The following is a 57,671-nucleotide window of genomic DNA, read 5'->3' as shown; positions in this document are numbered from 1 at the left end:
TCGTCGGCGTGCTGCACCGGCTCGCCGAGGGTGGACTGACGATCCTACTGGTCGAGCACGTGATGCGGATCGTGATGGAAGTGGCGTCGACCGTGGTGGTGCTTCACCACGGCGCCAAGATCGCCGAGGGCAAGCCGTCAGAGGTGGTAGCGGATCCTGCGGTGCTGGAAAGTTATCTGGGAGCCGGTTTCCATGCCTGACGACGCGCTTCTCGAAATTGACGACCTGTGCGTGGCCTATGACGGCTCGAATGCGCTGAACGGCGTGTCGCTCCGCATCGGCAAGGGTGAACTGATCTGCGTGGTCGGCGCCAACGGCGCCGGCAAGACCTCTCTGATCCGATCAATCGCGGGGATCGTGCCGTCGTCGCGCGGTTCCGTCAGGATCAACGGAGTCGAAATCTCGCGGCGACCGCCGTGGGACATATGCGAAATGGGCATCGCTCAGGTCGCCGAGGGCCGCCAGATCTTCAGTGCGCTCTCCGTCGAGGACAATCTGCTGATCGGCGGCTCGCTGAAGCGGGCCAGGCACGACCGGGCAAATACGCTTGATTCCGTCTATCAGCTGTTCGGGCGACTTCGCGAGCGCCGCGACCAACTCGCCGGCACGCTGTCCGGCGGCGAGCAACAGATGCTGGCGATCGGTCGGGCGATCATGTCGAAGCCAGAAATCGTGATGTTCGACGAGCCGTCGATCGGACTGTCGCCGGCGCTGACCGATGTGATGTTCGGCGTCGTCAAATCCCTCAACGAGCAGGGAATCACGGTCCTTCTCGTCGAGCAGAATGTCGCCAAGTCGCTCGCGCTGAGCAGCCGCGGCTATGTGCTCGAGAACGGCTCCGTGGTGTTGCATGGATCTAGCCGCGATCTGCTCGAGAACCCCGATGTCCAGCGCGCCTATCTGGGATTGTGAGGCGCGCCGTCTCGGCGAGGCGTCGGGCGTTGCGGCTCTCGTCGCGCCGCCGTTCGGTCCACCGCTCCCCGGCTGTTGCAGCCGCCTCTCGCTTGGGTCTCATTGATGAACACTGCCACTTCTCTCCTGATCGAGCGTGATCAAGACCTGGTCACGATCACGATGAACCGGCCGCCGGCTAATGCGCTGAATGCGCAACTCATCGTCGAGTTGCTGGAGGCGATCCGGCGCCTTGCCGACGACGAGAATCCGCCCGGCATCGTGCTCACCGGAAGCGGCGACCGCTTCTTCAGCGCAGGCGGCGACATCAAGGAAGTCGTCGGGATCGACGTCGCGAGGCCGCGCATTCGGTTCTTCCACGAACTCCTCGTGGCGATGGAGAACTATCCGGGCCCGATCGTCTGCGCCGTCCGCGGCTATGCGGTCGGAGGCGCCCTGGAGTTTCTGCTGCATGCGGACTATGTTGTGGCCGATGCGGCGTGCAAGATTGGATTTCCGGAAATCAACCATGGCCTGCTGCCGGTGACCAAAGGCATGCGCCGGGCCGTCGAGAAGCTCGGCGTGCGGGCGGCGCAAGAGCTGCTGTACTGGGGCGAGCTCGTCGGCGCGGAGCGCGCCGTGGCGATCGGCGCCGTGAACGAGATCGTCCCGACCGAGGAGGTCGCGTCCCGTGCGCGAGACGTGTGCGGCGTGTTGCGGCAGAAAGACCGCAAGCTGTTCCATGCCATCAAGCGATCGCTCAACCTCACCGCGCAAATGAGCGATCAGGCGCTCGAGAAAATGACCGTGGCCGACCTCGACGCCTATGTCACAGCCGAGAGCTCAACCAACGCGCGTGCGAGATTTTTGTCAAAGAACAGTAAGGGCTGAGCCGATGACGCGCGGATATCCCGATCAGATCTATCTGGAGCAGATGAGCCACGAGGAAGTCGCCGCGGCGCTGGCCGATGGGTGCACGACGGTAGTGATCCCGCTGGGGGCCGTCGAGCAGCATGGGCCGCATTTGTCTTTGGGCATGGATGCGGATCATGCCGATGCTCTGGCCGAGCGGATCGCGCGCAGCCGCGGCAACACGCTGGTGGCGCCGACCATCACGGTCGGCTGCTCGTCTCACCATCTGCCATTCGCGGGTACGATCTCGCTGCGGCCGGAGACGCTGGAAGCGATTTGTGTCGATTATTGCACAAGCCTGGCGCGGCACGGCTTCAAGCGTATCCTGATTCACTCGGGTCACATCGGCAATTTTCCGGTCCTGAAGGACATGCTCGGTCGCTTGCGCGAGGCCGTCCCCTCGGATGTCGAGATCCTGGCGTTCTTCGACTCGACGAAATGGATCGACACGTGGCGCGATGCGGTGCGCGAAGCCGGAGGAGACGTGTTGGCCGTCGGCGGCCACGCCGACATCGCCGAGACGTCGCTGATGATGGTCATTAGGCCCGACAGCGTCAGACCGGACCGCTTCGAGGTGGGCCATCTTGGCGGCTTGTCGGAGGCTGATCTCGAACTGATGTGGAAGAACGGCATCCGATCGGTTTCGCAGAACGGCGTGATCGGAAGTCCGATCGGCTCGAGCTACGCCATCGGCGAAGCGTGCCTCGCGGCGGTCGCCGAGTTGCTGATCAAGACCTTCGATAGCGAGGCCGGAGCCGCCATCGCCCGCCGTTGACGGTCAGCCCGTCCGCTGCGTGGCGAAGCTTCCCGGGGCGTCTGCCATGTTGCGAATGCTGACAGCATAAAATTCGGAAAGCGTTACTACGCAACGCGGCTTTCGGGCGAAAATATCGCCACGCCTATGAAACCCTGTGCCATCTCGCAAGCTAAAAGGATTGAGACATGGCACTTACGTTTGGGTTCTGGTCTGAACAGGAAACCCAGGTCGGCCACAGTTACTCGCGCAGGCTTCACGAACTGGTCGACGAAGTCCGTCTGGCCGAGAAGGTCGGCTTCGACTGCGTCGCGCTCTCCGAGCAGCACGTGGCACTGGGCGGGATCTCGAGCTCGGCGCCCGAAGTGGTGTTCGGCTATCTGGCTGCGGTGACGTCGCGCGTCAAGCTGCGCGCGGCGGTGACGCTGATGCCGCAGCGCATCAACCACGCCTTGCGTTCGGCCGAGCGGCTTGCCGTGACCGACATCCTGTCCAACGGCCGCATGGAATTCTACGGCGGCCGCGCCAACACCACCATCGCGATGCGGGCGTTCAACGTCGATCCGAACGAAACGCTGGCGCAGATGGAAGAAGGGCTGGCGCTGCTGAAAACGGCGATGCGCCAGGACATTTTCACGTTTGACGGCAAGTACTACCAGATCCCTCCGCGCCAGCTGGTTCCGAAGCCGCTGCAGAAGCCGCATCCGGTGATCGGGATCGCGGCGACCAGCGAGCGCAGTCATCTCTGGGCGGCCTCGCAGGGCTTCGCCGTGATGAGCAGCAACATCTATCAGGGCTGGGAAGCTCAGCAGAAGCTGATCGACGCCTATCAAAAAAACTGGAAGTGCGACGCGGAGGGACCGCTGCCGCGTCCGCGTATAGGCATTCCGCTGTTCATCGGCATCGGGAAAACGGACGAGCAGGCCAAGGCGGATTATGCCGGCCCGCTAATGCACTATGCCAAGATCTCGACCGATGCCTATCCGCGTCTCGCGGCGATTGCCGACGACTACAAATACATGGGGGAGAGCGTGCCGTCGATGGAGCGCGCCGCCAACGACTGGGACTATCTGGTCAACGAGTCGGCCACGACGGTGTGCGGCAGCCCCGATACGGTCATTCGTCAGATCGAGAAGTTTGAGGCCATGGGTATCGACGAGGTGCTGCTGCACATGGACTCCGTCCCGCACGAAAAGATCATGGAGGCGATCGAGATGGTCGGTCGCTACGTCATCCCGCATTTCAACGACGGAAACAACGTCGTGCGGCCGACCGAGGAGATCCTCGGGCAGATCCGGCTGATGCGGACCCAGAAGCAGTAATCGAACGGTGAAATCAATGTCGGAATACGGCTACAAGTACCTGATCGTCGAGCAGCGCGCCACTGGCGTCGCGATCGTCACGATGAACCGCCCGGAGATCCTCAACGCGATCAACTGGGAGATGCACGAGGAGCTCGAAGACGTCTTCGTCAAGCTGGATCACGACAGTTCTGTCAACGCGATCGTTCTCACCGGTGCGGGCCGGGGATTTTGCTCTGGTGGCGATCAGAAGTCGCTGGATAAGGGAACGCTGCCGTCCCCGACGCGCAGCGGTCGCCACCTCATCCGCAACATGCTGGAAGTCGAAGTGCCGATCGTCGCGGCCGTCAACGGTGTCGCGGTCGGCCTGGGTGCCACGCTCGCACTGTTCTGCGACGTGATCTATGCGAGCTCGACAGCCCGTTTCGCCGACACGCACGTAAATGCCGGCGTCGTCGCGGGCGATGGCGGCGCGGTGATCTGGCCGCTGCTGATGGGGCCGGTACGCGCGAAGCACTATCTGATGACCGGCGAATTCATCTCCGCCGAGAAAGCGGCTGCTATCGGCATGATCAACGAGGTGGTCGCAGACGGCAACGTTCTCGATGCCGCGATCGAATACGCCGAACTGCTGGCAAGCGGGCCGAAGGAATCGATCGTGTGGACCAAGTACAGCGTCAACAAGATCATCAAGCAGTACGCCCACCTGCTGCTCGACACCTCTGCGGCGCTGGAGATGTTGACGTTCAAGTCGCCCGAGCGGGCCGAGGCGGTTGCCGCATTCGCGGCCAAGCGCAAGCGTTTCGCGGAGCGCTGAAATGAACGTCGCTGAGATGACATCCGGCGCCCAGTTGGCGGATACGACCGTCGTGCAGCTTTTGGCCGCGCGACTCGCGGAGCGGCCCGAGAAGATCGCCTTGCAACAAAAGCGTCACGGCGCCTGGACCGCCATGACGTGGAGCGCCTATGCGCAGCGTGTCGTGAACCTGGCCAGCGCGCTGCGGCGTGCTGGTCTCGAGCGCGGCGATCGGGTCGCGATCATGGGCGATTCGTCCGAGGAATGGCTGATCGCCGACATGGCCACGATGTGCGCCGGCGGCGTCATGGTGGGCGTTTACTTCACCTCGTCACCCGAAGAAGTGGCTTACTGCTTCACGGATTCAGGCGCGAAGTTCGCGTTCGTCGGCGGGGAGCCGCAGCTTCTCATCGTGCTCGCCTCCGGTCGGGCCGAGCAGCTCCGCGGCATCATCGTACTCGACCCGGATTGGACCGGCGAGGCCTCGGCGTCGATCAAGTCGCTGGCCGGCTTTGTTGGAGCACACGATGTCGATGCGCATGACTATCTGCAGAAGGAGAGCGCGACAGCAAAGGCGTCAGATGTCGTCAGCATCGGCTATACGTCCGGGACGACCGGAAACCCCAAAGGCGCCATGCTGACGCACCTTTCCATTCTCGCCGGCGTTCATTGCATCACCCTGTTCGGCCCCAGCATGCGCGAAGAGGAACACCGGGTGGTCGTGCATTTGCCGATGTCGCACACCGTGGCGCGCGGGCAGGCGACCACGTTGCCGCTGATTGCCGACGCAGTTCCATATTTCGGCGAGACGACCGCGGACTTCGCCCAGACGATCAAAGAGGTGAAGCCGACCTACTATATGGCGCCGCCGCGGTTCTACCAGCGCTTTGCGACACAGATCCTCAGCAAGGTGCATCCCGCCGGGGAAGGGGGAGATCAGAACTACACGCTCGCCATGACGATCGCGCGCAGGGCGCTCGAAGACCGTCAGCGCGGCCACGAGGATGCCTTCGTCTCGAAACTGTTCGCGGCCTGCCGCGAGCAAGTGTTCCTGCCGCTGCTCGCGGAGGTCGGTTTCGACGAGCTGAAGGTCGCGTTCACCTCGTCGGCGGCGATGCCGTCCGAGCTGATGTCGCTGTGGCAGTTGTGGGGCTTGCAGCTCAGGGAGTGCTACGGCCAGACCGAACTGGTCGGTGCCAATCTGGTGCAGATGGCGGAGTGGCCGAAGGCCGGCAACGTCGGGGTCCCGCTGCCGGATCCGGCCTGGGAAACCGCCGTGCTCCAGGACGGCGAGATGATCGTCCGCGGACCGGGATTGTTCGCGGGCTATTGGAACAAGCCGGACGAGACGAAAGCGGCGCTTCGCGACGGCTGGCTCTACACCGGCGACATCGTCGAAGTGTCGCCGGAAGGAACCTTCAAGCTTGTCGACCGGAAGAAGGAGATCATCAACACGTCGAACGGCAAATCGATCAGCCCGACTCAGATCGAAAACGAGCTGAGGCACAGCCCGTTCATCTCCGAGGCGGCTGTGATCGGCGAGGGGCGAAAATATCTCACCGCCCTGATCGAAGTGGATGCCACCGCCACAATGGACTGGGCGAAGTCGCGCGACGACAAGATCGCGAGTTACGCGGACCTGGCAGGCTCCGAGATCGTCAACCGGCTGATCGAGGCGGAGATCGGCAAGGCCAACGGAAGGCTGGCGCGAGCCGAGCAGATCAAGGCGTTCCGCATTCTGCCGGAGGAGCTGTCGCTCGAGAACGGCGTGATGACGCCGACGCGGAAGAAGCGTCGCAAGCAGATCAACGAGCGCTATCAGTCGCTGATCGCGTCGCTCTACGACGAAACCGAGGAAGAATTGATCAAGGCCGAGATGGGCCTTTGAGGTCGGCGGTCGGTCCCAAAACGTACGAAGCTACCAGTCGAGATAAGATTTCACTCCTTCAGCAACAGGACATCGAGATGACCAAGCGAAGCGGAATCACGCGGCGGACGATTGTCGGAAGCGGATTGGGAATTGCGGCAGGCCTGGTATCAACGCCATCGTTTGCGGCGAACACGAAAGTGAAAGTCGGAGCGATCATGCCCAGCAGCGGCGTGCTGGCGTTTCCCGGTCAGGCCTGCGTGCGCGGCATCTATCTCGGCGCCAAATTCGCGCGTGAGAAGTTCGGCCTCGACATCGAGATCGTTCACGCCGATACGCAAAGCCGTCCGGAGAACGGCCGGATTGCCGCCGAGAGCCTGATCCGGCAGGGCTGCACCGTGCTGATCGGCGCGTGGGATTCCGGTGCCACCATTTCGGCGCTGCAGGCCTGCGAGGCCGCCAAGGTGCCGATGGTGGTCCACATCGCGAGCGCCACCCAGGTAACTTCACAGGGCTTCACCCAAGTGTTCCGCTATTACCCCACGTCGCTGACCATCGTGCGGCAATCGTTGACCGAGTTGAAGTCCGTGCTCGGCACGCTGAAGGATCCGCCGAGCAGCGCCGTCGTTCTCCATCTCAACAACACGATGGGGCAGTCGACGGCGGCCAGCATTGATCAGGCGTGGAAGGAAGTGGATGTTCCGCTCAAGATCGCGCAGTACGTTGCCTATGACGAGAAGGCCAAGGATCTGTCGGTGGAAGTTGCCAAGGCGAAAGCGTCGGGTGCCGATGCTTTGATCTCGGTCACGCGCGTCAACGACGCGATCATGATCGCGCGCGAATGCATCAAGCAGGGCTGGGACCCGAAGATGGTGTTTTCGCCCAACTCCAACGGCGTGTCCGACAAGGCGTATCACGACGCGCTCGGAAAGTATGGTGACGGTCCGGTTCTGTCGGCGTTGTGGCTCAATCCCAAGGGCGCCGAGACCGACAAGATCATGAAGATGTTCGCGGCCGACTACCCGAACGACTGGTTCGATGCCAATGCGGGCTGCGCGTTCGAGGCGGTGCAGATCGTCGCAGACGCCGTGACGCGGGCGGCTTCGCCGGAGTCGGCGGCGATTCACGGCGCGCTCAAGAAGACCGACATGAAGCCGATCCTGATGTACGGCGACAACACCAAGTTCGACGAGACCGGCCAGAATATCCACTGTTCGATGGTGATGCTGCAGGGTCTGAAAGGCAGGCCGCGAGTGGTGGCTCCAAAGGCCATCGCGGAAGCGTCGCTCGAGTATCCGCTTGCGCCTTACAGCAAACGCTGACGTCGTTCCGTGCGGCCCCGCGAAAGCGTCGCGGGGCCGCGGTCGTCAAATGCCGAGGCAAGGACGTGCGAGCTAGGGCAAACTGTCCGAATTGATCAGGCGCGACCGCTCGGCAAGGAAGCGGCGCGGGCTCTGTCCCATCGTCTTCTTGAACATCGTGATGAACGCGCTGGGCGATTCGTAGCCCAGTTCCAGCGACACGGCCTGGACCGAGCTGCCCGCCGTGAGGCGTTGCATGGCGATCAGAATGTGGAGACGCTGGCGCCAGCGCCCGAAAGTCATCCCTGTTTCCTTGGCGATGAAGCGTGCGAACGTGCTCTCGCTCATTGCGTAGCGCGAGGCGACTTCGTCCATCGTGCTGCGGTCGCCCGGATTATTCAATAAGGAGGTCGCGAGTTGTTGAAGACGGGCGTCGTTGGAGATCGGAAGATACATTTCATCCGTCGTCGGCATCTGCACGAGTTCGTCGAGCAAGACCCGGCCGAGACGGCTGGTCGGTCCTTCAAGCGGATAGAGCGGTGGGAACACCGAGAGGCGGTGGATCAATTCGCGCACCAGCGACGTGATCATCAGCGTGCAGCAGGTCCGCGGCAGCATGCTGACCTGTGGATCGATGAACACAGTATAGAGTTTGCCGAAATCGGCCACGCAATTGCTGTGCTGCACGCCGGCCGGGATCCATACCGCGCCTTGCGGAGGCACGATCCACAAGCCGCCAGGCGCCCGGCACATCACCGAGCCATGAGACGCGACAACCAATTGGCCTTTGCGGTGTGAGTGCAGCGGCAGGTCGTCGTTGTCTTTGCTGGTTTCGAGACAGAATGAAGTAACGGGACGATCGAACTGATCCGGATCGACCGGATCATAGTTGATCCGAAGATCGGGCAAATCCATTCGCGCAAAATCCGGATCGAACTCGGTCTCGGGCGGCATTTCAATCCTGCCAATTCGTCAAGTCAGTCAAGCTTTGATGCAGATCCTGCCGTTAACCGAGGTTAGCTGTTTTGAAAGGTCAGGTCACTAGTCGCGGCGAGTCGTCGAGTTCGCTGATCTGCGACAAGATGCCCGCTCCTGCGGCGTGAGCGCTTAGTGATGCGTCATGTTGCGCCGTGACCAAGCGGAAGCACCTGTCAGGCGGCCCACGGTTCCATCACTTGCTGATTAAACCAACAGCAGAGAATGCTGCGACGCGAGCCCCGGCGTCCCTCCGGAGTCGGGCAATCCGTCGGAACGCGGCCGTATTCAGCAGCACGTGCCATAGCACCCGATGCTACCAAGTGCGAGCTTTCTGGAGCCCGACGCATGACTGCACACATCGATCCGCCACGCAAGGCGGTCAACGCCGATCAGGACACGGTCGAAACCGCCGATTGGCTCGCATCGCTTGGATCGCTCCACCGCAGCGCCGGTGCCGAGCGCGTGCGATACATCCTGGCTGCGCTCGATCGGCGTGCGAAGGAGCTCGGCGTTCTGCCGGACTCTCCGCCGTTTTCGCCCTATCGCAATTCTATTCCGCTCGAGCAGCAGAAGCCATACCCCGGCGACATCGCGATCGAGACCCGCCTGACGGCGATCATTCGCTGGAACGCGCTCGCGATGGTGGTCCGTGCCAACAGGGCCTATGGGGAGCTCGGCGGGCACGTCGCCAGCTACGCCTCGGCCGCGGAGATTTTCGAAGTCGGTTTCAATCATTTCTTTCGCGCGTCAAGCTCCGAGTCGGAGGGCGACTTGGTGTACTTCCAGCCGCATTCGTCCCCCGGAGTCTATGCACGAGCGTATCTCGAAGGCCGACTGTCGGACGAAAATCTGAAGCTGTATCGCCAGGAACTGAGCGGCCCCGGTCTGTCGTCCTATCCGCATCCCTGGCTGATGCCGGAGTTCTGGCAGGTGCCGTCGGCGTCGATGGGCCTTGGGCCGATCAGCGCGATCTACCAGGCGCGGTTCATGAAGTATCTGCAGCATCGCGGCCTGGTGCAGACTGCTGGTCGCCACGTCTGGGGTGTGTTCGGCGACGGCGAGATGGACGAGCCGGAATCGATTGCCGGGCTCGCCCTGGCGGCGCGGGAAAATCTCGACAACCTCACCTTCGTCGTCAATTGCAACCTGCAGCGCCTGGATGGGCCGGTCCGCGGCAACGGGCAGGTGATTCAGGAGCTCGAATCACTTTTCCAGGGCGCCGGCTGGAACGTCATCAAGGTGCTGTGGGGATCGGACTGGGACGATATCTTCGCGCGCGATAGCAAGCATGCGCTGCTGCACAAATTCGCCGACACCGTCGATGGCAAATATCAGACGCTCGGCGCCAAGGATGGGGCCTACAACCTCGCCCACTTCTTCAGCGAGGATCCCGAGGTCCGGGCGCTAGTTGCGCACATGTCGGACGCGGATATCGACGGCCTGAAGCGCGGTGGCCACGACTTCAAGAAGCTGTTCGCGGCCTTTGCCGCCGCGAAGGACATTAAGGGTCGGCCGACCGTCATTCTGGCGAAGACCAAGAAGGGCTACGGCATGGGCGGCGCCGGCGAGTCGCGCATGACGTCGCACCAGGCCAAGAAGCTCGACGTCGACGCGCTGTATGCGTTCCGCGACCGGTTCGCCCTGCCGCTCAGCAACGAGCAAGTTGAGGATCTGGAATTCTTCAGGCCTGCGGAAGACAGCGCGGAAATTCAGTACCTGCGCGCCCGTCGCGCGACACTCGGTGGCTACATGCCGGCGCGGCGACGCGCTTCGGCGGCGCTGCCGGTGCCGCCGCTGCAATCCTACGCGGAGTTCGCGCTGCGCGGCGACGGCAAGGAGACGTCGACCACGATGGCGATCGTGCGGCTGTTCACCAATTTGCTCAAGGACAAAACGCTCGGCCCGCGCATCGTTCCGATCGTCGCCGACGAAGCCCGCACCTTCGGAATGGCGAACCTGTTCAGACAGGTCGGCATCTACTCGCCGGCGGGACAGCTCTACGAGCCGGAAGATGCCGGTTCGATGTTGTACTACAAGGAAGCGATCGACGGTCAATTGCTGGAGGAGGGGATCACCGAGGCGGGGGCGATTTCGTCATGGACCGCGGCGGCTACCTCCTATAGCATCCATAACTTCCCGTTGCTGCCATTCTATATCTACTATTCGATGTTCGGCTTTCAGCGGGTCGGCGATCTGATCTGGGCGGCGGCGGACCAGCGCGCGCGTGGCTTTTTGATCGGGGCGACGGCCGGCCGGACGACGCTCGGCGGCGAAGGCTTGCAGCATCAGGACGGGTCCAGCCATCTGATGGCGGCGACCGTTCCGAACTGCCGGGCCTACGATCCGGCATTCTCCTACGAGGTGGCCGTCATCGTCGATCACGGCATGCGGTCGATGCTCGAGCAGGGCAACGACGAGTTCTATTACCTCACGGCGATGAACGAGAACTATGCGCAGCCCTCGATGCCCGACGATGCACGCGACGGCATCATCAAGGGTCTCTATCGGGTTCTGCCGAGCGCTGACGGGCCGGCGAAGATCAGGCTGGTCGGCTCGGGCGCCATTCTCCCGGAGGCGCTCGCCGCCGCAGCGATGCTGCAAAGCGAATGGAAAGTGGCCTGTGAAGTCTGGTCGGCAACGAGCTTTTCCGAGCTGGCGCGGGAGGCGCGCGATGTGGAGCGAACTAATCGGCTCTCGCCACTGTCGACCCCGGTCGAGAGCCACGTCGTACAATGCCTCGGCGGCAAGGTGCCGATCGTCGCGGCATCGGATTATGTCCGGGCGTATCCGCAACTGATCGGTTCTTACATCGAGGCGCCCTATACGGTGCTGGGCACCGACGGCTTCGGGCGCAGCGATACACGCGTCGCGCTGAGATCGTTCTTCGAGGTCGATCGCAAGCAGATCGTCGTTGCGGCGCTGTCGGCGCTGGCAAAATTGGGTCAAGTGGCGCGTGAGCAGGTCGCCGAAGCCATCGCCAGCTACGAATTGCCGACCGGCGTTGCATCGCCTTGGTCGCGTTGAGAGAGGGCGGAGCGCGCATGTCTCGTTCAATTGAAGTCGTTCTGCCAGATATTGGGGACTACAAGGATGTTCCGGTAGTCGAAATCAATGTGTCGGTCGGCGACGAGGTCACGATCGACATGCCGTTGCTGTCGATCGAGTCCGACAAGGCGACGATGGAGGTGCCATCCCCGGCCGCAGGCACGGTGGCCAAACTGATGATCGACGTCGGGGTGCGGGTTTCTCAAGGTTCGGTTCTGATGGTCCTCGAAGGGCGCGGCGAATCCACCGCGCCTCCGCCGGCGACTGCGTCGGCACCGCAGGTGGAGCAACGGATCTCGCAGCAGGAGGCGCTGTCACGGCTGGCGCCCGTGGCTCCAGTCGATGACTCGCGAGCACGTGCACAGCAGCCGCAGCTTAGCGGGGCGGCGCATGCATCGCCGTCGGTCCGCGCTTTGGCGCGTGAGCTCGGCGTGACGCTGGACTCTGTCGTGCCCACAGGCCCCAAGGGCCGGATTTTGCGCGAGGATGTGGCGGCCTTCGTCAACGGACTGGTGCGATCGAGACCGGCGACGGCGCCTGAGCCCGGCGCCCCGGTCGATTGGCCCAAGGTGGATTTCGAGAGGTACGGCGCGGTCGAGCGCCTGCCGCTGACACGGATCCAGAAGCTGACCGGTACGAACCTCTCGCGCAACTGGAGCGTCATTCCCCATGTAACGAATTTCGACAGAGCGGATGTGACCGACGCCGAAGCCTTTCGTCAGCTCGCCAATGCCGAGGCCGCGAAGGACACGGCGAAGCTCACCATGGTGTCGCTGCTGATCAAGGCCGCGGCCTTGGCGCTGCAGAAATACCCGCGCTTCAATTCGTCGCTCGATGGCGATGAGTTGATCCTCAAGCACTACGTCCACATCGGCGTCGCTGTCGACACGCCGAGAGGTCTGGTCGTGCCAGTGATCCGGGACTGCGATAAGAAGGGCCTTCGGCAGATTGCCGCGGAGATGCGCTCGCTCGCCGACAAGGCGCGCGCGGGGCAGCTCGCGTCGGGCGACATGCAGGGCGGCTGTTTCTCGGTGTCGTCTCTCGGAGGCATCGGCGGTCAGGGATTTACGCCCATCATCAACGCGCCCGAGGTGGCGATCCTCGGCGCCGGGCGGGCCGCCACCGAGGCGGTCTGGAACGGCCGCGAGTTTGAACCGCGCCTCATCCTTCCGATGATTCTGTCGTGGGATCACCGGGTCGTCGACGGCGTGGCTGGGGCCCGGTTCCTGGGCTTCGTCGCGTCAGTGCTCTCCGATCTGCGGCGCTTCGCATTGTGAGGACGCAGATGCGGACAGAGGAAATCCGGGTTCCCGACATCGGGGATTTCCGAGACGTCGAAGTCGTCGAGGTCCACGTCAGGGCGGGCGACGTCGTCGTGCGAGAGCAGGCGTTGATCACAGTGGAATCCGACAAGGCCACGCTGGAGAGTCCGTCGCCGATCGCAGGGGTGATCACGAGCATGTCGCTGCGTGTTGGAGGGAAGGTGTCTCAAGGCTCCATGATTGGCACGGCGTCGGCGTCGGACGAAGCGGGCGCGCAAGGCGAGACGATCTCAGCGGATCAGGATGTTGGCCAGCGCGCAGCAGATTATACGCGCTACGATCTTGTCGTGATCGGAGGCGGGCCGGGCGGCTATTCAGCAGCGTTTCGGGCCGCAGACCTTGGACTGAACACCGCGATCGTCGAACGCTACGGCACCTTGGGCGGAGTTTGTCTGAACGTTGGATGTATCCCGTCGAAGGCGCTGCTTCATGTTGCGGCCGTCAAGGAGGAAGCCGAACGGATCGCGGACAAGGGCATTCGCTTCGCCGCGCCGCAGATCGATCTGCAGGAGCTGCGCGCCTTCAAGCACGGCACTGTCAAGAAGCTGACGGATGGGCTGAGCCAGATGGCGGCAGCGCGCCGCGTCACGGTGATCCGCGGCATCGCGAAATTCGCCTCCGCCACGCGGCTCGAGATTGTCGGTGAGGGGGCAGGCTCGCAGCAAATTGAATTTGGTCAATGCATCATCGCCACGGGCTCGCGCGCGGTGCAGCTGGCGGTGCTTCCCAAGGACGAGCGGGTCGTGACCTCGACCGGCGCGCTCGCGCTGCGAAGCATTCCGGGCCGCATGCTCGTGATCGGAGCGGGGATCATCGGGCTGGAGATGGCGACCGTCTACAACTCGCTCGGCACCAAGATCGATCTTGTCGAAAGGCTTCCCGATATCCTGGCGGGCGTGGATGCCGACGCGGTGAAGATCTGGCGTTCGCGCAACGCGCATCGCTTCGAGCATATCGACGTCGCAAGCAGCGTATCAACCGCCGAAATCACGCCGGACGGCGTGAGGGTCGGTACCACAGGCGCATCGGTACGAACACGATCGTACGATCTGGTGTTACAATCGGCCGGCCGTGTTCCCAACAGTAGCGAGCTCGGCCTCGAACGGATCGACGTTGCCATCGATTCGAACGGCTTCATTCAGGTCGACGAGCAGATGAGAACGACAGCGCGCAACGTCTTCGCCATCGGCGACGTCGTCGGCGGTTCGATGCTGGCGCACAAGGCCGTTCACGAGGGGCACGTCGCCGCGGAAGTAGCTGCCGGGAAGCCGGCGGCCTTTACCGCGAAGATCGTCCCCAATGTCGCCTACACCGATCCTGAGATCGCCTGGGTTGGCAAGTCCGAGCGTGATGTCGCCGAATCCGGACGGAAGATCCGTTCGACAAAATTCCCATGGGCCGCGTCCGGCCGGGCCATCGCGTCGGGCGCATCCTATGGCATGACGAAGCTGCTGTTCGACGCCGAGACCGGTCGCATCGTCGGGGGCGTGATCGTCGGACCGCATGCCGGCGATATGATCGGGGAAATCTGTCTCGCTATCGAAATGGGGGCTGACGCGATCGATATCGGAAAGACCATTCACCCGCATCCGACCCTCGGCGAGACGATCGGCATGGCTGCCGAAGTCCATGAGGGCATTTGCACCGACCTGCCTCCAATCGCCAGAAAGCGGTAGATCAGTTGGCCCAATCGATGTTCGTTATCGAAGCCCTTGAACAACGTCGCGCCGGTGCCAAACTCGGCGGCGGCGAGAAGCGCATCGACGCGCAGCATGCGCGCGGCCGCCTCACCGCGCGGGAGCGGATCGACCTGCTGCTCGACAAGAATTCTTTCGAGGAGATGGACATGTTCGTCCAGCACCGCTCGACCGAATTCGGGATGGAGAAGACCAAGATTCCGGGAGACGGCGTGGTCACCGGCTGGGGTACCGTCAACGGCCGCAAAACGTTTGTCTTCGCCAAGGATTTTACGGTGTTCGGCGGCTCGCTGTCCGAGACCCACGCGCTGAAGATCACCAAGTTGCAGGACATGGCGATGAAGGCGCGGGCGCCCATCATCGGCCTCTATGACGCGGGCGGCGCGCGCATCCAGGAGGGCGTCGCCGCGCTCGCCGGCTATTCCTACGTGTTCCGCCGCAACGTGCTCGCCTCGGGCGTGATCCCGCAGATCTCGGTCATCATGGGTCCCTGCGCCGGTGGCGACGTCTACTCGCCGGCCATGACCGACTTCATCTTCATGGTGAAGAACACCAGCTACATGTTCGTCACCGGCCCCGACGTCGTGAAGACGGTCACCAACGAGGTCGTCACCGCCGAAGAGCTCGGCGGCGCCTCGGTGCACGCCACGCGCTCCTCGATTGCGGACGGCGCCTTCGAGAACGATGTCGAGACGATTTTGCAGATGCGCCGTCTCATCGACTTCCTGCCGGCGAACAACACCGACGGCGTGCCGGAATGGCCGAGCTTCGATTCCATCGAGCGGGTCGACATGTCGCTGGATACGCTGATCCCCGACAATCCGAACAAGCCCTACGACATGAAGGAACTGATCCTGAAAGTCGTGGACGAGGGCGACTTCTTCGAGATCGCCGAGGGTTTTGCCAAGAACATCGTCACCGGCTTCGGCCGTATCGCGGGCCGTACTGTCGGTTTCGTCGCCAACCAGCCGATGGTGCTGGCGGGTGTGCTCGACAGCGACGCCTCGCGCAAGGCCGCGCGCTTCGTCCGCTTCTGCGACGCCTTCAACATCCCGATCGTCACCTTTGTGGACGTTCCCGGCTTCCTGCCCGGCACCGCGCAGGAATATGGCGGCCTGATCAAGCACGGCGCGAAGCTCCTGTTCGCGTACTCGCAGTGCACCGTGCCGCTGGTGACCATCATCACCCGAAAAGCCTATGGCGGCGCCTTCGACGTCATGGCGTCCAAGGAGATCGGCGCCGACATGAACTATGCGTGGCCGACCGCGCAGATCGCGGTCATGGGCGCCAAGGGGGCGGTCGAGATCATCTTCCGCAGCGACATCGGCGACCCCGACAAGATCGCGGCCCGCACCAAGGAATACGAAGACCGCTTCCTGTCGCCCTTCATCGCCGCCGAGCGCGGCTATATCGACGACGTCATCATGCCGCATGCAACGAGGCGCCGCATCGCACGGGCGCTGGCCATGCTGGGTGACAAGAAGATGGAAATTCCGGCCAAGAAGCACGACAACATTCCGTTGTAGGAAGAGCTGTGTTCAAGAAGATTCTGATCGCCAATCGCGGCGAAATCGCCTGCCGGGTGATCAAGACTGCCCGCCGGATGGGAATTCAGACGGTTGCGGTCTATTCCGAGGCCGACCGCGATGCCCTCCATGTCGAGATGGCCGACGAGGCCGTGCTGATCGGCCCGCCTGCCGCGGCCGAGAGCTATCTGGTGATCGAGAAGATCGTCGACGCCTGCCGCAAGACGGGCGCCGAGGCTGTGCATCCCGGCTACGGCTTCCTGTCCGAGCGCGAGGCATTCCCGCGCGCGCTGGAAGCCGCCGGCATCGTCTTCATCGGTCCGAACCCCGGCGCGATCGCCGCGATGGGCGACAAGATCGAATCCAAGAAGGCGGCTGCGAAAGCCAAGGTCTCGACCGTGCCGGGCTATCTCGGCGTCATCGAGGACGACAAGCACGCGGTGAAGATCGCCGACGAGATCGGCTATCCTGTCATGATCAAGGCTTCCGCCGGCGGCGGCGGCAAGGGCATGCGCATCGCGCACTCCAAGGCCGAGGTCGCCGAGGGCTTCAACCTCGCCAAGGCCGAGGCCAAGGCCTCGTTCGGCGATGACCGCGTCTTCGTCGAAAAGTTCATCGTCGATCCCCGCCACATCGAGATCCAGGTGCTCGGCGACAAGCACGGCAACGTGATCTATCTCGGCGAACGCGAATGCTCGATCCAGCGCCGCAACCAGAAGGTCATCGAGGAAGCGCCGTCGCCGTTGCTCGATGAGGCCACCCGCCGCAAGATGGGCGAGCAGGCGGTCGCGCTGGCCAAGGCCGTGAACTACGATTCCGCCGGCACCGTCGAGTTCGTCGCCGGCCAGGACAAGAGCTTCTACTTCCTGGAGATGAACACGCGCCTCCAGGTCGAGCATCCCGTCACCGAGCTCGTCACCGGCGTCGACCTCGTCGAGCAGATGCTGCGCGTCGCCGCCGGCGAGAAGCTCGCGATCACGCAGAAGGACGTCACGCTGACCGGCTGGGCGGTGGAATCGCGCCTCTATGCGGAGGACCCGTTCCGCAACTTCCTGCCCTCGATCGGGCGCCTCGTGAAATACCGTCCGCCGGCGGAAGCCAGCCAGGACGGCATCACCGTGCGCAACGACACCGGCGTGCAGGAGGGTGGCGAGATCTCGATCCACTACGATCCGATGATTGCAAAGCTCGTCACGCATGCGCCGTCGCGCGCCGCGGCAATCGAGGCGCAGGCGACCGCGCTGGATTCGTTCTACGTCGACGGCATCAGGCACAACATCCCGTTCCTGTCGGCGCTGATGCATCATCCGCGCTGGCGCGAGGGCCGGCTCTCGACCGGCTTCATCGCCGAGGAATTCCCCAAGGGCTTTGCGGTGCGCGTGCCCGAAGGCGAGGTCGCGCGTCGGATCGCCGCGGTCGGCGCCGCCATCGATCACGTGCTCGGCGAGCGCAAACGCCAGATCTCCGGCCAGATGGGCGGCCGCGTCGTGCAGCGCGAGCGCCGCCGCGCGGTCTGGCTCGATCGCCAGGAGATCTCGCTCGAGGTCGCGCGTGAGAGCGATGCGATCGCGATCCGCTTCGTCGATGCCGACGGCAAGGTCGGCAATGCGCATCTGTTGAAGTCGGCATGGAAGCCGGGCGATCCGGTCTGGCAGGGCACCATCGACGGCCAGTTCGTCGCGGTGCAGACGCGCGCCGTCGCCAACGGCGTCCGTCTCGCCCATCAGGGCGTCGAGGTGCCGGTCTATGTCTGGACTGAAGCCGAAGCCGCCTCGGCCCGCTTGATGCCGGTGACGACCGCCTCCGACACCGGCAAGAAGCTGCTCTGTCCGATGCCCGGCCTCGTGGTCTCCATCGCGGTGACCGAAGGGCAGGAGGTCAAGGCCGGCGAGACGCTGGCGGTGGTCGAAGCCATGAAGATGCAGAACGTGCTGCGCGCCGAGCGCGACGGCGCCGTGAAGAAGATCCACGCGAGTGCCGGTGCGACGCTCGCGGTGGACGCGCTGATTTTGGAGTTTTCCTGAACACCGCAAGAGGCGACCTGAGATGGGCAGCCTGTCTGCAGGAATTCCGGTTACTTCTAGGCAGAAGTCATGTTGGGCAGCTCGGCGTCACTTGGGATTAGGTGGACTTGATGAAAACCGAACGGTTGGCATTGGCATTGGGCTTTGCGCCTGCTTCACGCCAGGACTGGCACAAGCTCGTTGATGGCGTGCTAAAGGGAGCGCCGTTCGAAAAGCTGATTGGTAGGACGTACGACGACTTGAGAATCGAGCCGATTTATCTCCGAGCGAAAGACATTGCACTAGTCGACGGGCGGGCACCCGCGGCGCCTTGGCAGATCATGCAGCGCATCGATCATCCAGACGCGGTGACGGCCAATAGGCAGGCCCTTCACGATCTGGAGAATGGGGCGACGGGCCTGGCGCTCGTCTTTGCCGGCGCCAACTGCAGCCGCGGGTTCGGTCTCGATCAAACGGCAGGTGCCGTCGCCAAAGCTTTAAAGGACGTCCACCTTGATGCCGGCATCGGGATTGAACTCCAAATTGGTACAGACGGGCGTAAGACCGCGATCCATGTTGCGGAATATGTGAAGTCGGTCGGTCTCGATCCTGCCGTCTGCGACATTCGATTTGGGCTCGATCCCCTGGGCGCGTGCGCCCTAAGCGGACGCAGTCCATACACTTGGGAAGAAATCGCACGGAACGTTGCCAGCACGATCAAAGGGCTTGTAACGCTGGGGTTCGAGGGGCCGTTTGCCGCGAGCGACGGGCGTATCGTTCATGACGCCGGCGGCTCAGAAGTGCAGGAGCTTGCCTTTGTGCTCGCCTGCGGCGTGGCATATCTGCACGCTATGGAGGCGGCGCGCATTCCGCTGGATCAAGCGCGAAGTATGATCTATGCGCGACTCACTGCTGACGCCGACCAGTTTTTGACTATGGCTAAATTCCGCGCGTTGCGGCTCCTCTGGGCGCGCATCGAATCGGCGTGCGGTGTGGCGCCGAGGCCGCTGTTCATTGCGGCTGACACGTCCTGGCGCATGTTGACCCGGCGCGATCCCTACGTAAACATGTTGCGCGCTACCTTGGCAACATTCTCTGCGGGAATCGCCGGTGCCAATGCGATCACAGTTCTGCCGCACACGTTGGCGCTCGGCCTTCCAGACTCGTTTGCCCGGCGCGTGGCCCGCAACACGCAGCTTCTGCTGCTGGAGGAAAGCAATCTTGCCAAGGTTAGCGATCCTGCCGCAGGTGCTGGCGGCATTGAGGCGCTAACAACGGAGCTTTGCGACGCGGCCTGGAGGAGTTTTCAAGAGACTGAAAATGCGGGCGGCATTTTTGCCGCTCTACAGCAAGGAACGCTTCAGGCGAAGATCACAGCTACACGCACAGCGCGCCGTGCAAATCTCGCGAAACGCAGCGACCCGCTGACCGGAGTGAGCGAGTTCGCAAACCTTGGCGAAGGCGCAGCGGCGGTACTAAGCGTAAGACCGATGGCTCTTCCGCCTAGCTTTGATCAGAAATTCGTATTCGATGCACTGCCGCCGATCCGGCTTGCGGAACCCTTCGAATTGCTCCGCGATAAGTCCGATGCGATATTGAAGCTACTCGGCGCGCGGCCGCGAGTGTTTCTTGCTAATCTCGGCACACCGACCGACTTTACGGCCCGCGCGACATTCGCCAAGAGCTTCTTCGAAGCGGGAGGAATTGAGGCTATCGACGGCGCCGGCTTCGCCGACCCAGCCGAGCTTGCCCTCGCATTCACGGGATCTGGTGCCGAACTTGCCTGCCTTTGCTCCAGCGATAAGATCTATGCGGAGCGCGCCGAAATCTCCGCCCACGCGCTTCAGCAAGTCGGAGCTAGGCACATCTATTTGGCGGGACTTCCCTCTCAATCCGAGGCCGCGTTTCGGCGGGCTGGCATCTGCAGCTTTATTCACGTCAGTTGCGACGCCTTGGCAACGCTAAATGCCGCTTACAACCGGATCCAAAACCCGAAGGTTTCCGGATAATCGACAATCGAACGCGAACACTCAGATGTCATCCATCAGCGTTATCCCGAATTTTGCAAGTATTGCTTTCGAAAGGTGCTCGGTCGCCGCTTCTTCTGTTTCCGTTGATCCGTGGGTGACTCCGGAGGGCATTCCGGTCAAGTCAGCATACGGAGAAGCAGATATCGCCGGGCTCGATTTCCTTGAGACCTGGCCAGGCATCGCGCCGTTCCTGCGCGGTCCCTACCCGACCATGTATGTCAACCAGCCCTGGACGGTCAGGCAATATGCCGGGTTCTCCACGGCGGAGGATTCCAACGCGTTCTACCGCCGCAACCTCGCCGCCGGGCAGAAGGGTCTCTCGGTCGCCTTCGACCTCGCCACCCATCGCGGCTATGACTCAGATCATCCGCGGGTCGGCGGCGATGTCGGCATGGCCGGCGTTGCGATCGATTCCATCTACGACATGCGCACGCTGTTCGCGGGGATCCCGCTCGACCAGATGAGCGTATCCATGACTATGAACGGCGCTGTGCTGCCGATCCTCGCGCTCTACGTCGCCGCCGCCGAGGAACAGGGCGTGCCGCCGGAGAAGCTTTCAGGGACGATTCAGAACGACATTCTGAAAGAGTTCATGGTGCGCAATACCTACATCTATCCGCCTGCGCCCTCGATGCGGATCATCTCCGACATCTTCGCCTACACCTCGCAGAAGATGCCGAAGTACAACTCGATCTCCATCTCCGGCTATCACATGCAGGAAGCCGGCGCGACGCAGGACCTCGAGCTCGCCTATACGCTCGCCGACGGTGTCGAATACTTAAGGGCCGGCATCGCCGCAGGTCTCGACGTCGACCGCTTCGCGCCGCGGCTGTCGTTCTTCTGGGCGATCGGCATGAACTTCTTCATGGAGGTCGCCAAGCTGCGCGCCGCGCGCCTGCTCTGGGCCAAGCTCTTGAAGCCGTTCAATCCGAAGGACCCGCGCTCGCTGTCGCTGCGCACGCATTCCCAGACCTCCGGCTGGTCGCTGACCGCGCAGGACGTCTTCAACAACGTGATGCGCACGACGATCGAGGCGATGGCGGCGACGCAAGGCCATACCCAGTCGCTGCACACCAACGCGCTCGACGAGGCCCTGGCGCTGCCGACCGACTTCTCGGCGCGCATCGCACGCAACACCCAGCTGTTCCTCCAGCAGGAGAGCGGCACCACCCGCATCATCGATCCCTGGGGCGGCTCTTATTACGTCGAGCGCCTCACCCGCGACCTCGCGGCCAAGGCGTGGAGCCACATCCAGGAGATCGAGGAACTCGGCGGGATGGCCAAGGCGATCGAGGCCGGCGTGCCCAAGCTGCGCATCGAGGAAGCCTCTGCCAAGACCCAAGCCCGCATCGATGCCGGCAAGCAGGCGGTGATCGGCGTCAACAAGTACATGCCGACGGATGAGACCCCCATCGACATCCTCAAGGTCGACAATACCAATGTCCGGCGGCTTCAGACCGACAAGCTGAAGCGGCTGAAATCCGAGCGGAACCAGAAGGACGTCGATGCCGCGCTGGCCGCGATCACGCGCTCTGCCGGTGAAGGCAATGGCAATCTGCTCGCGCTCGCGATCGACGCCGCACGGGCGAAGGCGACCGTCGGCGAAATCTCGGACGCGATGGAGAAGGTGTTCGGCCGGCACCGCGCCGAGATCAAGTCCATCACCGGCGTCTACAAGCGTGAGGCCTCCAGCATGGGCAACCGGGTCGAGAAGGTTCAGGCGATGATCGATGCCTTCGAGGAAGCGGAAGGGCGCCGTCCGCGCATCCTGGTCGCCAAGATCGGCCAGGACGGCCACGACCGCGGCCAGAAGGTGATCGCGTCCGCCTTCGCCGACATCGGCTTCGACGTCGACATCGGACCGCTGTTCGCCACCGCCGACGAAGCGGCGCGGCAGGCCGTCGAGAACGACGTGCACATTCTCGGCGTCTCCTCGCTCGCCGCCGCGCATCTGACCGCCGTGCCGGAGCTGAAAGCCGCGCTGAAGAAGCAGGGCCGCGACGACATCATGATCATTGTCGGTGGCGTGGTGCCGCCGCAGGATTACGATGCGCTCTACGCGGCCGGTGCCGAGGCGATCTTCCCGCCCGGGACGGTGATCGCCGATGCCGCGGATCAGCTGATCCAGAAGCTCAATGCTCGGCTCGGGCACAGTGAGGCGGCAAATAGTAAGCGCCGGGGCAGGTAGTAACGGCGTATCGGTCCAGATTGAAAGCTCAAAGCCGGGGCTTCGAACTTACGAATTGATCCTGCAGTCCGCAGGCAGAGTGCCGAACAGCGCATATCTGGGCTTGGAGAAGATTGGTGTAAGATGCGACGCAAAGCTTTCGTTGCAGTCAATAGGCAAATGCGGACGAATTTGCCTCATATTTTCGCGATCGGCGATATCGCGGGTAACCCGATGCTCGCCCATAAGGCGGTTCACGAGGGGCATGTCGCGGCAGAAGCGGCTGCCGGGCTCAAGAGCTTATTTGACGCGAAGATCGTCCCGAACGTCGCCTACACTGATCCTGAGGTGGCCTGGGTTGGCATCATGGAACATGAAGCGGCCTCCTCAGGCAGGCACGTTAGATCCGCGAAGTTTCCGTGGGCTGCCTCGGGCAGAGCGATCGCCTCGGGCGCGTCTTATGGCATGACCAAGCTGATCATCGACCAAGAGACGCACCGCATCATCGGCGGTGTGATCGTTGGCCCGCACGCTGGCGACATGATTGGAGAAATCTGCCCGGCGATCGAGATGGGCGCCGATGCAATTGATCTCAGCAAGACCATCCATCCGCATCCGACGTTCGGAGAGACAATAGGCCTGGCTGGCGAAGTGTATGAAGGTGTTTGCACGGATGTGTTGCCGGGTCCGAAGAGATCGACCAAGCGGGCGAGCCACTAGAAATCCAAAAACCTGAGCCGGCTCAGGTGCCTCGCTGCCGATTGTTCATAGGGGACCCGAATATGGCGGGAAGTTCTCGCAGGGAAGTAAAGGTACCTTTGAGCGTTCAAGAGGAGGAATTTGCCGCGGCATGTCGAGACTTCGTTCTGGAGAGGAAACCTGATCTCGCGGCATCCATCGTCATTGTACACAACCAGCTCAGGATTGTGAACGATCCGCATGTTCGGCTCGCGTTCGTAGAACTTGGTCTTGCCAGATTGGTACGAGTTCTACATCTCGCAATCGAGGGCAAGGCGATTGCGCTCAAAAGAGTGCCAAGACTCCTGTTCGACCTGGCGAGCTATAGAAGGAAGATACTCCGCGCGCTAGGTAGGGACGATTGAGGACAGCCCCTCGGGTTACTAGCACGATTCATTCAACGCGCAGATTAGAGGAATAGATACTCATCGACGCAACGAGGACCGGCAGTCATCCCTTGGCAGGAGATTCGGATCTCTGAATTGCAAAGGCGGGTACGGCGGTGCGGGCATTGCGAGATCGGAGCCGGGCGATGAAATGAACTACCGGACGCGCGGAGCCTGGTGATCGGGACCTTCCAAGTCTCGCGCGCGCTCTTTGTCGTGCTGTCGAAATCGTACGACCCGTCAAATGCCGGAAACGGTGCGGAGAGGTGCCGACTTCAGCACAAAATGCGGTCTGACATGTACGATAGTATTGCTGCTGGAGGTCGTTCGTTGGGTTTCTGCGATCGAATTCCGCATTCGGCTTCTGCGAAAGATTTGCGATCTTTCGTTTTCCTCCCTCTACTCGGCCCGGCGCGATCGCCGGGCCCTTTTTCTCGGCTGCTGACGATATCTAGTGCCGCTCGAAGCCGGTTGATCAGCGTCGTATGATCTTCTTCAAGATTTCGGTGAGCGCTCGAAATTCATCTTGGGTCAGCGGAGCGAATGTCTCGCCGGAAATCTCGCCAATAGTTTCAATCGCTGCGTCCGCTATCCGTCTTCCCTTCTCGGTCAAATCTATCTCGCGTCGGCGCGGATCCAGAGGGTCTTTGGAACTCTTGATGAGGCCGCGAGATTTCAGGCGATTGATAACGCCGGTGATGGTCGCCGAATCATAATGAATTAGCCGTCCTAAGTGGTTTTGCGAGCAAGGACCTACCTCCTTCAATTTCGCTAGCGTCGAGAATTGGGGCCCCGTTAATTCTTCAATCATCTTAGCGGCAAAGATGGACGTGTGAGTACGGAGCGCGACTCGCAACAAAAAGCCCGGTGCGTCATCCAGCCGGTACGAATCTATAGCTTCTTTCACTTTCCCGGCCGCGCGCGGCTTTGTCTTGGGTTGCACCACTTTTTGCTTCCTTGCCGTAGGTTGCCTCAGTTCAAGAAATACAGGCTTCTAGCTCCGAAGGTCTTCAGTGCCGGCCGATTGTCTACATTTCCCGACCTAGGAAATCCATCTTTGTTCGACTTCATTCTGTTTAATGCGATTTGCTTCGTTGAGAGCCCCGGCAGTGGCTCGCTTCGATGCGTCCGTCGTTCGCATATCGAAATCCGCTCCGCCTAAGAGGCAAACCCATTCTCGCACGCGCTGGGCTAGACCGATTCGCTCCTGGCTTGCCTCCGATCACGGGAAGAGGACATCTCATAACTTGCAAGCGAGTGCAGCGCTTGCATACGAGTGATAATCGTTGTAGTGTCCTGAGATTGTTCCCCGGGCCTTGGCTTCACGCCTTACGGACCGGCGCACCAAAGTACCATCGGAATGCGTATGTCGGCGATTGACAACATGAGTTCCGTTCGGCCCGACCTGATCGAAAAGGTTACGGGACGCGCCGAGTACGTTACCGACCTGACGGTTCCGGGGATGCTGCATGGGTTTGTGGTTCGCTCGCCAGCCATTCATGCCCGCATCGCTTCGATCGATTCGCGCGTTGCGCGGGCCATGGACGGCGTTGTGGACGTGCTAATCGGCGAAGACGTCGCCTCGTTCGGTAACTGGGGCGTTGTGCTTAAAGACCGGCCGATCATTGCGACCGACCGCGTGAGATATGTGGGCGAACCCGTCGCCGTGGTGATCGCGGAGACAATCGAGATCGCAGAAAACGCCGCAGAACTGGTCGATGTGGAATACGACGAGCTTCCGCGCGCAACGACCATCCGGGAAGCCCTGGCGGAAGATGCTCCGCTCATCCATGAGCGCCACGAAAACCTCGAAGACTTCTATTTCAAAGGCGGGGCCCGGCCGACCCAGAACAGCAATATATTCCACACCTACCGGAACAACGTCGGAGACGTTGACGCTGCGGAGGCGGCCGCGGCCTACATCCACGAAGACCGTTTCACCTTCCCGGCGATTTCTCACTTCGCAATGGAGCCGCATACGGTCATTGCGGATTTCCAGGTGGACTCCCTGACGGTCTGGGCAGGTGCACAAACGCCGACCGCTGTTCAGAAGGTGCTGTCGCGGCTCTACGGACTGCAGTTGGCCAAGGTCCGCGTGATCGTTCCGTTTGTCGGCGGAGGATTTGGCGGCAAGGCCTCGGTGAAGATCGAGCCTTTGGTTGCCGCTGCATCGTGGAAGGTGCAGCGCCCGGTTCGCGTTGCGCAGTCCATGACTGAATCAATGCTCACCTGCCGAAGGCTGGGCGCCGACATCACGATTCGAACGGCTGTGGATGCCAAGGGACGGATCCTCGCCAAGAGCGCCAAACTGCTGCTCGATGGAGGGGCATATTCCGACACAGGCTCAGCCGTCGCCACGAAATCGGCAAATCGCATCATGGGCCCTTACGTGGTGCCCAATCTGCGCCTCGAGGCATGCGCGGTCTACACGAACACCGTTCCAGGTGCAGCATTCCGCTCGATCGGGGGGCCGCAAGCTGTTTGGGCCAAAGAATCGCACATGGATAATGTCGCCGCGGCAATCGGCATGGATCCGGCTGAGTTTCGGTTGCTGAACCTGGCGTCCCGCGGTGAACGCATCCGACCCGATTTGCGGGCGCTCGATATGGATATGAGCGAGCTGATGGGCCGGGTAACCCAGTCGTTCGCATCGGAGGTGAAGGCGTCCAACCGGCAGGCGCGTGGACTGGCAGTCGCCGCAACCGATCCGGCCAATACGCCGATCAGCAACGCGATCGTACGTCTCAAGATCGACGGGTCGATCCTCGTTTCGGTCTCCAGCATCGAAGTCGGCCAGGGAGCGCACGCGACCATGGGGCGGATCGCGGCGCAGACCTTGAAGCAGCCGGCCTCCGCGGTAACCGTCTTGCGCACCGATACGGCCGTCGCTCCTTACGATTGGGGCACAGGCGCAAGCCGATCGACCGTGGTCGTCGGCCTTTCGGTCGAAAATGCAGCACTCGACGCGGCTGATCAGATCCTCGAAATGGTCGCTGACGTCTGGGAGCTTCCCCGGGAGAGCCTGTCGCTCGTTGAGGGTGGTGTCTCGACCGGATCAGAGGTTCTCACTTTTCATCAGATTTTTCACCGCACGCTGGGTGTCGACTCGGGAGAGGTCGTCGGCCGCGGCGCGATTACGCCGCGCTCGAAGAAGGGCGCCCTGGTCGAGTCCCCTCTGTTCTGGGAGACTTCCGCGGGCCTTGTTGAAATCGTTGTCGATGAAGACACCGGCGAGATCCATGTCCCTCGATATGCCAGCGCCGCTGACGTCGGTCGCGTGATCAATCGCGTCGCCGCGGAAGGGCAGGACGAGGGGGCTGCCATCATGGGCCTCGGACACGCGCTTTATGAAGTGCTCGAGTTCGAGGATGGCCAGCCCATCAATGCAACGCCGATCGATTATTCGATCCCGCGCATCTCCGACGTTCCGCCCGTGTTTGACACCATCCTTGTCGAAAACGGCGACGGACCTGGTCCAGGCGGCGCCAAGGGAATGGGCGAGGGAGCAATCCTCCCGGTCGCGCCGGCGATCGCCAACGCGCTGTTCTCCACCTACGGCATTCGGATCCCCGACCTACCAATGACGCCCGAAAAGGTATGGCGCGCCCTGCAGAAGAGGAGCTGAAGTCATGGAATTCAATATGTCGATGGTGGTGCCAGCGACGCCGGCGGAGCTTTGGAGCACGCTGCTCGACGTCCCTCGCATATCGGGTTGCATCCCCGGCTGCGAAAACGTCGAGGAAATCGAGCGGCTTGCGACTTACAAAGCGACCGTCAAACAGAAGATCGGCCCTTTCAAGGTCGAGGTCCCGGCCGACATCATCGTTGAATCGATAACGGAGCCGTCTCACGTCCGCACGCGCGCCACGGGTCGCGACAAGATCACGGGGACGAGGCTGGCGGTTGTTCTCGACGTGACCGTGACGCCGGAAGGGGCAGGGTCCACATTCGCCGTGGACGCGAAGGTGGACGTGCAAGGCCGCCTCGCGACTATGGGGTTCGGCGTCATCAAGCGCCGCGTCGATCAGAACTTCGAGGAGTTCGAGAAGCGGCTCAAAGAAATGCTGGGCGCCGCCTGATCATGCTGCCGTCACCCTTCGAATTCGAGAGGCCTTCGACGATCGCCGACGCCGTAAATGCGGTCGGGGAGTCCGACGACGGCATGTTCTACTCCGGCGGAACCGAACTGCTGCTGGCGATGAAGATGCGCGTCATCCATACGGGTCGGCTTATCGACATCAAGGGAATCCCCGGACTTGATCGCATTGCTCTGAACGATGCGAATGACATCGAAATCGGTGCGCGCTGTACGCACAGGAAGATCGCCAGCGATCCTGTTATTCGCGAGCACGTGCCGGCGCTGTCCTCGCTCTGTGCCAACGTCGCGAACGTCAGGGTCCGTAGCGTCGGAACGATCGGAGGCAATCTGTGCTTCGGAGAGCCGCACGCCGATCCGCCGACGATGCTCGCGGCCTTGGACGCACGGCTGGTGCTCAATGGCCCCAGCGGTACGCGTATCGTTCACGCTGACGATTTCATCCGGAGTGAGCTGGAAACGGTGCGGGAGCCGGATGAGCTTCTGGCAGTCATTGCGTTTTCGCGCCCGACCGGACCGGTGACCTATCGGCGGTTCAAGCATGGTGAGAGGCCCTCGGTGAATGTCGCGATGGCCTGGTCGCTAGGCGCCGGCGAGAGGACAATCAACAGCGCCCGCGTGCGGGTCGGAGCGCTCGGTTCGCGACCTCAGCCTTTGAAGGCCGTCGAAGACGCCCTCCAGGGCATATCGGTCGCCGAAGTCCGCCCGGCTATCGAGGCGGTGCTCCCCACGGCGCTGGATGAGCTTGAAGTCAACGAGGATCGGCATGGCGGCGCCGACTATAAGCGCCACCTTGCAGGTGTCTTGCTTCTGCGAAACGCCGAAGAGGCCATCGCCGCAGGCGGGAGCGCGTGAAATGACACATGTGCTGCCCATTTCGTTCTCGCTGAACGGCCAAGCGATCGCGATCGACGTTCCTGCCCATACGCTATTGATCGACCTGATCCGGGATCGCCTTGGCCTGAAGGGGACAAAGCGCTCCTGTGACATGGAGGTGTGCGGCGCCTGCACCGTTCTGCTCGACGGTGAGCCGATATCAAGTTGCACCACGCTCGCCGTCGATGTCGATCAGCGGGAGGTCACGACGATCGAGGGCGTAACGCCGCCCGAGGGCCTATCGCGGATTCAGAAGGCGTTCGTGCTTCACGGCGGCCTTCAGTGCGGCTTCTGCACGCCGGGCTTCATTATGGCTGTCACAGCGTTGCTGAAGGCGACGCCGCACCCGACTGACGAAGAAATCCGTCACTACCTGTACGGCAACCTCTGCCGCTGCACCGGATACACCAAAATTTTCGAGGCCGTAAGGAGCCTTGCCGCCGAGCAAGTCTCCGAAGACGCCGCCTAGCCCGTCGCAAGATAGCGCAATGTCGTTTGGAGATATCATGACTCTTGAACAGGTCAGTAAATCGAGTGTCCTCATTGCCGGCGCCGGCATCGGCGGCTTGGCGATGGCGCTTTCGCTGCTTCGTCGCGGCATCGATTGTGACGTATTTGAGCAAGCGTCCGAGTTGCGCGAGGTCGGAGCCGGCCTTTGGATCTCCATGAACGGCGTGCGCGTTCTTCGGGATCTCGGCCTCACCGAACAGGTCGAGCAGAACTGCATCGCGGCCGAGCGACGCTCGATCCGGCTCTGGAACACCGGTGATAGGTGGCCCCTCTACAACCGCAGCTCCGACGCGGCGCGCAATCAGCCCTATCTGCTGCTCCGTGCTCACCTGCTGAAGATTCTCGTCGACGGCGTGCGCGAGTTGAAGCCGGGCGCCATTCATCTGAGCGCCCACGTTGTCGGGTTCAGTCAAGACGACGAAGGGGTTCGGGCCAAGCTTGCTGACGGCTCCGAAGTCGAAGGGCGCGCGCTGATCGGCGCTGACGGTGCGCATTCGAAGGTCCGTCTTGGCCTCATCGGCAACATCGAGAGCGAGTACACGAAGGCCATCGCCTGGCGTGGTCTCGTGCCCGTCGACCGCCTTGCGCCGCATCAGCGCGAACCCGAGGTGGCAACCTGGATCGGACCCACCGCTCATGTCACTGCCTATCCGGTCCGTTGGCAGAACACCGTCATGATGACCTTTTCGGGCCAGGTCGACCATGACGACTGGCTCCTCGAATCCTGGTCGGAGAAGGGTTCTGTCGAGGAATGCCTGAAGGACTTCGAGGGCTGGCATCCGGACATCATCGAACTGGTCAAGAATGTGGATACCCTGAACAAGTGGGGACTGTTCGTGCGGCCGTCGCTGGGTACGTGGTCGAAGGGATGCGTCACCCTGCTCGGCGACGCCTGCCATTCGATGCTGCCGTACCTCGGGCAGGGCGTGAACATGGCCCTGGAGGATGCATCCGTCCTCGCCCGTTGCTTCGAGGAGAATCCCGATGACCTCGCGGCGGTATTCAAGACGTATCAGGGCCTGCGGCTCGATCGCACCACCAAGGTCGCAAAGTCGGCGGCCGGCATGCTGCCGATCTTTCATAACCAGGCGCTGTGCAAGCCGGAAACGGCGGGTGACTACATCAAGACCCAGTGGGCACCGGACGCGACGGCTGCGCGATACGATTGGATCTACCAGTACGACGCGGCCACCGCGCCGCTTCACTGACATGCTCACGATTGTGACCTCTGGAGCGCAACAGTGACTGACACCAGGCAACCCTGGGACGACGTGATACCGCTGGACGAGCGCGAAACCTATGCCCTCGCAGGGCTGGGTGGTGCGGCGGGATTCGGCAGACGACCGGCATTGCTGGTCATCGACGTGCAGTATCGTTCGGTCGGCGACCGGCCGATGCCGATCCGCGACGCGATCAAGCAATACCCCACCAGTTGCGGCGAGGCCGGTTGGCATGCGATCGCACACATCGCCGAATTGGTGCGGTTGTTTCGCGAGAAAGAACGGCCGGTGATCTTCCCGCATGTCGCGCGGAAGGTAGGCCAGGACCAGGGCGCGTTCTCCGCGAAGATCCCGGGTATCATGCGGATCCCGTCCGAGGGCTACGACTTCGTCCGAGAGGTGGCTCCGCAGCCCGGCGAGTTGCTGCTGCCGAAAACTCAGGCAAGCGCGTTCTTCGGCACTCCGCTTGCGACCTATCTGATCGGTGCCGGCGTCGACTCGCTGGTGGTGACCGGCTGCACGACCAGCGGCTGCGTGCGGGCCTCGGTCGTGGATGCGTGCGCGCTGAACTTCAAATCAATTGTGCCGAGCGATGCGGTCTACGACCGCTCGCCCACGTCCCACGCCGTCAACCTGTTCGATATCGCCAGCAAATACGCCGATGTCATGCCGACGCAGGTCGCCATCGAGCGGCTTCGCGCGCTGTCGGATGACCACACAAAGGATCAGCAGACGTGAGCGGCGCCGCGGCATCCGGATTGCTTTACGGCGCCAATGTGCACGCCAACGGCATTCGGCAGCATTATTTGCGGTTCGGCGGGGCCGGGCCGGCGATCATCATTGTCCCTGGCATCTCGACGACTGCGGCGCAATGGGCCTTCATCGCAGAACGCCTGTGCTCCGGACACGACGTTTTCGTGCTCGATGTCCGCGGTCGCGGCCTTTCCGAAAGCGGCCCGCATCTCAATTATTCGCTCGACGCATACGCATCCGACCTCATCGGGTTCGCTGAAGCGCTTGGAATGGGCCCTTATACGCTGCTGGGCCACTCGATGGGCGGCCGCATCGGAATCCGCGCCGCGCGTTGGCGGCCATCGTCCATGGAGCAACTGATACTGGTCGATCCGCCGGTCTCCGGTCCCGGACGCCGCGCCTATCCGATTCCGGTCGAACCGCTTCTTAAATTGCTTCAAAGCGCGAAGCGCGGAGAAGCCGACGCGGCGCTGCGAAGCCCCTCTGCTCCGCGCTGGCCCGAGCAGCACATTCGCACCCGGGCCGAGTGGATGCATACCTGCGACGAGCGTGCGCTCGTCGAGAGCCACAAGGGCTTTCATCACGACGACATTCATCGCGACCTCGCCCATCTCGGCGTTCCCACCGCATTGATCGTCGCCGGGCGGGGAGGGGTCATTCGACCCGAAGATGAAGCGGAAATTCGCGGATTGCTGCCGTCGATCGCGATCAGGACGCTGGAAAGCGCGGGTCACCAAATGCAGATCGACGATACCGAGGGCTTCCTTTCGATCGTCGAAGAGCTTCTAGCGCGACCACGCGATCGGTTCGAAGGCCGCGTGTCTAAGTGCGGCAAACAGGAGATCAGTGAAGATGCCCCGACAAATCGTTGATGTTGAAATGCTCGAGCTCTTCAAGGCCGAGCTGACACTCTGCAAGGTGACGAAGGGCGAAGTCGTTGCGGTCCTGAGCGGCGGCGAGGATCAGCAGGAATACGCCCAGGCCTTCATGCTGGCCGCGCAGAGCCTCGGCGCAACGACATTTCATCTCAACGTGCCCAAATACGGCCAGGGCAAGGTCTCGGGCCTGCAGGGCCGGCATGCGCTCACGGGCAACCAGCCGGCGATTGATACGCTCAAGCGCGTGGACATGGTGATCGATCTCCTGGGGTTGCTGTTCTCTCGCGAGCAAGCCGAAATTCAGGAAGCGGGCACGCGCATCTTGCGCGTGATGGAGCCGTTCCACATCCTCAAGAAGATGTTCCCGACCGAAGATCTGCGCCGGCGAACGGAGCTTTCTCGAACCCTCCTCCAGTCGGCCAGCAAAATGCGGATCACGTCGCCCGGCGGAACGGACGTAACTTATGGCCTGAAGCAATACCCGGTCATTTCCGAATACGGATACACGGATGAGCCCGGGCGCTGGGATCATTTCCCGTCAGGCTTTGCCTTCACTCAGGCGACTGATGGCGAGGTCAACGGCACGGTCGTGCTGATGCCCGGTGACATCCTCTGCGCGTTCAAGCGTTACATCCAGTCGCCGGTCACGCTGACCGTGAAGGACGGTTATATCGTCGACCTCAAGGGCGAGGGCACCGACGCGCTCCTCATCAAAAACTATATCGACAGTTTCGGCGATCCGCGCGGCTGGGCGATCTCGCATATCGGCTGGGGATCGAACGAGCGTGCCACCTGGCACCACATCGCCGCCTCCCAGGAGCTCGCGTCGGAGCACATCATGAATGCGCTTTCCTTCTACGGGAACGTCCTGTTCTCGACGGGGCCGAACACGGAGCTCGGCGGTACGAATGACACGCCGTGTCATTTGGATATCCCGCTTCGCGGCTGCAGCCTGTGGCTCGACGATATCCACATCCTCGACAAGGGCGACTTTGCTTATCCGGAATTGAGAGCGCCGGGCCGCTAGGCCCCCGCGCATCAAAATCGGTGCCCGGAGCCGCATTTGCGACTCCCAACGACGCAGAAAGCGTTTCGATAACGACCATCAATTGTCCAGTTCTCTCAACGGGAAGCGCACCACATGTCTACGGCGATCGGAACTTCGGAAGATTACACGGCGAGGCAACGGTATTCGATTATGATCTCGGCGATGCTGGGCTACATTCTCGACTTCTACGACGTTCTGATCTTTCCGTTTCTCTTGCCCGCGATCCAACGGTCGATGTCGCTATCGTTGGCCGAGGTCGGTTCACTGCAGGCTCTGACATTGTTCGGGTCGGCCATTGGCGGCGCGCTGTTTGGGATCGTTGGTGATCGACTTGGCCGAAAGACATCGCTTCAACTCACAATCGCGCTGTTCTCGGTTGCCGCGATCATTTCGGCCTTCGCATGGAATTACTGGTCGCTTGCCGTGCTGCGGTTGATCACGGGCATCGGTCTTGGCGGCGAGTATGGCGTAGGCATGGTGCTCTTCAACGAGGCCTGGAAAAAGAGCAGCCGAGGTTTGGGCGCGGCCGCGCTCCAAGGCTGTGCCGTGATCGCGTCATCCACGGCTTCAATCGTTGGCATCTGGCTGATTGCGACGTTCAGCGACGAGTGGAGCTGGCGCATCGGCCTACTGAGTGGCGGTGTGCCCATCCTGCTGATCATCTTCATTCGTTTCTTTATGCCTGAATCCAAGATCTGGCTGGAGTATGAGGCGCAACGCAAGGCCGGTCAGGTCACCGCAGAAGCCCGCACACTTCCCCTTGCGGATCTCTTCCGCAATGGGCTGGCACGGCAGACCGTCATCGCCTTCGTATGGCTGATGAGCTACATGCTCTGCTACTACAGCGTAGTCTCCTTTATTCCGACACTGCTGCTGCGCGATATGCATACGCCAGGTGATGTCGTTCGCACGACAGCCGTTCTGCTCTCGGTGGTAAGCGGCATTTGCTACCTCGCGAACGGCTTTTTCAACGACAGGGCTGGCCGCCGCTTCGGAGCCCTCGTGCCCGCGCTGTTCTGGGTCGGGTCTTTGGTCGGTATGGCTGTGTGGGGGAGCCAGCTCTACGTAGGATCGAAGACTGAGTGGCCGATGTTCTGGCTCTACATCGGCTTCGGCATTGGCAACGTCGCGCTGGGTGTGACGGGCGTCTGGATCTCGGAACTCTATCCGGTCAACCTGCGTGCGACAGCGGTGTCTACATTCTATATGGGAGGTCGCGGGCTCGGCAGCATAGCCCCTGTGATCGTGCCACTTGCGGCCGCCCATTTCGGCGGAAGCCTTCTCAACGGCATGGTTGCGGTGGCCCTTCCCGCTGCGGCCGTCTTCATTCTCGCCTCTCTTTTGCTGCCCGAGACCCTCGGCCGGGATTTGTCCGCGAAGGGCTTCAAGGTCGACACGGAAACGGAGGCCACGATGAAGGCTGCGTCGGTGTCGAGCGTTTGACGCTGGTGGAAGGGCTTGACCGGCGAGATGAGGGTTGTCGACCTGCTCATCTCGTCGATGCATGCGCACTGGAAAGGAGCTGGCACTCCGTCATCCGATCCTGGTCAACATGGCGCAAGTGTTGGCCGACTTGTAGCGGCTGTAACGAAACCTAAACAGATCACTTGTATACAAGCAATAATCTATGCGCCTGAGCCCGCCGGGCAGTTGCCTTGGAGACGTTCCTTGAAACCACTCAATAACCTGCCGATCACTCCCAAGATCAGCATTCTAGTTGCGATCTCGATGCTGGGCCTCTTCTCAGCTGGATTGCTTGCGGGCTATTTGATGCAGAAGGAAATGATCAATTCGCGTGTCGAACAGACCCGCGCCATCGTCGAGATCGCCAAGAACTTTGCATTAGGCTTGCAGAAGCAAGTCGAGGCAGGCCAACTCACCAAAGAGGCTGCAATTGCTGAATTCTCCCGCCGTGCTCAGACGATGACGTATGACAAGGGCGCGGGCTATATTTTCGCAAATACGATGGAAGGTGTCGCGGTCGCCTCTCAGGATCCAAAGACAATTGGGGTCAATCGTCTTGACGGCAAGACCAACGGACGTGCGCTGATCCGCGAACTGCGGGACGGCGTGGCGGCGAACGGCGATGTCGTGCTGCGTTACGAGTTTATGAGGCCCGGCGAAAAGGAGCCGATCAGGAAGCTGTCCTACGCGGTAGGCATTCCCGGATGGGACATGTTCGTCGGTTCCGGCGCGTATCTGGATGATCTTGATGCCAAGCTGCAACCGATCATGTGGTCGCTCGGGGGTGCCATCATCGTGATCGGACTGGTCTCGGGTGTCATCGCCTGGTTCCTCGGCCGCAGCATCACTAAACCGTTGGCAGTACTTGGCACGTGCATGAGGCGGCTCGCTGACGGCGAACTCGAACAGGACATTCCAGGTGTAGGTCGGAAAGATGAGATCGGCGCAATGGCCGCGACCGTCCAAGTGTTCAAGGAAAGCGCGATTCGCATTCGGGGGCTGGAGCAGATCGCGGCCGAAGCTCAACGACGCACGGCTGCCGAGCGCCGTGCCACCTTGGAGAGCATTGCGAATGATTTTGAGCAAAGCGTCGATGGCATCGTTCGTGCGGTCGCCGCTTCAGCCGCCGATATGCAGGGCACAGCGGATATTATGACGACGACCGCCAGCGATGCTAGTCTGCGCGCGTCCACCGTCGACGCTGCGTCAGAAAAAGCGTCCGGGAACGTCGAAATGGTAGCCGCCGCCGCCGAAGAATTATCTGCGTCGGTAAGGGAGATATCGCAACAGGTGTTGCAGTCGACCGAGGTCGCGCGCCAAGCTGTTGGTGACGCTGAGCGCACAAACGCTACGGTGCAGGTCTTGGCAAGCGGAGCCGAAAAGATCGGCGAAGTCGTCCAGCTCATCCATAGTATCGCCACGCAGACCAATCTCCTGGCCCTCAACGCGACGATCGAAGCGGCGCGTGCCGGCGACGCCGGACGCGGATTTGCTGTCGTGGCAGCCGAGGTTAAAGCGCTTGCCAATCAGACGGCAAAGGCAACGGAGGAGATCTCCGCGCAGATCGAGACCATGCAGGCAACCACAAACGACGCAGTTCTCGCCATTAACGGAATTACGCAAACGATCGCCAGGATGAGTGACATCACGCTGAGCATTTCCTCCGCGGTCGAGGAGCAGAGTGCTGCGACAAGCGAAATTGCGCGCAACATCCAGTCCGTTGCCGCGGGTTCCAGCGAAATCAGAGGCCATATAGGCAGCGTCAGCACCGCAGCGGCCGCCACCGGTACAGCAGCCGGCGACGTTCTCACTAACGCGCGCGGGTTGGAGAATCAGTCGGATATGCTGCGTACGGCGGTAGACCAATTTCTGACCAAAATGCGAGCCGCCTGACCGGTTCCTGCCAGCGGCGCATCGCTCGTAGGCACTTGAGACGTCCGCGCCCACGCGAGGCAACTCCGCCTTTCACATGGCGGTTGGGTGGAAGTTCTTACGTGATGATCACGCGACCATTAGACGTTTTGATGCGTTGGGTCGCCATTTTTAAGAGATATGTTTCTTTTTCCCTGTCGAGGTTGACAGTTTTATCTCGTGCTCCATAGGAATGCCCGGTTGCAGGTGCCATCCCGCCCCAACGGGTCGCGGTCTCAAGAACGTCGCAACGAATTGGTGAAACGACCGTGAACAAAGCGTGACGGAAAGGCCTATTGCTACCAGTGAAATCAATAGCTTAGAGGATGGCCACCGCGTTCGAGAGGCGGGGGCTCGGTCAGATCGCGAACCCACACAGACCATTTCTTGCCAATATCAGCTTGCCACGGATTGAATTGAGCAACAATGAACGTTGCCTCAACTCTGCTCGCCTGCCTTGATTGGCATTACCTTCTTGGGATCGAGCCAGTAGTCGATCCGATCAGCCCAATGCTGCATCAGCTTCGTGCGCGAGCCGATCAGGGCGAGCGGTCCGTGTTTCTTGTAGAGACCTTCCACAGTAGAGTTATCGAGATGCGCGAGCTGCAGCTCGACGACATCGCCATCCCATGCCTTGGCATCCTTGATCTCTTCGTGGTGAGACAGGGTTGAGAAGGTGGTCCGGAATCCGTGGGCACAATGATCAGTCTTGGTGTCTATGCCAAGCAACCGCAAGCGCTTATTGAGAGTGTTGTTCGATAGCGGGGCATCCTTCGAGCAGGAAAACGTGTACCGGCGATGGCCGGTCAGTTTCTGAACGCTGCGGAGGATTGCGAGTGCTTGCCGTGACAAAGGCACGACATGGTCCCAACCGGTCTTCATCTTGGTGGCTGGAATAGTCCAGCGTTCGGAGTCCCAATCAACCTCGCTCCACTCCATTTCATTGACCATGCCGGGTCGAGGAATGGTCAGCGCATCGAAGCGTAAGGCGAAGCCAACAACGTCATTAAACCTCGCTCTCGCCCACGGTGCACTGATGAGCTTGAAAACGCGGGTCACGTCGCGTGGTTCGGTGACACCCGGACGCGGCGTCGAAATGTTGGCAATCATCTGCCCATTCAGGTTTCGGAATGGATTGTAGCCGTCGCCTTCAACATCGGCATAGTCGCAGATTTGCTCACAGATGCTGCGCACGCGGTCCCGGGTTTCCAGTTTTCCCTCGGCTTCGTATGAACGCAGGAAAGCGAGCACGTCCGGACGCTTGATGTCCAGCCTGCTGAGCTTGCCGAAGCGAGCCTTGACGTAGCCGACGCGCAGCTCAAGCACCTCGACGGTCTTGGGGTCGCGCACTGCGACGATCCTGCCGCGCTTGACCTTTTCCACCTTCTTCTTGGCGAGCCATTCATCGGCCCACTGCGCGAAAGACCGGGCGGCGGCCTGCCTGTGCTTGTCGAGCTGCCTCTCGGTGCTCGGGTCTTTGCCGTCCCTGAGCAGGTCTTTGGCCTTGTCGCGCTCGCGCCGCGCGTCGGCGAGCGAGAACGTGCCATCCTTGCCGTTGCCGTAAGGACCGATCGAGTAGGTTTTCTGACGGCCGTGGAAGCGGTAGTCCATCCGCCAGAGCTTGGAGGCAGCGTTGCCGGGCCTGCTCACGTCCGGCGTGACGAAGAGATAGAGCCAGCCGCCGGTCACGTCGGAAATCTTGGCGGGACTCCACGCGCCATTGTCGAATTTCGGTCGGGCGGCGCGGCAGTCGACGTCTGTCCTGATCTGCTTGGGATTGGCGCATGCGCCGTCGTTCTTGCCGGCCATCTGCTCAATTCCTTCATTCGGAAAAGCGAAAGTCGCCGTGAACGTTTGTTCTCCCGATACCAGCAAAAATACCAGCAAATCGGGCGGCTGGGATCGGAGGAGAACAAACGGTGACGAACCGGAATGTACGTGGAAAGGCCTATTTTTCAAGGGTTTCCGGACACTGCGCGAACGGTTGCGGACGTTTTAGAACGGGCTTGAACAGCCTAGTTGGTGCCCCTGGCCGGAATCGAACCAGCACTCCTTGCGGAACTCGATTTTGAGTCGAGCGCGTCTACCAGTTCCGCCACAGGGGCCCTCGGTCGGCCCCTCCAGGGAGGGCGTCGCGAAGCCGGCGGACTATAGCCATGGACAAAGCGAGGTCAACCCGCGCCAAAGTGATCCCGGCCGTTCTCGACAGCCGCATGGGCCGGGGTTACAGCCTTCAAACGCGACCCGTCGAGAAGAGGCTGCCGTGACGACCCAGAGTGCCGCAATAGCTGCGTTCAGGCAGAACAGCGCCGGTCCCGCGCTGACCGCCTCGGTGCTGGTCACCTTGATCGCGACGGCGACCATCGCAGGCGCCTGGTTCTTCCAGCTCGTGCTGGAGATCCTGCCCTGTCCGCTGTGCCTGGAGCAGCGCTACGCCTACTACCTCGCGATCCCGCTCGGCGCGCTGACGGCGCTTGCGGCGCGGTGCGGTGCGCCGCGGCCGCTGTTGCTCGCGGGGCTCGCCATTCTCGCTCTGGCGACGCTCGCCAATGCCGGGCTCGGCACCTACCACTCCGGCGTCGAATGGGGCTTTTGGCAGGGACCGACCGACTGCTCCGGTCCGGTGGTCAATCTCGGCAGCGCCGCCGATCTGCTGTCGAAGCTCGACACCGTGAAGGTGGTGCGCTGCGACGAGGTGCAGTGGCGTTTCCTCGGCCTTTCGCTCGCCGGCTACAACGTGCTGATCTCGCTCTTGATGGCTGCGATCGCCGCATGGGGATTTGTGCGGACGGCGAAGCGCGCGTAGCCGCCGTAGTCATAGCTGCCGTAGGGTGGGCAAAGCGAAGCGTGCCCACGATCTCCCAGCGATACGGAGTAAAATGGTGGGCACGGCGCTGGTGCGCCTTTGCCCACCCTACGAGAGCTGTGCTCCGCTACGTGAGCTGTGCCCCGTCAATCATCCACATCGTCCTGCGTGCGGCCGAACAGGTGCACGATGCCGGGCGTTGCGATCGTGACGAACACGAAGCGCGAGAGGTGATGGGCGCCGACGAAGATCGGGTCGATGTGCAGGGTGAGCGCCAGCGCCAGCATCGCGTCCATCGCGCCCGGCGCGAAGGCGACGACGACGTCGGAGAACTTCACCTGCGTGGTGAGCGCGACGATGCCGACGAAGATCGCGGAGACGGCGATCGCGACGGCAAACGAGCCGAGCGCCGCGTTGATGTGGCCGGCCAGCGTCTTGATCCGCATCCGCGCGAAGCGGCTGCCGATCAGCGCGCCGATGCCGATCAGCGCCACCCCGCGCACCCAGTTCGGCAGGCCGCCCTCGACCCAGCCCGCGCCATGCAGCACGCTGGAGGCGATCATCGCGCCGAACATCCAGCTCGCCGGAAACTTGACCAGCCGCAACAAAAGCGCGGCGGCCAGCGAGGCTGCGACCAGCTCAACGAGGTCGAGCGGCGAGGCGATCGTCGTCGTCAGCGTCGGTGCGGCGGAGGGCGCGACGCCCGCGATCGCCAGCACCATCGGCAGTGCCGCGGTGAGGATGATGACGCGCATGGTCTGCACCACGGCGATGCCCGGCAGGTCGGCGCCGCGCTCGACCGCCAAAATCGTGATTTGCGACAGCGCGCCGGGGCTGCCGGCGAGGAAGGCCGAGGTGCGGTCCCAGCCATGGATGCGCTGGAGGTAATAACTCGAGCCGAAGGTCGAGCAGAAGGTGGCGAGCGCGAGCAGACCGATGGTGAAGGGATAGGCACTGACCTGCTGGATCAGATGGCGCGAGACCACGGAGCCGAGCGAGATGCCGAGCAGCACGAGGACCGTTTGGGTCAGGATCGGCGGCAGGGACAGCTGGCGGCCGGCGATCGCCGCGATGCCGACCGCGATCATCGAGCCCGAGATCAGCCCGCCGGGAAGGCCGGCGAGCAGAAACATGAGGCCGCCGGCGGTGCCGATGACGAGCGTCTCCACCGTGCTCAAGAGCTTGGCACGGCTCGGCCATTCGAACGGCAGGGAGGTGGTGATTTGCTTCACGCCACCTTATCGCAAATCAGCGGGAGGCGCACAATTGCAGGCTCGTCATGCCGCAATGCGCGCGTCTCCCACCGGTGTTCGCGAGCCGTATTGTGACGGATTTACTTCTTGTCGGCGGCGGGGGCGGCGGTGCCGGCCTTCGCGGTCTTGATGCATTCGGAGCGGAATTTCTTGCGCTCCTTGCCGTGCAGGCCCTTGGCGTCGGCCTGCTTGGAGCATTCCAGCGACTCGGCCGAGTGCTCCTTCGGCGCCTTCTTGTCGGTGGTGGTGGCTTCGGTTTTGGCGGCCGGCGCGGCGGTCTGTGCGAACGCGGTGCCGGAAGCGAGCAGGGAGGCGAGAGCGACGACGGCGAGGCGGGTCGTGAAGGTCATGGTGTTGCACTCTTCTTGCGAGAATGGCGAAGGGCTGCGAACGTCGGCTCGTGTTGCTGAACGCGACATGAATAATTTGAACGGCGTCATCACTATATTTTGGCGGCCGGCGCCATCGCTTCCTTGTCGCAAGCGGGCGGCACGCTAGGATAGCAATGTTCGTTTCGCTTCCCCAGGGAACGACCAAGGGAAGACCAAGGAGGAGATCCAGGGATGACCAATCAATCGAAATTGCTGTGTGCGATTGCGGTGTCGGGCTTTGCCGTTCTGGCGGCGGGCGCGCCGGCGCAGGCGCTGACCTCGCAGGAGTGCAGCGCGAAATATCAGGCCGCCAAGAAGGACGGCTCGCTCGGCACCATGAAGTGGAATGACTTCCGCAAGGCCCAGTGCGGCGCGGACGCGACCCCCGCTGCGGCGCCGACCGCGGCCGCTCCGGCTGCGCCCGCCGCCCCCGCCGAGCCGAAGCAGGCGAAGAAGGAAGCCGCTCCCGCCGCGCCGACCCTGCCGGCGGGACCTGCGATCTATCCGAATGCGGTCGATCCGAAATACTCCAAGGAGACCGCCGGCAAGGCGCGGCTGCACACCTGCGTCGACCAGTACAACGCCAACAAGGCCACCAACGGCAATGGCGGCATGAAGTGGATCGAGAAGGGCGGCGGCTATTACAGCGAATGCAACAAGAAGCTGAAGGGCGCTGCCTGAGCTTCGAATTGATGCCATGGCCGGAGCAACGCTCCGGCCATTCTGCTTGGGCCTCTCGCGCCTAATCCAGCAGCTTCTCCGCCGATTTCGCCACCAGCTGCGACCGCTTGCGCGGGCCGCGCTCGACGAACAAGAGGCTCTGGCCGAAGATGAAGCAGTAGAACAGGAAGGCCTGCGCCTCGGCCTCCTCCGTCGCAAGGCCGGTCGCGCGATAGAGCTCGGCCACGTGCTTCAGCCGCACCGCATCCACGCTCGCCACCGCCGCCGCCGCATTCTCGTCCGAGCGGGCCCATTGCCGGATCGCGAGCTCGATCGCGATGCCCTCCGGATTGAGACGCTCCGAATAGAGCTGGATCACCGCCTTCAGCCGCTCGCGCGGCGCCTCGCCGTCCAGGCTGGTCTGCTGCGCGATCGAGGCTGCGCGTCCCTCGCGCCAGCGTTCCAGCATGAGATCGAGCAGCGCGGCGCGATCGGCGAAGCGGCGGTAGAAGCCGCCCTTGGTGACGCCGAGATTCTTGGCGAGCACCTCGACCCTGACACCCTCGACCCCCGAGCGGGCGAGCTCGGCAAACCCTGCCTCGACCCAGACGTCGCCCTTGCCATCGCTCATGAAATCAGCCTCACCGGTTCTTGATACGGTGCCGTATTGCTAACGCGACGGCGCCCTGATACGCTACCGTATCAATCAGCCAATAAGGCGGAAAGAAAACGGGCAGGGAGACATTGCGATGGAGCAGGAGGCGACCTATCGCGGCACGGTGTATCCGTGGCAATGCGACCACGTCGGCCACATGAACATCATGTGGTATGTCGGCAAGTTCGACGAGGCTAACTGGAATCTGTTCGCCCGCCTCGGGCTGACGCCGAGCTACCTGCGCTCCTCCGGCCGCGGCATGGCCGCCGTGCAGCAGAACATCACCTACAAGCGCGAGCTGCTCGCCGGCGACATCGTCGAGATCCGCAGCCACTTGCTCGAGGTCCGCGACAAGTCGATCCGCTTCCGGCATGACATGACGAATGCCGAGACCGGCGAGATCGCCGCAACTTGCGAGATCACGGGTGTGCACATGGATCGCCGCCAGCGCAAATCGGCGCCGTTCGAGGATGCGATCCGCGGGGTCGCTTTGCGGCATCTCGCCGAACCGGTTGAGGCCTGAGCCATGACCGCATTCGAGCCGAGAAATCCGGGCTATCGCGCAGCGACCATTGCCATGTTCGAGGGCCAGCCGGCGATGCACACGCTCGGCATCGCGATCGTACGTCTCGCGCCGGGCGAGGTCGAGCTGGCAATGCTGCACGCGCCGGCTTTGACGCAGCAGAACGGCTTTATCCATGCCGGCATCATCACCGCGGGCCTCGACAATGCCTGCGGCGTTGCCGCCTTCACCCTGATGCCGTCCGAGGCGGATATCCTGACCGTCGAGTTCAAGACCACGCTGCTCGCGCCCGCCCGCGGTACGCGCTTCGTCTTCAAGGCCGAGGTGGTCAAGCCCGGCCGCACGCTGACCTTCTGCGAGGCTAAAGCCTTTGCCGAGCACGAGGGCAAGACCACGCTGATCGCCACCATGACCGGGACCTTGATGGCGATGCTGCCGCGCGTGGCGGCCTAAAGCGCGATGAGATCAGGATGAATCGTCATCGCGCTTTAGGTAATTGTTTGAGCATGATCTTTACGTAAAACCGCTGCGCACTTTTCCGGATCATGCTCTAGTGCCGGACGTGATTTGCGCATGGCGCGGCGATGACATCGCGCCCGCGGCGTTCTATATGACCCGTAACAATTCCCGGCCCCGGGGCGTATTGTTGCGGGATCGGACCGAAACGGGACGAGATATGACTGGATTTGGCAAGAAGGGCCTCGTGGCGACGCGGCGCACCGCGTTGACGCTGATCGGGGCGGGTGCCCTTGCAGCGGGCGGGATCACCTCGGCGCTGGCGGCTGCCGACGATGACGAGGTCCTGACCGAAACCAAGGTGCTGCGCGATCCCGACACGCCGGTCGCCGGCAATCCCGACGGCAACATCACCATCGTCGAGTGGTCCGACTACAATTGTCCCTATTGCCGCAAGCTCGAGCCCGAGCTGCGCCAGGTGGTCCAGGACGACGGCAAGGTGCGGCTGGTGATGAAGGACTGGCCGATCCTCGGGCCGGTCTCGGTCACCGCGGCGCGTATCGCGCTCGCGACGAAATTCCAGGACAAGTATCACCAGGCGCATGACGCCATGATGGGCGTCAGCTCCCGCCTGACCGAGCCGCGCATCAACGAGCTGCTGGCCGCCGCCGGCGTCGACATGGACCGCCTCAAGCGCGATCTCACCGACCATGCCAAGGACATCGACGCCATCCTCAAGCGCAACAACGAGCAGGCGGAAGCTTTCGGTTTCCGCGGCACGCCGTCGTTTATCGTCGGCAAGTACCGCGTGCCGGGCGTGCTCAGCATGAACGAGTTCGAGCAGGTCATTGCCGACGCCCGCAAGGCCAAGATGAACTGAGCCGGCGTATCGATCGCAGCCAACGCAAAGGCGCCGCCGCGGACCCGCGACGGCGCCTTGTTCATATTTGGCAGGTCGAGATGACTTCGCCGAAATTACTTCGACGAGATTCGGACCCAGTCCTTGTGCGCGCGATCACGCAGCGCGTCCCAATCGGCCTTCGCGACGTCCCAGTTCACGATGGTGCGGTTGGTGGCCGCGACCTCGCCGTTGGCGACCGAGGACGTCTGCATGGAGTCATAGGCATAGACGCCGCACGCGAGCAGCAGCGCGCCCAGGATCATTCCAAAAAAAGTCTGCATTTTGCGAACCTCCGGTGACGGGCGATAACGTCGGCCCGGAGTGATGGTTCCGCGGCGATGCGGCGCATGTAAGGAGAGATCGTTCATCCTCCATTCAGCCACTCCACCAGCTCCGCATTGATCTCGCGCGGATAGGTGTGGCTGAGATCATCGATCTCGCGATAGCTGACATGGGCGCCCGCCGCCGATAGCGCAGCTTGCGTCTGGCGGGCGGTCTGCACCGGAAACATCCAGTCGAGCTTGCCGTGGGTGATGAAGATGGGCAGGCCTTGCAGGCGCGCGGCATCCGCCATCTCCGCCATCAGCGGATGGAACGTCGCTGACACCGGCGCGAGATGCGTGAAGGGCGAAGCGCCATCGAGGCCGGTGACGTAGCAGAAGGTGCCGCCGTCGCTCATGCCGGTCAGCAGCAGGCGCGAGGCATCGATGCTCCAGCGGCTGCGTACCGTCTCGAGGATGCGCATCAGGTTCGGCGTGTCGGAATCGTCGCCCATCAGCGCCCAGGTCGGGCCGGTCGCGGTCGGTGCCACCAGGATCGCACCGAGGCTGCGCGCGTCGCGCAGCCAGCTCCAGAGAAAACCGCGGCCGTTGCCGCTGCCGCCATGCAGCGCCATCACCAGCGGTATGGCCCGATCAGGCGTGTAGTATTCGGGCACATAGACCGAGAAGCCGCCGCGGCTGCCGGGCTCGTTATGATCGTGGAAGATGCCGATGTCGTCGCCCGCGCCGCCTTCGAGCCGCGACAGCAGATCGTCATTCTCGCGATTGGCGGTGTTGAGGAAGAAGCTGCTCACCGGCGGAAACTGCGCCGCCAGCGGATACAGCGCCTCCAGCGCGCGCGGGACGTGGCGCAGCGCGCGGAAGACCGCGACGAGATCGCCATTGCCACGCTCGACATCGCGGATTCCGGCAAAGGCGGCGAGCGTCTCGTTGCAGGCGCGATCGAGCCGCTCGCGCAGCCCGGCGAACTGCTCGGGCCATTCTCCGATCGCACCGTGTGCCGTTTGCAGCGCCTCGTCCGGCGTGCCGATCGCATTCATCACCGACGCGAAGGCCGGCGGATGCAAATGCCGCTGGAAGAAGCCGAGTGCTTCAAGCGCATTGAGCAGCGGCGGCAGCGCGGCCACGATGTCGTCGATCACGGCCTCGCTCATCAAAGCGCCCTCAAGCGTGGGATCAATGCAGCTTCGGCGCCTTCAGGAGCTTGAAGCGGTCGGTCGAGGTCACGGTGACGTCGAAGGTGACGCCTTCATGATGCACGGTGAGCGGTACATCGACGCCGGCGGCGCCGAGCGCCCACATCTTCTTGTAGAAGCCGGTCTGGCTCCTGACCTTCTCGCCGTCGACGGCGAGGATGACGTCACCGGTCTTGAGCTCGGCGCGCGCGGCCGGGCCGTTGGCGGAGATCCCGATCACCACCACGCGGTTGTCGATCTCGGTCGAGTAGAGCCCGAGCCACGGCCGTGCCGGTTTGTTGACACGGCCGAACTTGCGTAAGTCCTCGAGGATCGGTTTCAAGAGATCGATCGGAACGATCATATTGACGTGCTCGGCCTTGCCCTCGCGCTCGCGTTCGAGCTGGAGCGAGCCGATGCCGATCAATTCGCCGCGCTCGTTGAGCAGCGCCGTGCCGCCCCAGTTCGGGTGCGCGGGATAGGTGAAGACGGCCTCGTCCAGCAGATATTCCCAATAGCCGGCGAATTCCTGCTTGGCGACGATCTGACTGGCGACCGAGCGCGTGCGCCCGCCGGCGCCGCCGACCACGACGCGGTCGCCGATGCGGGTGTCGGCCGAGCTGCCGAGCGGCAGGGGCTCGATATCGAGCTTGCCGAGCGCCTGCACGAGGCCGAAGCCGGTGACGGTATCGAAGCCGAGTACATGCCCTTCGACGACGCGCCCGTCGGCAAGATGCAGCCACACCGATTCCGCCTCGGTGATGAGATAGCCGATGGTCAGCACCAACCCGTCGTCGATCACGACGCCGTTGCCGGCGCGTTCGGTGCCCAATGTTTCGGCGCTGAAAGCGTCCGGCGGGATGATGGCGTGCAGGCCGACGACGGAGCCGAGCGTGCGGTCGAGATCGAAACCGTAATCGCTCGCACGCGGCTGGTTGGCCGGCGGCACTCTCCATTCGGTTAGAACGGCCATGGAGGTCTCCTGATCTGCGAGCGCGGTCCCGTCGCCGCCAAGCGAGGGCGCGCGAAGTACCGGTAATCTAGGCCGACGATGGTCATCTTAAAAGACTTGACCTCAACTATTCCGGAAAACGCGGCGTGAATTCTTCGAAAGGCACGGAAACACGGCTTGCACGCGACCGGTGGTGCGCTCCGGCACCGGCCGCATGGCTGCTGTCCGACGAGGTGCTAGGCGGCCTGCAATGAAGCTGATAACCATTGCCGCTTCGTTTGACCAAGGGATCACGGACCGAAGCAATGGACAACCGCAGCGACATCTGGCGTGGCATCGACACGATCAAGGGGCGTTTCATCGACCTCAGCGACAAGGTCTGGGGCATGCCCGAAGTCTGCTACACCGAGGCGCGGTCCGCCGCCGAGCATCTCGCCGAGCTGCGTCACCAGGGTTTCCGCATCACCGAGAACGTTGCGGGCATTCCGACCGCGCTGATGGGCGAATGGGGCGAGGGCGGTCCCGTCATCGCCTTCATGGGCGAATATGACGCGCTGCCCGGCCTCAGCCAGGAGGCGGGCGTTGCGGAACACCGTCCGATCGAAACCGGCGGCCATGGTCACGGTTGCGGACATAATCTGCTCGGCTCCGCCGCGCTGCTCGCCGCGACCGCGGTCAAGGACTGGCTCGCCGAGAACAAGGTGCCGGGCCGCGTGCGCTATTACGGCTGCCCGGCGGAAGAGGGCGGCGCGGCCAAGGCCTTCATGGTGCGCTCCGGCGCGTTCGAGGATGCCGACATCGCCATCACCTGGCATCCGCACAGCTTCTGGGAAGTCGCGGTGACGCCGTCGCTCGCAAACACCCGCGCCGACTTCATCTTCACCGGCCGCACCTCGCATGCTGCGGCTTCGCCCCATCTCGGCCGCTCCGCGCTCGATGCGGTGGAATTGATGAATGTCGGTGTGAACTACATGCGCGAACACATGCCGAGCGATGCGCGCGTGCATTACGCGCTGCTCGACACCGGCGGCATCGCGCCCAACGTGGTGCAGGCCCACGCACGCGTGCGCTATTCGATTCGCGCCCGCGATCTGCCCGGCATGAACGAGCTGGTCGGGCGCGTGAACAAGATTGCCCAGGGCGCAGCGCTGATGACCGAGACCAAGGTCGAGATGAAGATCATCTCGGCGGTCTCCAACATCCTGCCGAACGCACCGCTGGAGCAGGCGCTGCATCGGGTGATGGAGGAGCTCGGGCCTCCGCATTTCGACGATACGGACAAGGGCTTTGCCAGCCAGATCCGCGCGACGCTGAGCGACAAGGACATCGCTTCGGTCTATTACGCGATCGGCATGGACCCGACAGATCGGCCGCTGGCCGATTTCCTGGTGCCGCTCGATGCCAAGCGCAACCCGCTTGTCGGCTCGACTGACGTCGGCGATGTGAGCTGGGTGGTGCCGACCGTGCAGGTTCACGCACCGACGGTTGCAATCGGCACCCCGTTCCACACCTGGCAAGTCGTGGCGCAGGGCAAGAGCCCGCACGCGCACAAGGCCATGGTGCAGGCGGCCAAGGCGATGGCGGGCCTCGGCATCAAGGCGTTGACGGAGCCGGAGCTGATCAAGGCCGCGAAAGCGGACCTCACCAAGCGGACCACCAAGACGCCCTATGTCTGCCCGCTGCCGGACCACGTCGCGCCGCCGCTCGATATGTCCGTGGTGTAGAAAATTTCGTCTCGATACTTCGTCTGATCCGGCGAACAAATTTTTCGCAGTGCAACGTGGAATCCGGCGTATTTTGACGCCGGTTTGCCGAACGCCTGGGCTGTGGAACGCAGTTTTGCCCAACAGACAGCCAGAACACCGTTCGCATACACACAGTCGGAGTTGACGCGCAGCCTATTCGGTGTGCCATCTACCGCCAGCCAAACCCGGCGGCCGCTCGCGGTCGCCTGCATCCATACCGGGAACCAGACGGGGGACAACCATGCTGGATAAAGAACTGCGTTCGATGATCGGCGATGTGAAGGACGGGCGGATGGATCGCCGCGCCTTCATCAAGCGCATGGCTGCGGTCGGCCTCACCGCGCCCCTCGCCAACCAGATCCTCGCGCTCGGCGGTGTCGCCATGGCGGAAGGCCCGCAGGTCTACAAGCCGACCAAGCGCGGCGGCGGCGGAGCGCTGAAGCTGCTGTGGTGGCAGGGCCCGACCTTGCTCAATCCGCATTTTGCCACCGGCACCAAGGACCAGGATGGCTCGCGCCTGTTCTATGAGCCGCTCGCCTGCTGGGATCCGGACGGCAACATGAAGCTGGTTCTCGCAGCCGAGATCCCGTCGATCCAGAACGGCGGGCTGGCCGCTGACGGCAAATCGGTAACCTGGAAGCTCAAGCCCGGCGTCAAGTGGCACGACGGCAAGCCGTTCACCGCCGACGACGTCGTGTTCAACTGGGAATATGCCAAGGACCCGGCGACCTCCGCGCTGACGATCGGAACCTATCGCGACATCACCGTCGAGAAGGTGGACGATCTCACGGTCCGGATCCTCTTCAACAAGCCGACGCCGTTCTGGGCCGACGCCTTCGTCGGTGCTCCCAACACCATCATCCCGAAGCATCTTTTCGCCGACTACAAGGGAGCCAAGTCGCGCGAGGCGCCGACCAACCTCTCGCCGGTCGGCACCGGCCCCTACAAGTTCGTCGAGTTCAAGCCGGGCGATCTCGTCCGCGGCCAGCTCAATCCCGATTACCACATGCCGACCCGGCCTTATTTCGACACGGTCGAGATGAAGGGCGGCGGCGACGCCGTCTCGGCGGCGCGCGCGGTGATCCAGACCGGCGAATATGACTTCGGATGGAACATCCAGGTCGAGGACGACGTGCTGCTGCGGTTGGAGAAGGGCGGCAAGGGCAAGACCATCTACGCCGTGGGCGGCGATACCGAGTTCATCGCGCTCAACTTCACCGATCCGAACACCGAGGTCGACGGCGAGCGCTCGTCGATGAAGACCAAGCATCCGCTGCTGTCCGACCCTGCGGTGCGCAAGGCGCTGTCGCTGCTGGTCGATCGCGAGTCCGTCAAAAAGGCGATCTACGGCCGCGCCGGCCGCACCACCGCCAACTTCCTCAACGGTCCCGAGAAGTTCGTTTCCAAGAACACCACCTGGGAGTTCAGCATCGAGAAGGCCTCGAAGCTGCTCGACGATGCCGGCTGGAAGCCCGGCGCGGATGGCATCCGCGAGAAGGACGGCAAGAAGCTGAAGCTTTTGTACCAGACCTCGATCAACGGCCCGCGCCAGAAGACCCAGGCGATCGTCAAGCAGGCCTGCCAGAAGGCCGGCATCGACGTCGAGCTGAAATCGGTTGTCGCGTCCGTGTTCTTCTCCTCCGACGTCGCCAATCCCGATACCTATGCGCATTTCTACGCCGACCTCGAGATGTTCCAGATCCCGCTGAGCCAGCCCGATCCGGCGCAGCACATGCGCCGCTATCTGTCGACTCTCGTCGCTACCAAGGAAAACAAGTGGCAGGGCACGAACTTCCCGCGGTGGGTCAACAAGGACTACGACGCGACCATCGATGCCGCCGAAAGCGAGATGGATCCGGTCAAGCGCGCGGCGCTCTACATCAAGGCCAACGATCTCATGTACCAGGACACCGTGTTCATCCCGGTGCAGCATCGGCTGAAGGTGGAGGCGGCGGCGAACAATCTGCGTCCGATCATCAGCGGATGGGCCAACGAAACCGACAATCTGCACGACTGGTACCGCGAGGAATGATCACGCGCAGCTAGGCGGGGTCCTTCTTTCATGAGTCAGTATGTCCTGCGTCGCCTCCTGATCGCGATTCCGAGCCTGCTCGGAATCTCGGTCGTCCTGTTCGTGGTGCTGGCGCTGGCGCCGGGAGATCCCTTCTCGGAGCTGGCGACGAACCCGAACGTGCCGCCCGAAGTGCAGGCCGCGCTTCGGGCCAAGTTCGGCCTCGACGATCCGATCTACCTTCGTTACCTGAGCTGGCTCTCCGCCATGCTGCATGGCGACTGGGGTTTCTCCTTCGTCAGCCGGATGAACGTCGATCAGCTCATCCTCCAGCGCCTGCCGGCGACGCTCTACGTGATCGGCTCGGCGCAGATCTTGGCGCTGCTGATCGCGATCCCCGTCGGCGTCTACGCCGCGACCAAGCCCTATTCGCTGTTCGACCAGATCGCCAACACGCTCGCCTTCGTCGGCTTCTCGCTGCCGACCTTCTTCACCGGCATCCTGTTCATCCTGATCTTCTCGGTCACGCTGGACTGGCTGCCTTTCGTCTACACCACCGACATCAAGGCGACCGGCATCCGCTGGGTGCTGGAGATGATCCGCCAGGCGATCATGCCGGTGGCGGTGCTCGGCCTGTTCCAGGCGGCATCGATGACGCGCTTCGTGCGCTCGGCGATGCTCGACGTCATCCGCCTCGACTACGTCACCACGGCGCGCGCCAAGGGCCTCGGCCAGACCAAGGTCATCGTCAAGCACGTGATGCGCAACGCCATGATCCCGGTCGTGACGCTGATCGCGTTGCAGATGCCGGCGGTGTTCGGCGGCGCCATCGTCACCGAGCAGATCTTCCGGATTCCCGGCATTGGCTCGCTGCTGATCTCCTCCATCCTTTCCAACGACACGCCGGTGGTGATGGCCGTCACCTTCGTCTTCGCGTGCCTCGTGGTGCTGTTCAACCTCATCGCGGACGTCCTGTATGGCTGGCTTGACCCTCGCATCTCCCTCCGCTGAGCGGGGCGTCTACTCGCCCTGGCGCGAGACGTGGCGGCGCTACAGCCGCCACAAGCTCGCCGTGGTCAGCGCCTTCCTGCTCCTCATCCTGATCCTGGCTGTCGTCGTCGGCCCCTTCATCTGGCGTATCAAGATCAACGAGATCGACATCGTGGCGGGTTTGCAGGGGCCCTCGCTCGCGCATCCCTTCGGCACAGACGATCTCGGCCAGGACATCCTCGCCCGCATGATCTATGGCGGGCGGATCTCGCTCGCGGTCGGGCTCGCCGCGATGCTGGTCTCGGTGGTCATCGGCACGCTGATCGGCGCGCTCGCCGGCATGTCCCGCGGTGCGCTCGGGCACGGGTTGATGTGGCTCACCGACCTGTTCCTGTCGCTGCCGCAGCTGCCGTTGCTGCTGCTGCTCATCTATCTCTTCCGCGACGGGCTGAAGTCGATGTTCGGTCCCGAGGGCGGTATCTTCATCCTGATCGTGCTCGTCATCGGCGGCCTGCGCTGGATGCCGGTCGCCCGCCTCGTGCGCGCGCAGTTCCTGTCGATCCGCGAGAAGGAGTTCGTGGAGGCGGCGCGCGCGCTCGGCGCGAGCCCGGTGCGGCAGGTGGTGCGACACATCCTGCCCAATGCGGTCGGGCCCGTGATCATCGCCGGCACGATCGACGTTGCGGCCGCCATCATCGCCGAATCGACGCTGTCCTTCCTTGGCCTCGGCTTCCCGCCGGACACCCCGACCTGGGGCCGGCTATTGTTCGACGCCAAGGATTTTCTCGACATCGGCCCGCACTGGGCGCTGTTTCCGGGCGGCGCGATCTTCATCGCCGTGGTCGCCATCAACTTCATCGGCGACGGTCTGCGTGACGCGCTCGATGCGCGACGGGTGATCTGATGGCGCCGCTGCTCGAAATCAAAGGGCTCAAAACTCATTTCTCCACCGACGACGGCATCCTCCAGGCCGTCGACGGCGTCGACATCTCGATCAACCGCGGCGAGACCCTCTGCGTCGTCGGCGAGTCCGGCTGCGGCAAGACCGTGACCGCGATGTCGATCCTGAAGCTGATCGCGATGCCGCCGGGCCGTATCGCGGCGGGCCAGATCATCTTCGAGGGCCGCGACCTGGTGCCGCTGACGAGCAGCCAGCTCGACGAGATCCGCGCCAAGGAGATCGGCTTCATCTTCCAGGAGCCGATGACCTCGCTCAACCCGGTGCTCACCATCGGCGAGCAGATCGCCGAGAGCCTGCGCCGCCATGAGGCGGTGACCAAGAAGCAGGCGCTCGAGCGCACCATCGAGATGCTGAAGCTGGTGCAGATCCCGAACGCCGAAGGCCGCGTGCACAACTATCCGCACCAGTTCTCCGGCGGCATGCGTCAGCGCGTGATGATCGCGATGGCGCTCGCCTGCAAGCCGAAGCTGATCATCGCCGACGAGCCCACCACCGCACTCGACGTCACCATCCAGGCGCAGATCCTCGATCTGCTTCAGGACATGAAGGAGCGTTTCGGCATGGCGGTGATGCTGATCACCCACGCCATGGGCGTCGTCGCCGAGACCGCGCAGCGCGTTGTCGTGATGTATGCCGGCAAGGTGGTGGAGGAGGCTCCCGTCGATGATCTCTTCGCCGATCCCCGCCATCCCTATACGCAAGGCCTGATCCGCTCGATCCCGCGCATCGATCTCGACAGCGAGCACAAGACGCGGCTCGAGGCGATCGGCGGCTCGGTGCCGATCCTGATCAATCCGCCGGTCGGCTGCCGCTTTGCGCCGCGCTGCAAGTTTGCCATGAACGTCTGCATCGAGAGAGAGCCGCTGCTCCGCGAGGTCGCGCCCGGCCACCGCATGGCCTGTCATCTTGGGGATACACAGTTGGGAGGCGCGGCATGAGCGAGCCCTTGCTGCGCGTCAGCGGCCTGAAGAAACACTTCCCCGTGCTCGGCGGCCTGCTGTCGCGCCAGGTCGGCACCGTCTACGCGGTCGACGGCGTGTCGTTCTCGGTCAATCGCGGCGAGACGCTGGGGCTCGTCGGCGAATCCGGCTGCGGCAAGTCGACGACGGGACGCTGCGTGCTGCGCCTGATCGAGCCGACCGACGGCGAGGTCACTTTCGACGGCCAGGACGTGCGCCAGCTCGGCGGCAGCGATCTGCGCGCGATGCGGCGGAACATGCAGCTGGTGTTCCAGGACCCGTTCGCCTCGCTCAATCCGCGCATGACGGTCGGCGCCATCCTCGGCGAGGCCTTCACCATCCACAATCTCGCATCCTCCGCCAAGGAGCGCGAGGAGCGCGTCGCGGCCCTGCTCGTGAAGGTCGGCCTCAAGGCCGAGCACATGCGCCGCTATCCGCACGAATTCTCCGGCGGCCAGCGCCAGCGCATCGTGATTGCGCGCGCGCTCGCGGTCGAGCCGAAGCTGATCGTCTGCGACGAGCCGGTCTCCGCGCTCGACGTCTCGATCCAGGCCCAGGTCATCAACCTCTTGGAGGACCTCCAGGCCGAGCTGAACCTGACCTATCTCTTCGTCGCGCACGACTTGTCAGTGGTCGAGCACATCTCCGACCGGGTCGCGGTGATGTATCTCGGCCGCATCGTCGAGCTGGCGAAAGCCAGCGACCTCTACCGCCATCCGCAGCATCCCTACACCAGGGCGCTGTTGTCGGCGGTGCCGGTGCCCGATCCAAAGCTCAAGCGCGAGCGCATCCGCCTCAAGGGCGACGTGCCGAGCCCGATGAAGCCGCCGTCAGGCTGTCACTTCCACACCCGCTGCCCGATCGCCCAGCCGCGCTGCGCCGAAAGCGCGCCCGAGCTGAAGGAAGGAGCGGGCGGGCATTTCGTGGCGTGTCATCTGGCGTAATGCGATGAACCCGTACGGTGGCGCCAACGCGTACGCGCCTTTGCTCACCCTACGCATATTCATCCATGAAGCAGGCCATATTCCGAAAGGAGCTGCCTGAACGCCTCCACCGACGTGTGATGATGCGCGAACAGGCCTGCCTCGCGCGCGCCGGCGACATTGGCCGGGAGATCGTCGACGAACAAGACTGCCTCCGGCTCTAGTTTGAGCTCCGACAGGCAGAGGCGATAGCAGCGCGGGTCCGGCTTCGCTGCGCCGAATTGGGCCGAGGTGTAGATCCGGGAGCCGAACAGCGGGCGCAATTCCGGCAGCAGCGTGTCGATATGGTCGGCGACCAGCGTGGTGTTGTTGGTCAGGACGGCAATGTCGACGGTGTCGCGCAGACGGCGGACAATCTCCAGCATCGCGTGGTCGGCCTGCATCGAACGGCGCCGCGCCTCCACCCACTCCTCGAGCGACAGCGGATAGCCCATGCGTTCGCCGAAGCCTCGCAGATAATCCGTCGCATCGAGCGCGCCGGAGTCGCCGAGCGCCTCGAAGCCGCTGTCCCAGATCGCCTCGTGAACCGATTCGCTGCTGGTCCCCGCAAGCGCCGCAAGACATGCGACGCGCTTTGTCCTGTCGTAGTCGCAGAGGACATTGTCCATGTCGAAGAGGACAAGCTTGATAACGTCAGCCACGGCAACACTCTCGGGTTGGCCGAGCATCCGGCCGTGATCGCGGTCATATCCCGACTACGCACAGGGGACAAATCCGCGCCGTCTCTACGGCTCCGAGCTGCTGCGCCGGGCCAGTTGGTGCAGCACCGTGTCGATGGCCGGGATCGCTCCGGTCTCGCGCAGCCATGTATCGGCCTGCTCCCTCAGCTCACCCGGCGTCAGGCCGAATTTGCGGCGGAATGCGCGGATGAAGGTGGAGTCGCTGCTGAAGCGCATGCCGACGGCTAGGTCGATCAGCCGGGTGTCCTCCGCGGACGGCGATATCAGCTGGCGGAAAGCGAGATTGAGCCGCTGCTCCCTCACGTAATGCGCAAGCCCGCCATCGGCCTCGAACAGCCGGTAGAGGGTCGCGCGTGAGATCTGGAAGTGGCGGCAAAGCTCGCCCGCGGTCAGCACGTCGGTCTCGAGATTGTCCGCGATGCGGCGCTTGATCACCGAAAGATAAAGATGCCGTTCGGCCCGTTCGACGCCTGCCGCGATGTCGGCCGCACCGCCGGCGGCCGCGGCAACGATGTCGGCGATCGCCTCGATCGTGGCCTCGGCGCTGCCGGCCTCGGGATCGGGCGGGAGTGCAAGCGCCGCGTAATGGCTGGCGAGCAGGCGTGCATGAGGATGGTTTGACGGCAACAAGGTTGCCGTGGCCGAATCCGGATGTGCGAGCCGCGGCGCCAGCATCGCGCGTTGCAGGATGATCGTCATCATGCGGGTGCGGCTGCCGCCGCCGCGAAGCACCGTTCGGTTGGGTTGCGCCATGTCGATCAGAACGATGTCGCCAGGCCGCAGCGTCACTTCGCGCCGGCCGGAGCTGAACTGCATCTCGCCTTCAACGCACAGGGTCATCTGAAAGTGATCCATCGCGCCGCGGGCGACGTGCGCGGGCGTCCGGTCGTATTCCTGGTCGCTCGCACGCGTATCGATCAGCAACGCGTTGCGGGTCATCATCGTCGCGGTGGTGACATGGAAATCGTCTTCCGCGGTGAGCGGAATGACGTCGCAGATGTCGGCCGTCATCGCACGCAACTGCTTCAGCGCGCTCGCCCCGCGCCCGGGGATGTCCGCCAGCATACTCTCGTTCACGTCCGTACCGCCTGCATCATCTCACGACGAGGCAGGACCGCATAAATTCGATATTCGAAGACCGGCGGCACACCAACATCGCCCGGGATGTAGCCATTCGGAAATCGGTGCGCAAGCGACGTTGGCAAGGCCGCGCGACGGATTTGGCATAGGTCGTGCGGAATCCGCACCGATTTTATCGCCCTGAGACGTAGGGCACATCACGCCTCGGGCAGGCCTGCTAGGAGGTCCGTTCGCCGATTGAATGCCGGCGCCGCCACGCGGGGGCTGCGCCGTCCGGAATGGGGTGCCGCGTGCGGTTGGAAGTGGGAATGAAGAGCGTCGGTTGTTCGCAAGCGCGCCGGCGCAGACGAAGGCGCACCGGGCAAGCGCGCGCCTGGCGGATGCTCGCAGTCGTGGTCCTGCCGTATCTCGGCGCGACCTCGGCGAGCCGGGCGCAGATCGACAATTACGGGATCTGGACCGCAATCAACAGCGCGCCCGGGCAGGTGCTTGAGTTCGACACCCTGACCAACGCTCCGATCGGATCGGCCATTGCGACCGGCTTATATCCCCAGAACGCCGTGTTCTCGCCCGATGGCCGTTTCGCTTATGTTGTCACATACGGAAGCAGCGAAGTCGCTGTCATCGACGTCGTCAGCCGGAATGTTGTCGCGACCATTCCCGTCGGTGGGGGCGCCACTGCGTTGGCCCTCAGCGCGGATGGCTCGAGCCTTTACGTGGCGTTCACCACAGGCAGTTCGGTCTCCGTCATCTCGACCGCGACCAATCACGTGGTCGGCTCCCCCATTGCGGTAGTTACGGATCCCCATGGGATTGCGGTCTCGCCGGACGGGACTCGAATCTATGTCGCCAATGCAGGCTCCAACAGCGTCTCGATCATCGATGCCGCGTCGAAAGCTGTGATAGGCACAATCGCGGTCGGACTATCGCCGTACGGCATTACCCCGTCACCCGACGGCAGCAGGATTTACGTGGCCAATCAATCCGGCAGTTCCGTTTCGGTGATCGACACGGGATCGCAATCGGTCGTCGCGACCGTTCCGGTCACCGGATTCCCGTTGAGCGTTGCGGTAAGCCCCGATGGTTCAAGGATCTATGTGACCACCCAGTCCAATCAGCTCGTGGTTATCAATGCGACGACGAACTCCGTGATCGCAACTGTGGCTTTGTCAAGCCCAAGTATCGGGGTGACCGTAACCCCCGACGGCAGCCGCGCATACATTACGACCGGGCTTGGGTTCTATGTGCTGGATACCGCGACCAACACGATTGTCACCTCGGCATCCATTCCCATTGTGGACAACGGCAATGTCGGTACCGCCTTTCTTGGCCCGAACGTCATCGTCGCGGCGGGTGGGGCACTCTCGGTGGCCAGCGATGCGGCGCTCTCGGCGCTGGGCTTCGGGCAATACATCAATTTCAATGGCGGTACGCTGCAATTCACTGGTGCTTTCAACAGCGCGCGGACGATCTCCCTGCTGGCCGGCGGCGGCACGATCGATACCAACGGCTTCAATGCGACATTGTCGGGCCAGATCATCAATACGGGATCGTTGACAAAGACCGGGCTGGGCACGCTGACGCTGACGGGCGCCAACACCTATACCGGCGGCACCATCATCAACGGCGGCACGCTCGCCCTGAGCGGCGCCGGCACGCTGGGCGACGTCGGCGGATCGACGACCGTCAACAGCGGCGCCACGCTGGACCTGGGCGGCACGACGCAAACCCAGAGCGCGGTCGGCCTCAATGGCGGTAC

At 62.9% G+C, this 57,671-nt stretch carries 49 protein-coding genes and 1 tRNA gene (2 of these 50 running past the window's edge); 38 read left to right on the top strand and 12 right to left on the bottom strand.

From position 1 onward, the window contains the following. From WN72_RS43590 to WN72_RS43555, 8 genes are all read left to right on the top strand, one after another. Nucleotides 1–200 carry the end of an ABC transporter ATP-binding protein gene (locus tag WN72_RS43590; RefSeq protein WP_028140599.1) on the top strand. The gene continues 526 nt to the left of window position 1, outside the view, so only the last 200 of its 726 coding nucleotides appear in the window; the start codon falls outside the window, past its left edge; its stop codon occupies nucleotides 198–200. Beyond that, nucleotides 193–912, top strand: a complete 720-nt coding sequence (locus WN72_RS43585; RefSeq protein ID WP_092215469.1) for an ABC transporter ATP-binding protein — start codon at nucleotides 193–195, stop codon at nucleotides 910–912. Before WN72_RS43590 ends, WN72_RS43585 begins: the two co-directional genes overlap by 8 nt. A 105-nt stretch (nucleotides 913–1,017) precedes the next feature. Continuing rightward, entirely contained in the window at nucleotides 1,018–1,782 is a 765-nt protein-coding gene (locus tag WN72_RS43580) for an enoyl-CoA hydratase/isomerase family protein (protein ID WP_092215471.1), read from the top strand. A 4-nt stretch (nucleotides 1,783–1,786) separates the two neighbouring features. Continuing rightward, nucleotides 1,787–2,578, top strand: coding sequence for a creatininase family protein (locus WN72_RS43575; RefSeq protein WP_092215473.1), 792 nt, complete (start codon nucleotides 1,787–1,789; stop codon nucleotides 2,576–2,578). A gap of 167 nt (nucleotides 2,579–2,745) precedes the next feature. After that, nucleotides 2,746–3,879, top strand: a complete 1,134-nt coding sequence (locus tag WN72_RS43570; protein ID WP_092215475.1) for an LLM class flavin-dependent oxidoreductase — start codon at nucleotides 2,746–2,748, stop codon at nucleotides 3,877–3,879. Nucleotides 3,880–3,895: 16 nt separating this feature from the next. Beyond that, nucleotides 3,896–4,675, top strand: a complete 780-nt coding sequence (locus WN72_RS43565; RefSeq protein ID WP_092215477.1) for an enoyl-CoA hydratase/isomerase family protein — start codon at nucleotides 3,896–3,898, stop codon at nucleotides 4,673–4,675. Nucleotide 4,676: 1 nt separating this feature from the next. After that, a complete protein-coding gene (locus WN72_RS43560; RefSeq protein ID WP_092215480.1) occupies nucleotides 4,677–6,542 on the top strand; it encodes an AMP-dependent synthetase/ligase in 1,866 nt (621 codons plus the stop codon). Nucleotides 6,543–6,739: 197 nt separating this feature from the next. Continuing rightward, nucleotides 6,740–7,843 carry an ABC transporter substrate-binding protein gene (locus tag WN72_RS43555; protein WP_244553728.1) on the top strand — a complete coding sequence of 368 codons (1,104 nt, stop codon included), beginning with the start codon at nucleotides 6,740–6,742 and terminating at the stop codon, nucleotides 7,841–7,843. A 72-nt stretch (nucleotides 7,844–7,915) separates the two neighbouring features. Here WN72_RS43555 and WN72_RS43550 read toward each other — a convergent pair whose 3' ends face one another. After that, nucleotides 7,916–8,776 carry an AraC family transcriptional regulator gene (locus tag WN72_RS43550; protein WP_194482964.1) on the bottom strand — a complete coding sequence of 287 codons (861 nt, stop codon included), beginning with the start codon at nucleotides 8,774–8,776 and terminating at the stop codon, nucleotides 7,916–7,918. A 369-nt stretch (nucleotides 8,777–9,145) separates the two neighbouring features. Between WN72_RS43550 and mdeB the strand changes: the two genes are divergently transcribed. The 8 genes from mdeB to WN72_RS43510 all read left to right on the top strand — a co-directional run bounded on the left by mdeB (nucleotide 9,146) and on the right by WN72_RS43510 (nucleotide 23,310). Continuing rightward, nucleotides 9,146–11,824: an alpha-ketoglutarate dehydrogenase gene (mdeB, locus tag WN72_RS43545; protein WP_092215484.1), complete on the top strand. Its 2,679-nt coding sequence runs from the start codon at nucleotides 9,146–9,148 to the stop codon at nucleotides 11,822–11,824. Nucleotides 11,825–11,841: 17 nt separating this feature from the next. Next, nucleotides 11,842–13,122 (top strand): 2-oxo acid dehydrogenase subunit E2, encoded by a 1,281-nt coding sequence (locus WN72_RS43540; protein WP_092215486.1) that lies wholly within the window; start codon nucleotides 11,842–11,844, stop codon nucleotides 13,120–13,122. An 8-nt stretch (nucleotides 13,123–13,130) separates the two neighbouring features. Beyond that, nucleotides 13,131–14,843: a dihydrolipoyl dehydrogenase gene (gene lpdA, locus WN72_RS43535; protein WP_092215488.1), complete on the top strand. Its 1,713-nt coding sequence runs from the start codon at nucleotides 13,131–13,133 to the stop codon at nucleotides 14,841–14,843. Nucleotides 14,844–14,860: 17 nt separating this feature from the next. Continuing rightward, complete coding sequence (locus tag WN72_RS43530; protein ID WP_092215490.1) at nucleotides 14,861–16,390, top strand: acyl-CoA carboxylase subunit beta; 1,530 nt, start codon at nucleotides 14,861–14,863, stop codon at nucleotides 16,388–16,390. Nucleotides 16,391–16,398: 8 nt separating this feature from the next. Continuing rightward, nucleotides 16,399–18,414: an acetyl-CoA carboxylase biotin carboxylase subunit gene (locus WN72_RS43525; protein ID WP_092215492.1), complete on the top strand. Its 2,016-nt coding sequence runs from the start codon at nucleotides 16,399–16,401 to the stop codon at nucleotides 18,412–18,414. A 110-nt stretch (nucleotides 18,415–18,524) separates the two neighbouring features. Continuing rightward, the gene (locus WN72_RS43520; protein ID WP_092215811.1) at nucleotides 18,525–20,402 is read left to right on the top strand and encodes a methylmalonyl-CoA mutase family protein; all 1,878 of its coding nucleotides are present in this window, start codon (nucleotides 18,525–18,527) and stop codon (nucleotides 20,400–20,402) included. 34 nt (nucleotides 20,403–20,436) lie between these two features. Beyond that, entirely contained in the window at nucleotides 20,437–22,611 is a 2,175-nt protein-coding gene (scpA, locus tag WN72_RS43515) for a methylmalonyl-CoA mutase (RefSeq protein ID WP_092215812.1), read from the top strand. A 159-nt stretch (nucleotides 22,612–22,770) separates the two neighbouring features. Continuing rightward, nucleotides 22,771–23,310, top strand: a complete 540-nt coding sequence (locus WN72_RS43510) for a hypothetical protein (protein ID WP_347337474.1) — start codon at nucleotides 22,771–22,773, stop codon at nucleotides 23,308–23,310. 879 nt (nucleotides 23,311–24,189) lie between these two features. Here WN72_RS43510 and WN72_RS43505 read toward each other — a convergent pair. Continuing rightward, the gene (locus WN72_RS43505) at nucleotides 24,190–24,660 is read right to left on the bottom strand and encodes a MarR family winged helix-turn-helix transcriptional regulator (RefSeq protein ID WP_038944656.1); all 471 of its coding nucleotides are present in this window, start codon (nucleotides 24,658–24,660) and stop codon (nucleotides 24,190–24,192) included. 420 nt (nucleotides 24,661–25,080) lie between these two features. Here WN72_RS43505 and WN72_RS43500 point away from each other — a divergent pair, with 420 nt between their 5' ends. From WN72_RS43500 to WN72_RS43455, 10 genes are all read left to right on the top strand, one after another. After that, on the top strand, nucleotides 25,081–27,339 hold the full coding sequence (locus tag WN72_RS43500; RefSeq protein ID WP_092215494.1) for a xanthine dehydrogenase family protein molybdopterin-binding subunit: 2,259 nt from the start codon (nucleotides 25,081–25,083) through the stop codon (nucleotides 27,337–27,339). Nucleotides 27,340–27,343: 4 nt separating this feature from the next. Continuing rightward, the gene (locus WN72_RS43495; RefSeq protein WP_092215496.1) at nucleotides 27,344–27,793 is read left to right on the top strand and encodes an SRPBCC family protein; all 450 of its coding nucleotides are present in this window, start codon (nucleotides 27,344–27,346) and stop codon (nucleotides 27,791–27,793) included. A 2-nt stretch (nucleotides 27,794–27,795) separates the two neighbouring features. After that, complete coding sequence (locus WN72_RS43490; protein ID WP_092215497.1) at nucleotides 27,796–28,665, top strand: FAD binding domain-containing protein; 870 nt, start codon at nucleotides 27,796–27,798, stop codon at nucleotides 28,663–28,665. Between the two features lies 1 nt (nucleotide 28,666). Beyond that, on the top strand, nucleotides 28,667–29,155 hold the full coding sequence (locus WN72_RS43485) for a (2Fe-2S)-binding protein (RefSeq protein ID WP_092215498.1): 489 nt from the start codon (nucleotides 28,667–28,669) through the stop codon (nucleotides 29,153–29,155). A 37-nt stretch (nucleotides 29,156–29,192) separates the two neighbouring features. After that, entirely contained in the window at nucleotides 29,193–30,404 is a 1,212-nt protein-coding gene (locus WN72_RS43480) for an FAD-dependent monooxygenase (RefSeq protein WP_092215500.1), read from the top strand. 63 nt (nucleotides 30,405–30,467) lie between these two features. Then, nucleotides 30,468–31,154: an isochorismatase family protein gene (locus tag WN72_RS43475; protein ID WP_244553729.1), complete on the top strand. Its 687-nt coding sequence runs from the start codon at nucleotides 30,468–30,470 to the stop codon at nucleotides 31,152–31,154. Further along, nucleotides 31,151–32,041, top strand: a complete 891-nt coding sequence (locus tag WN72_RS43470) for an alpha/beta fold hydrolase (RefSeq protein WP_092215505.1) — start codon at nucleotides 31,151–31,153, stop codon at nucleotides 32,039–32,041. Before WN72_RS43475 ends, WN72_RS43470 begins: the two co-directional genes overlap by 4 nt. Then, nucleotides 32,022–33,074: a 2,5-dihydroxypyridine 5,6-dioxygenase NicX family protein gene (locus WN72_RS43465; protein WP_092215507.1), complete on the top strand. Its 1,053-nt coding sequence runs from the start codon at nucleotides 32,022–32,024 to the stop codon at nucleotides 33,072–33,074. The genes WN72_RS43470 and WN72_RS43465 overlap by 20 nt, the downstream gene beginning before the upstream one ends. A 114-nt stretch (nucleotides 33,075–33,188) precedes the next feature. Then, nucleotides 33,189–34,538, top strand: a complete 1,350-nt coding sequence (locus WN72_RS43460; protein WP_092215509.1) for an MFS transporter — start codon at nucleotides 33,189–33,191, stop codon at nucleotides 34,536–34,538. Between the two features lie 285 nt (nucleotides 34,539–34,823). Further along, a complete protein-coding gene (locus tag WN72_RS43455) occupies nucleotides 34,824–36,452 on the top strand; it encodes a methyl-accepting chemotaxis protein (RefSeq protein ID WP_092215511.1) in 1,629 nt (542 codons plus the stop codon). Between the two features lie 456 nt (nucleotides 36,453–36,908). On the opposite strand, the gene WN72_RS43450 is transcribed toward WN72_RS43455, so the two are convergent. Together WN72_RS43450 and WN72_RS43445 are read right to left on the bottom strand one after the other, a co-directional pair. After that, nucleotides 36,909–38,279 (bottom strand): tyrosine-type recombinase/integrase, encoded by a 1,371-nt coding sequence (locus tag WN72_RS43450; protein WP_092215513.1) that lies wholly within the window; start codon nucleotides 38,277–38,279, stop codon nucleotides 36,909–36,911. Between the two features lie 211 nt (nucleotides 38,280–38,490). Next, nucleotides 38,491–38,575, bottom strand: a tRNA-Leu gene (locus WN72_RS43445). A gap of 158 nt (nucleotides 38,576–38,733) precedes the next feature. Between WN72_RS43445 and WN72_RS43440 the strand changes: the two genes are divergently transcribed. Next, a complete protein-coding gene (locus WN72_RS43440) occupies nucleotides 38,734–39,276 on the top strand; it encodes a disulfide bond formation protein B (RefSeq protein WP_092215515.1) in 543 nt (180 codons plus the stop codon). Nucleotides 39,277–39,422: 146 nt separating this feature from the next. On the opposite strand, the gene WN72_RS43435 is transcribed toward WN72_RS43440, so the two are convergent. Both WN72_RS43435 and WN72_RS43430 read right to left on the bottom strand, forming a co-directional pair. Then, nucleotides 39,423–40,508 (bottom strand): AbrB family transcriptional regulator, encoded by a 1,086-nt coding sequence (locus WN72_RS43435; protein WP_092215517.1) that lies wholly within the window; start codon nucleotides 40,506–40,508, stop codon nucleotides 39,423–39,425. Nucleotides 40,509–40,609: 101 nt separating this feature from the next. After that, nucleotides 40,610–40,879 carry a PsiF family protein gene (locus WN72_RS43430; protein WP_092215519.1) on the bottom strand — a complete coding sequence of 90 codons (270 nt, stop codon included), beginning with the start codon at nucleotides 40,877–40,879 and terminating at the stop codon, nucleotides 40,610–40,612. Between the two features lie 213 nt (nucleotides 40,880–41,092). Between WN72_RS43430 and WN72_RS43425 the strand changes: the two genes are divergently transcribed. Further along, a complete protein-coding gene (locus WN72_RS43425; protein WP_092215521.1) occupies nucleotides 41,093–41,581 on the top strand; it encodes a hypothetical protein in 489 nt (162 codons plus the stop codon). Between the two features lie 61 nt (nucleotides 41,582–41,642). On the opposite strand, the gene WN72_RS43420 is transcribed toward WN72_RS43425, so the two are convergent. Next, nucleotides 41,643–42,191: a TetR/AcrR family transcriptional regulator gene (locus WN72_RS43420; RefSeq protein ID WP_092215523.1), complete on the bottom strand. Its 549-nt coding sequence runs from the start codon at nucleotides 42,189–42,191 to the stop codon at nucleotides 41,643–41,645. A 118-nt stretch (nucleotides 42,192–42,309) separates the two neighbouring features. Between WN72_RS43420 and WN72_RS43415 the strand changes: the two genes are divergently transcribed. The 3 genes from WN72_RS43415 (at nucleotide 42,310) to WN72_RS43405 (ending at nucleotide 44,074) form a co-directional block, all read left to right on the top strand. Continuing rightward, nucleotides 42,310–42,738: an acyl-CoA thioesterase gene (locus tag WN72_RS43415; protein ID WP_092215525.1), complete on the top strand. Its 429-nt coding sequence runs from the start codon at nucleotides 42,310–42,312 to the stop codon at nucleotides 42,736–42,738. 3 nt (nucleotides 42,739–42,741) lie between these two features. Next, nucleotides 42,742–43,191 carry a PaaI family thioesterase gene (locus WN72_RS43410; RefSeq protein ID WP_092215527.1) on the top strand — a complete coding sequence of 150 codons (450 nt, stop codon included), beginning with the start codon at nucleotides 42,742–42,744 and terminating at the stop codon, nucleotides 43,189–43,191. A 223-nt stretch (nucleotides 43,192–43,414) separates the two neighbouring features. Then, nucleotides 43,415–44,074 carry a DsbA family protein gene (locus WN72_RS43405; protein WP_167380774.1) on the top strand — a complete coding sequence of 220 codons (660 nt, stop codon included), beginning with the start codon at nucleotides 43,415–43,417 and terminating at the stop codon, nucleotides 44,072–44,074. A 95-nt stretch (nucleotides 44,075–44,169) separates the two neighbouring features. Here WN72_RS43405 and WN72_RS43400 read toward each other — a convergent pair whose 3' ends face one another. The 3 genes from WN72_RS43400 to WN72_RS43390 all read right to left on the bottom strand — a co-directional run bounded on the left by WN72_RS43400 (nucleotide 44,170) and on the right by WN72_RS43390 (nucleotide 46,524). Next, complete coding sequence (locus WN72_RS43400) at nucleotides 44,170–44,376, bottom strand: hypothetical protein (RefSeq protein ID WP_027562121.1); 207 nt, start codon at nucleotides 44,374–44,376, stop codon at nucleotides 44,170–44,172. Between the two features lie 83 nt (nucleotides 44,377–44,459). Then, nucleotides 44,460–45,530, bottom strand: coding sequence for a carboxylesterase family protein (locus WN72_RS43395; protein WP_092215529.1), 1,071 nt, complete (start codon nucleotides 45,528–45,530; stop codon nucleotides 44,460–44,462). Nucleotides 45,531–45,552: 22 nt separating this feature from the next. Then, nucleotides 45,553–46,524, bottom strand: a complete 972-nt coding sequence (locus WN72_RS43390; protein ID WP_027562122.1) for a S1C family serine protease — start codon at nucleotides 46,522–46,524, stop codon at nucleotides 45,553–45,555. 284 nt (nucleotides 46,525–46,808) lie between these two features. Between WN72_RS43390 and WN72_RS43385 the strand changes: the two genes are divergently transcribed. The 6 genes from WN72_RS43385 to WN72_RS43360 all read left to right on the top strand — a co-directional run bounded on the left by WN72_RS43385 (nucleotide 46,809) and on the right by WN72_RS43360 (nucleotide 54,113). Beyond that, nucleotides 46,809–48,227: a M20 family metallopeptidase gene (locus WN72_RS43385; RefSeq protein WP_027562123.1), complete on the top strand. Its 1,419-nt coding sequence runs from the start codon at nucleotides 46,809–46,811 to the stop codon at nucleotides 48,225–48,227. Nucleotides 48,228–48,489: 262 nt separating this feature from the next. After that, nucleotides 48,490–50,280: a peptide ABC transporter substrate-binding protein gene (locus tag WN72_RS43380; RefSeq protein ID WP_027562124.1), complete on the top strand. Its 1,791-nt coding sequence runs from the start codon at nucleotides 48,490–48,492 to the stop codon at nucleotides 50,278–50,280. A 30-nt stretch (nucleotides 50,281–50,310) separates the two neighbouring features. Further along, a complete protein-coding gene (locus WN72_RS43375) occupies nucleotides 50,311–51,270 on the top strand; it encodes an ABC transporter permease (RefSeq protein ID WP_092215531.1) in 960 nt (319 codons plus the stop codon). Continuing rightward, on the top strand, nucleotides 51,236–52,153 hold the full coding sequence (locus WN72_RS43370; RefSeq protein WP_027562126.1) for an ABC transporter permease: 918 nt from the start codon (nucleotides 51,236–51,238) through the stop codon (nucleotides 52,151–52,153). The genes WN72_RS43375 and WN72_RS43370 overlap by 35 nt, the downstream gene beginning before the upstream one ends. Further along, on the top strand, nucleotides 52,153–53,148 hold the full coding sequence (locus WN72_RS43365; RefSeq protein ID WP_027562127.1) for an ABC transporter ATP-binding protein: 996 nt from the start codon (nucleotides 52,153–52,155) through the stop codon (nucleotides 53,146–53,148). Before WN72_RS43370 ends, WN72_RS43365 begins: the two co-directional genes overlap by 1 nt. Next, a complete protein-coding gene (locus WN72_RS43360; RefSeq protein WP_027562128.1) occupies nucleotides 53,145–54,113 on the top strand; it encodes an ABC transporter ATP-binding protein in 969 nt (322 codons plus the stop codon). Before WN72_RS43365 ends, WN72_RS43360 begins: the two co-directional genes overlap by 4 nt. 59 nt (nucleotides 54,114–54,172) lie before the next feature. On the opposite strand, the gene WN72_RS43355 is transcribed toward WN72_RS43360, so the two are convergent. Together WN72_RS43355 and WN72_RS43350 are read right to left on the bottom strand one after the other, a co-directional pair. After that, complete coding sequence (locus tag WN72_RS43355) at nucleotides 54,173–54,820, bottom strand: HAD family hydrolase (protein ID WP_092215533.1); 648 nt, start codon at nucleotides 54,818–54,820, stop codon at nucleotides 54,173–54,175. 57 nt (nucleotides 54,821–54,877) lie between these two features. After that, on the bottom strand, nucleotides 54,878–55,909 hold the full coding sequence (locus WN72_RS43350; RefSeq protein WP_092215535.1) for a helix-turn-helix domain-containing protein: 1,032 nt from the start codon (nucleotides 55,907–55,909) through the stop codon (nucleotides 54,878–54,880). A 311-nt stretch (nucleotides 55,910–56,220) separates the two neighbouring features. Here WN72_RS43350 and WN72_RS43345 point away from each other — a divergent pair, with 311 nt between their 5' ends. Beyond that, nucleotides 56,221–57,671, top strand: partial view of an autotransporter domain-containing protein gene (locus WN72_RS43345; RefSeq protein WP_167380775.1) — the start only. Its footprint extends 1,798 nt past the window's final position; the window shows 1,451 of its 3,249 coding nt (coding positions 1–1,451); its start codon is at nucleotides 56,221–56,223; its stop codon lies off the right edge, out of view.

The organism is Bradyrhizobium arachidis (assembly GCF_015291705.1).
In the GTDB taxonomy this organism is placed as follows: Bacteria; Pseudomonadota; Alphaproteobacteria; order Rhizobiales; family Xanthobacteraceae; genus Bradyrhizobium; species Bradyrhizobium arachidis.
Note: the sequence above shows the minus strand (reverse complement) of the source record. Positions and strands in the feature narration are given on the sequence as shown.

Excerpts from the sequence above, each read along its gene's own strand:
- WN72_RS43585 (WP_092215469.1), top strand. The coding sequence starts at position 193 with ATGCCTGACGACGCGCTTCTCGAAATTGACGACCTGTGCGTGGCCTAT.
- WN72_RS43580 (WP_092215471.1), top strand. The coding sequence starts at position 1,018 with ATGAACACTGCCACTTCTCTCCTGATCGAGCGTGATCAAGACCTGGTC.
- WN72_RS43575 (WP_092215473.1), top strand. The coding sequence starts at position 1,787 with ATGACGCGCGGATATCCCGATCAGATCTATCTGGAGCAGATGAGCCAC.
- WN72_RS43570 (WP_092215475.1), top strand. The coding sequence starts at position 2,746 with ATGGCACTTACGTTTGGGTTCTGGTCTGAACAGGAAACCCAGGTCGGC.
- WN72_RS43565 (WP_092215477.1), top strand. The coding sequence starts at position 3,896 with ATGTCGGAATACGGCTACAAGTACCTGATCGTCGAGCAGCGCGCCACT.
- WN72_RS43560 (WP_092215480.1), top strand. The coding sequence starts at position 4,677 with ATGAACGTCGCTGAGATGACATCCGGCGCCCAGTTGGCGGATACGACC.
- WN72_RS43555 (WP_244553728.1), top strand. The coding sequence starts at position 6,740 with ATGCCCAGCAGCGGCGTGCTGGCGTTTCCCGGTCAGGCCTGCGTGCGC.
- WN72_RS43550 (WP_194482964.1), bottom strand. The coding sequence starts at position 8,776 with ATGCCGCCCGAGACCGAGTTCGATCCGGATTTTGCGCGAATGGATTTG.
- mdeB (WP_092215484.1), top strand. The coding sequence starts at position 9,146 with ATGACTGCACACATCGATCCGCCACGCAAGGCGGTCAACGCCGATCAG.
- WN72_RS43540 (WP_092215486.1), top strand. The coding sequence starts at position 11,842 with ATGTCTCGTTCAATTGAAGTCGTTCTGCCAGATATTGGGGACTACAAG.
- lpdA (WP_092215488.1), top strand. The coding sequence starts at position 13,131 with ATGCGGACAGAGGAAATCCGGGTTCCCGACATCGGGGATTTCCGAGAC.
- WN72_RS43530 (WP_092215490.1), top strand. The coding sequence starts at position 14,861 with ATGTTCGTTATCGAAGCCCTTGAACAACGTCGCGCCGGTGCCAAACTC.
- WN72_RS43520 (WP_092215811.1), top strand. The coding sequence starts at position 18,525 with ATGAAAACCGAACGGTTGGCATTGGCATTGGGCTTTGCGCCTGCTTCA.
- WN72_RS43510 (WP_347337474.1), top strand. The coding sequence starts at position 22,771 with ATGCGGACGAATTTGCCTCATATTTTCGCGATCGGCGATATCGCGGGT.
- WN72_RS43500 (WP_092215494.1), top strand. The coding sequence starts at position 25,081 with ATGTCGGCGATTGACAACATGAGTTCCGTTCGGCCCGACCTGATCGAA.
- WN72_RS43495 (WP_092215496.1), top strand. The coding sequence starts at position 27,344 with ATGGAATTCAATATGTCGATGGTGGTGCCAGCGACGCCGGCGGAGCTT.
- WN72_RS43490 (WP_092215497.1), top strand. The coding sequence starts at position 27,796 with ATGCTGCCGTCACCCTTCGAATTCGAGAGGCCTTCGACGATCGCCGAC.
- WN72_RS43485 (WP_092215498.1), top strand. The coding sequence starts at position 28,667 with ATGACACATGTGCTGCCCATTTCGTTCTCGCTGAACGGCCAAGCGATC.
- WN72_RS43480 (WP_092215500.1), top strand. The coding sequence starts at position 29,193 with ATGACTCTTGAACAGGTCAGTAAATCGAGTGTCCTCATTGCCGGCGCC.
- WN72_RS43465 (WP_092215507.1), top strand. The coding sequence starts at position 32,022 with ATGCCCCGACAAATCGTTGATGTTGAAATGCTCGAGCTCTTCAAGGCC.
- WN72_RS43460 (WP_092215509.1), top strand. The coding sequence starts at position 33,189 with ATGTCTACGGCGATCGGAACTTCGGAAGATTACACGGCGAGGCAACGG.
- WN72_RS43455 (WP_092215511.1), top strand. The coding sequence starts at position 34,824 with ATGCTGGGCCTCTTCTCAGCTGGATTGCTTGCGGGCTATTTGATGCAG.
- WN72_RS43450 (WP_092215513.1), bottom strand. The coding sequence starts at position 38,279 with ATGGCCGGCAAGAACGACGGCGCATGCGCCAATCCCAAGCAGATCAGG.
- WN72_RS43430 (WP_092215519.1), bottom strand. The coding sequence starts at position 40,879 with ATGACCTTCACGACCCGCCTCGCCGTCGTCGCTCTCGCCTCCCTGCTC.
- WN72_RS43425 (WP_092215521.1), top strand. The coding sequence starts at position 41,093 with ATGACCAATCAATCGAAATTGCTGTGTGCGATTGCGGTGTCGGGCTTT.
- WN72_RS43420 (WP_092215523.1), bottom strand. The coding sequence starts at position 42,191 with ATGAGCGATGGCAAGGGCGACGTCTGGGTCGAGGCAGGGTTTGCCGAG.
- WN72_RS43415 (WP_092215525.1), top strand. The coding sequence starts at position 42,310 with ATGGAGCAGGAGGCGACCTATCGCGGCACGGTGTATCCGTGGCAATGC.
- WN72_RS43410 (WP_092215527.1), top strand. The coding sequence starts at position 42,742 with ATGACCGCATTCGAGCCGAGAAATCCGGGCTATCGCGCAGCGACCATT.
- WN72_RS43405 (WP_167380774.1), top strand. The coding sequence starts at position 43,415 with ATGACTGGATTTGGCAAGAAGGGCCTCGTGGCGACGCGGCGCACCGCG.
- WN72_RS43400 (WP_027562121.1), bottom strand. The coding sequence starts at position 44,376 with ATGCAGACTTTTTTTGGAATGATCCTGGGCGCGCTGCTGCTCGCGTGC.
- WN72_RS43395 (WP_092215529.1), bottom strand. The coding sequence starts at position 45,530 with ATGAGCGAGGCCGTGATCGACGACATCGTGGCCGCGCTGCCGCCGCTG.
- WN72_RS43390 (WP_027562122.1), bottom strand. The coding sequence starts at position 46,524 with ATGGCCGTTCTAACCGAATGGAGAGTGCCGCCGGCCAACCAGCCGCGT.
- WN72_RS43385 (WP_027562123.1), top strand. The coding sequence starts at position 46,809 with ATGGACAACCGCAGCGACATCTGGCGTGGCATCGACACGATCAAGGGG.
- WN72_RS43380 (WP_027562124.1), top strand. The coding sequence starts at position 48,490 with ATGCTGGATAAAGAACTGCGTTCGATGATCGGCGATGTGAAGGACGGG.
- WN72_RS43375 (WP_092215531.1), top strand. The coding sequence starts at position 50,311 with ATGAGTCAGTATGTCCTGCGTCGCCTCCTGATCGCGATTCCGAGCCTG.
- WN72_RS43370 (WP_027562126.1), top strand. The coding sequence starts at position 51,236 with ATGGCTGGCTTGACCCTCGCATCTCCCTCCGCTGAGCGGGGCGTCTAC.
- WN72_RS43365 (WP_027562127.1), top strand. The coding sequence starts at position 52,153 with ATGGCGCCGCTGCTCGAAATCAAAGGGCTCAAAACTCATTTCTCCACC.
- WN72_RS43360 (WP_027562128.1), top strand. The coding sequence starts at position 53,145 with ATGAGCGAGCCCTTGCTGCGCGTCAGCGGCCTGAAGAAACACTTCCCC.
- WN72_RS43355 (WP_092215533.1), bottom strand. The coding sequence starts at position 54,820 with ATGCTCGGCCAACCCGAGAGTGTTGCCGTGGCTGACGTTATCAAGCTT.